Raw genomic sequence first — 57,671 nt, forward strand, 5'->3', positions numbered from 1 at the left:
TTTGTTTTTCTAGTACTTACATGGATCCTGAGTAATCGAGTTTTCCAGATGCCATGGATGATATTGAAAAAGTAGTGAGTGGAATGGAGTGAATATTTTTGTCACAAATTAGGATGAAGGCTTGCGAAATCTTGAAAAATATGGGTATTACTATTTTTTCTATCTTACGAATAATAAAATTTATGCAACCTAAAAGTAAAATGCCGCAGATAGATTCTGGTAATCGTAATCGTGAATGTGTTGTTATAGGAACTGGGCCGTCATTAATTAATACATTAGCTCAGAATTTAGAGTTTTTTGAGTCAATGCCTAAGCTATGTGTAAATGATATTGTTTTGTCTAACTATTTTGAGGACTTGCAGCCTGAGTACTATGCCTTTTTTGATCCTGCTTACTTTGATGAACAGGTATCAGTAAAATTTAAACGAGATCGTGAGTGTATAATCAAAAGTCTGATACAGAAAACGAAGTGGTCAATGATCTTGTTTTTACCACGACAGGCACAAAGAAATATAGAATTTAAAGAGATCTCTTTAAAAAATTCCAATATTAATGTAGTATTTATTAATAATACTCTTATAGATGGATTTGCAAGCTTTCGCCATTTAATTTATAAATTAAATTTAGGGATGCCAAGAGTTCAAAATATTCTAGTTGCAGGAATTTTTTTAATGTTAAATTTGGGATACAAGAAAATTTATACTATTGGGGCGGATCATTCATGGCATGAAGATCTTATTTTGGATAATGACAATAGGGTATATTTAAAGTTAGGACATTGCTATGATGAAAATGAAATAGATTACGTCCCGTTTTTTATGGATGCACAGGAAAAACATACATTTAAAATGCATGAAGTGTTTGAAGCATTAACAGCAACTTTTAAGGGGTATTTTTATTTGAAACAATATGCGGATTATCTACAGGCTACTATTATAAATGCTAGCGATAAAACATATATTGATGCATTTGAAAGGCTGAAATTATAAAATGATAAAAACGATTTTTAAAAATCCTTTTACTAGATGGCTTAAGTGGCTAATGCACTATTTCCACGTTAGACGTAAATTTCCAACTGCGAAATTATATTATAAGGCTTTTGCTAGACAGTCGCAGTTAGGAGAATATGTGACTATTTATGAGAAATCTAATGTACATCAGTGTGAGATTGGTGATTACACCTATATAGCAGGTCAGAGCACATTATTAAACACACGTGTAGGCAAATTTTGCTCAATTGGTCCTGGTGTACGGTGCGGATTGGGAAGACATCCAGTAAATTTTGTTTCTACACATCCTATTTTCTTTTCTATATTTAAGCAAGCTCAAATTACTTTCGCTGATAAAGCATACTTTAAAGAACTTTTACCAATAGAAATGGGGAATGATGTATGGATTGGTGCTAATGCTGTTATTTTGGATGGCGTAAATATTGGAGATGGAGCTATTATTGCAGCAGGAGCTGTTGTTAATAAAGATATTCCGGCATATGCCGTCGTTGGTGGTGTACCGGCTAAGACTATTAAGTATAGATTTAGCCAGAAAGAGATTAAATATTTAATGGAATTTAAGTGGTGGAATAAAGAGAATAGTTGGATTAAAGATAATTGGAAATCATTCCATGATATAGAGTTGTTTTCCAGAAATAATTCATATTAAATATATTTGGAGGAAGTTATAGTGATGAAACGTGCCTTAATTACAGGAGTTACTGGTCAAGATGGAGCCTATTTGTCAGAATTTTTACTAGAGAAGGGATATGAGGTTCATGGTATTAAACGGCGTTCTTCGATGTTTAACACCGACCGTATAGATCACTTGTATAAAGACCAACATGAAAATAATGTTAGATTGTTTCTTCATTATGGAGATATGACGGATTCAACAAATTTGATTCGCATTATACAGCAAGTGCAGCCTGATGAAATATATAATTTAGCGGCACAGAGTCATGTCCAGGTTTCTTTTGAAACACCAGAATATACAGCGAATTCTGATGCCTTAGGAACGCTTAGAATCTTGGAAGCCATCCGTATTCTTGGTCTTGAGAGAAAAACAAAGTTTTATCAGGCATCAACAAGTGAATTGTACGGTCTAGTACAAGAAACGCCGCAGAAGGAAACGACACCGTTTTATCCTCGTAGTCCATATGCGGCGGCTAAAATATATGGCTATTGGATTACCGTCAATTATCGTGAAGCGTATGGTATGTTTGCTTGTAATGGGATATTATTCAATCATGAATCACCTTTGCGTGGTGAAACCTTTGTCACGAGGAAAATTACTCGTGCAGTAGCTAGAATTAAAATTGGCCTACAAGATAATTTATATCTTGGCAATCTTGATGCCAAGCGTGACTGGGGCTATGCCAAAGATTATGTGGAGGCAATGTGGCTGATGCTGCAGCAAGATAAGCCAGAAGACTTTGTTGTTGCGACTGGTCAGACGCAAAAAGTGCGTGACTTTGTTGAACTGGCTTTTCGTGAAGTGGGTATTGAAGTTGTATGGCAGGGGAATGGCGTAGAGGAAAAGGGGTTGGATAAGGCAACTGGTAAGGTATTGGTTGAAGTGGATTCTCGCTATTTCCGCCCAACAGAAGTTGAATTACTTCTTGGGGATCCGACTAAGGCCAAAGAAAAGCTTGGATGGCAGGCTAAGACAACGTTAGCGGAATTAGTTTCTATGATGGTTCAGGAAGACTTAAAATCAGCAACGCGTGATGTATTATGTGAAAAAAATGGTTTTGAAGTACGTCAGTATAATGAATAAGGTGAGATATATGGAGAAAAATGCAAGAGTCTATGTTGCCGGTCATCGTGGATTGGTTGGTTCAGCACTTATTAGGACCTTGGAAAAAGAAGGATATACCAATATACTTTCGGCAACTCATTGCGAACTTGATTTAATAAACCAACAAGCCGTAGCTGATTTTTTTGCTAAAGAACAGCCGGAATATGTATTTTTAGCAGCGGCCAAGGTAGGTGGAATTTTAGCTAATTCTAATTATCCAGCTGATTTTATCTATGAAAATCTAATGATGGAAACTAATATTATTCATCACTCTTGGAAAGCGGGTGCCAAGAAATTATTATTTCTTGGTAGTTCGTGTATTTATCCGCAAATGGCTGAACAGCCAATTAAAGAGGAATCTCTATTGACGGGACCACTTGAACCTACTAATGATGCATACGCACTGGCTAAAATTGCTGGGATTAAAATGTGTCAATCCTATAACAAGCAATATGGAACTAAATATATATCAGTAATGCCAACCAATTTGTATGGTCCCAATGATAATTTTGACTTAGCAACATCACATGTATTACCAGCCCTAATTCGCAAAGTTCATGAAGCTAAGGTTAATGGTGATCAAGCTGTAACAGTTTGGGGTACCGGACGAGCAGTTCGTGAATTTTTATATGTTGACGATTTAGCAGATGCTTGTTTATTTTTAATGGAGAATTATGACGATAGTAAAATTGTTAACATCGGTACAGGTGTAGGAATTTCAATCAAGAGTCTTGCGGAAAACATACGTGATATTACAGGTTACCGTGGAAAGATAATTTTTGATAGATCTAAGCCAGACGGGACACCAGTAAAAATTAATGATGTTTCCTTTTTAGATAGCCTTGGATGGTCAGCTAAAGTTGACTTAAATGAAGGATTGAAAAAAGTATATTCCTGGTACAGGGAGAATGAGCTGCATAAGAAATAAATTTTACATCGTTTTTATTATGGAATTATGGGATAGATATCATTATGCTATTAAGAAAGTAGCCTTATGGGGGGAAGTATGGACAAGCCTCTTATTACTATTATAACGGTTACATATAATGCTGAAGAAACGCTAGAAAGATGTATTCAAAGTGTTTTAATGCAAACATATGAAAATGTTGAATTTATTATTATTGATGGGTTATCAACGGATGGAACTGTGAAAGTTATTGAGGAATACAAAGATGGTATATCTTATTGGGTAAGTGAGCGCGATACAGGGATATACAATGCAATGAATAAAGGAATAATAAAAGCTCATGGTGATATTATATATTTTTTAGGCGCAGATGATTATTTGCAAGATAAAAGTGTAATTGAGACAGTCATGATGCAATTTATTAATAACAGCATTATTGATGTTGTCTTTGGAAGAGTTATCCTCATAAAGGAGGGCGATAAGAATTCTAAGATAGCTGGGAAGATGTTAACTATTAATGATCTGAGAAAAGGGCGAATGGCTCCACACCAGGGAATGTTTATTAAAGCTATGCTATTAAAATCTCTAATGTTTAACGAGGAATATAAAATTTCCTCCGACTTCGAGCTGATTATAAAATGTTTTATAAACAATTATAAAGTAATATTTATTGATAGTGTGATAACTTGTTACAGTCTTGATGGCTTGAGTGGTAACAATTTATATAAAATGCTAACAGAACAGCAAAAAATCATAAGGGAACACTTCGGAGTAGCTGATTCACTATATTTCATATGTAAATCAGCATATATTCTAATGCGGCATTGGGTAAAGAAATGATAGAATAATTATCATTTGAACAGCTTATTCACGTTAAGATAATGAAGCGTGGAGGCGTGAGGAGGCATGTTTTATAAATGAGTTCTTCAGAAAGTTGTACAGGGTGTTTGGACAAGCCGCTTATTTCCTTAATTGTTGCTACGTTGGATCGCTGTAGCGATGTAGATCGGTTATTAGATTCGTTAACTAGGCAGGTTTTTAAAGAATTCGAAGTTATATTAATCGATCAGAGCAAAGATACAAATACGCAAAAGGTTGTAGAGAAATATGGTCAATTACTAAACATTAGGTATGTTAGGATTGCAGAGGCTGGTACGTCGAATGCAAGAAATATTGGAATAGGTTTTGCACAAGGGGATATTAAAGCTTTTCCTGATGATGATTGTCTTTATTATCCTGAGACCTTAACTAATGTTAACTATTTATTTAATAAACATAAAAATGCAGATATAATAGTAGGTAAAGTCTGCGATATAGATGGAAATAATTTACTTCGAAAATGGCCTAAGACGTCTAGGAAGATGACAAGATTTAATTTTTACTTTATGTTTTCAGCAGTAAGTTTGTTTTCTAGAAGCAGTGGGCGGTTCGATGTAGAATTTGGTCCTGGCTCTATCTACGGGGCAGCTGAAGACGCTGATTATCTATATAAAGAAATAAAGAATGGTTTATGTCTTTATTCACCCGAAATAAAGGTCTATCATGCAGAGGAAAAGACTGATAGAATGCCAATAGGTAAGGTTAAAAACTATAGTATGGGCCTTGGAGCGTTTTGTAAAAAGAATTTAGAGTTTCCTATAGTAATCTTATTTATGTTAAGCTTGCTTTATATTACGTTTTGTTTACTACTCGCAATGCTTAATAAAAGAGAGAATGAATATAACTTATTTAAAATGGGATTGACTATGCGTATCAAAGGTTTTTTATCTTACAAAAGAGGTTAGTTTTGGCCCTTTTTGTAGGGGTAATGGATATTATTACCATACTATCGAAATACAGGATTTTTATAATATACATAGTTTTTAGGTTTTACTAATCAACAAATGAGATAAATAAAAGTTTAAAATATTAAAGCGGATTTGAAAAGCATTATCAAATTGCTGGACAGAAAGGACGCAAGGTAGGTATTTTTGAAATCATAAAAGAATTCACCAATCCTTAGTCTTGCCAGTGATACTTTTTCGTAATTCTCATTTTTTATATACATACAAATTAGTTTGGTTAGCCAGCATTATTTCTTTATTGAACTTTATAAGCGACCGGTTGTTGGCAACAATGAATAATTTGATCGGGTTACCAAATTGCTTGATGACATTAAAATCGGGATAACGTAACAATAGGTGCTAATTGTGTTGTTACAAAAAATGTTTCTGATAATATGATTATGGGTGGCATTCCTGCAGCCGTGATCGGCGTGCGTAGCATACAGAAGTAGTATTTAAAGGATTTAGAAGCCATCATATCCTGCTTTTCAAAAAGACATCAGGCTTTTCAGATAAAAGAGGGGTAAAGAAATGATAGAATTATTAATTAGTATTGTTACTTATAATAATGCAAAGATAATAAAAAAAACTATTGAATCAATCATAAGCCAAACAATGGGTATCTCATATAAAATTATTATTTTTGACAATAACTCAACTGATGAAACGTTAAAAGTAATTCAGTCCATTCAGTCGTCAGATATTTCAATCATAGCAAGTAAGGTAAACCATGGTTTTGGATACGGTCATAACCAAGTTATTAATGCTTACGAAGCAAAATATTATTTAATTTATAATCCAGATCTTAGAGTTAAGGATAATATTTTAAAAGAACTCTATGAATATATGGAAAGTCATCATGATATTGGTATGATAACACCAAAAGTAACTTATGATACGGGAGAAATTCAATATTTGTGCAAACAGCACCCTACAGTATTTGATTTATTCGTGCGCCGCTTTTTACCAAAGTCAATTCAAAAGTCGTTGAAGAGCAGGGAAGATTGGTTCCAAATGAAGTATACGGGATATGATAAAGAGTTTATCATACCCTATGCAACAGGTTGTTTTATGTTTTATCGGAGCTCTATTTTAAAGCAAATTCAAGGATTTGATGAAAAATTTTTCCTTCATATGGAGGATGCAGATATATCCCGCAGAACTAATGAGATTTCTAAATGTATTTTTTATCCTTATAATTCAGTGGAACATCTTTGGGCAAGAGGATCTCATAAATCATTTAAGCAAACAATTATAACAATAAAATCAGCCTGGTATTATTTTAATAAATGGGGTTGGAAATTCTACTAGAGGGTGAAAGTATGATACTAATTACGGGTATAGCAGGGTTGACAGGACGATTCTTATACCAAAAAATACAAGATCAAAAGCCAGACAGAAGAGTAAAATATTTTGTTCGTCCTACATCGGATATCTCATTTATGTTGGATGAAGATAAAAAGAATAATGTAATTTATGGAGATGGCAATAATATTAAAGATATCACAGATGCACTTCTAAATGTAGATTTAGTTATACATTTGGCGACAATACATTTGTCAGAGATTATAACACAAGCTTGTGTATTTAAGGGAATAAAACGTGTAATATTTATAAATACAACAGGTATGTATAGTCACTATAAGTCATATGCTGCCCTATATACTGAATTAGAAAAAAAAATTAAAGAGAGTAATTTAATTTATACAATCATACGTCCAACGATGATTTATGGTAATCATCAAGATGTAAATATACACAAGTTAATTAAAATGATAAACAAAGTGGCGATTTTCCCTGTTATAGGAAAAGGGGATGGGCTAATGCATCCTATTTATGCGCAAGATCTGGCTAACGTTATTATTAGTGCAATGACTAATGAAGAAAAAACTAGAATGCAAGAATATAATGTTGCAGGGAAGGCGCCCCTCACTTATTTATCTCTTTTGGCAGAGATAGCGAAAGCTTTAGGGAAGAAAAGATACTTTTTACATATACCTTATGGACTGGCTCTTCTTATTGGTAAGATTGCAGATTGTATTCCTAATGGTATTATTGACTATGAAAAGGTGCAGCGTTTGAAAGAGGATAAGAGTTTTGACTATTCCAAAGCAGCTTATGATTTGGGATTTAGCCCAAGATCGTTTGAAGAAGGTGTCAAATTAGAAGTACAGGCATTAAGAGATGTTGGAATTATAAAATAATAAGAAGTGTTTGCTGTGATAAATGATAAAAAAACAGAAATAATTTATACGATGAAGTAGGAGAGTGTTCTAAAATGCCTACAATACTAGTTACTGGTGGGGCTGGCTTTATTGGCAGTAACTTTATCCACATTGCATTAAAAAATATGGATGTAAATATTATTAACCTAGACAAGCTTACCTATGCGGGAAATTTAGATTCATTACGTGATGTAGAAAATGATCCAAGATACACATTTCTTCATGGGGATATTTGTGACAGGGAAATGGTTGAAAGGATCTTTGAAGAATATCAACCTGATGCAGTTGTACATTTTGCTGCAGAATCCCATGTGGATCGTTCTATCGATGGTCCCGCGGCTTTTATTGAGACGAATGTGAATGGAACGTTTGCACTCTTAGAGGCGGCAAGAAAGTATTTCCGTAGCTTAGAAGGTGATGCTAGAAACGCCTTTAGGTTTTTGCATGTTTCCACAGATGAGGTATACGGATCACTTGGTGAGACAGGGTACTTTACGGAGGAAACTCCCTATGCTCCGAATTCTCCTTATTCAGCCTCTAAGGCCTCTTCTGATCATTTGGCACGGTCTTATTACCATACCTACGGACTACCGGTATTGATTACTAACTGTTCGAATAATTATGGTCCTCACCATTTCCCAGAAAAGTTAATTCCTTTAATGATTTTAAATGCATTAGAAGGTAAGTCTTTGCCAGTGTATGGCACAGGGCAGAATGTACGAGATTGGCTCTATGTAGAAGATCACTGTCGAGCAATCATAACTGTGTTAACAAAAGGTATGCCTGGTGAAAAATACAATATTGGTGGACACAATGAAAAAACCAACATGAGTATTGTACATACTTTATGTGATATTTTGGATGACAAAAGTCCCAGTAATGATGGGAAGTCATATCGTGAGAAAATTACCTTTGTCAAAGATCGTCCGGGACATGATATGCGCTATGCAATTGATGCGTCTAAAATTCAGCGAGAGCTAGGATGGGTGCCAGTAGAAACTTTTGAAACTGGGATTATTAAGACTGTTGATTGGTATTTGCAAAATGGTGATTGGTGCAAGCGGGTAACGGATGGTAGTTATCAACGTGAACGCTTGGGGAATGGGAAGTAAAAGATTGCTTCGTAACGACAGCATAAAGATTGGGGGAAACGTAGGGATGGCAGTAACTAAAGGTATTATATTGGCGGGTGGGTCAGGAACACGTCTTTATCCTATAACTAAATCTATTAGTAAGCAATTAGTACCAGTATATGATAAACCTATGATTTACTATCCGCTGACTACTTTAATGCTGGCAGGGATTCGTGATATTTTGGTGATTACTACACCTCATGAGCAGGAAAGTTTCCGCAGTTTGCTAGGAGGTGGCGAACAGTGGGGAATTCATCTATCCTATGCGGTGCAGCCAAGTCCAGATGGGTTGGCTCAGGCTTTTCTAATTGGGGAACCGTTTATTGGTAATGATCCATGTGCCCTTGTATTAGGGGATAATATATTTTATGGCTATGGTTTTAGTAAAAAACTTCAGCAAGCTGCACAGCAGGATATGGGAGCTACGGTGTTTGCCTACTGGGTGAGAGATCCTGAACGTTATGGAGTAGTGGAGTTTGATGGAGATGGACATGCTATAAGTTTGGAAGAGAAACCTGAGATGCCAAAGTCCCATTATGCCGTAACAGGATTATATTTTTATGATAAATGTGTAGTGGACTTTGCTAAATCACTAAGTCCATCAAGTAGAGGAGAATTGGAAATTACTGATTTAAATAAATTATATCTGGAGCAAGATGCACTTAGAGTTGAAACCCTGGGGCGTGGATATGCGTGGCTGGATACTGGTACTCATGATTCTTTGCTGCAAGCAGCCAACTATATTGCGACGATACAGGAACGACAAGGATTAATGGTGGCATGTCCTGAGGAAATAGCCTATAGGATGGGTTATATATCGCGTGATGATTTGCTTAGTTTAGGAGATGTTATGAATAAAAATGGGTATGGGAAATATTTGTTGCAACTAGCTGGGGAGTGAGTGTAGTGAAAGTTATTGAGACAAATTTACCAGGTGTAGTTATTATAGAGCCTAAAGTATTTGGTGATGCCCGTGGATTTTTTCAGGAAACTTGGCAACAGAAAAAATATGAAGAGATTGGGATTTGTGAGAGTTTTGTTCAGGATAATCTATCTTTTTCAACGTACGGAGTTCTTAGAGGACTTCACTATCAGCAACCGAATACTCAGGGAAAGCTAGTGTCAGTTCTACAGGGAGAGGTATTTGATGTGGCTGTAGATATACGTGTAGGTTCTAAGACTTATGGACAGTGGACAGGTGCAATGCTTTCTGGAGAAAATCATCGTCAATTGTGGATTCCACCTGGATTTGCCCATGGATTTTGCGTAATGAGTGAAACCACGTATTTTATTTATAAATGCACAGATGCATATACACCACAAGCTGAGGGCGGGATTATTTGGAACGATCCAGACATTGGTATAGAGTGGCCATTGAAAGATATCCTCTTATCAGAAAAAGATCAAGTATATCCTAGACTTAAAGATATTTCTGTTGAACGTTTGCCATTGATCAAGTAACATAAGCTGCCCTTTAGTTACCACCCCTCATGAGAGGGGATTTTTCTATAGATTGTATCCTACGATTTATGAATTAAGGAGATATACGATTGTGAAAATACTTGTTACAGGAGCTAATGGACAATTAGGAAGAGAAATTGCTATACAAGGGCGTGGACATGAACTGATATTAACTGATTCTGATACTCTTGATATTACAAATGGAGAGGATGTTAAGTCATATTTTTTAGCTATAAAGCCTCAGGTGGTCATTCATTGTGCAGCTTATACCAATGTAGATGGAGCCGAAACTGATTTTGACGGCGCATTTCGTGTCAATGTCGTAGGAACACAAAATATTGCAGCCGGATGTCTAGAAGTAGGAGCACGTATGGTGTATGTAAGCACTGATTATGTATTTGATGGGAAGAATCAGGAAGCATATCGTGAATTTGATCAGGTCAATCCGCAAAGCGTCTATGGTCGTACAAAGTGGCAAGGAGAAGAGATGGTGCGGCAGATTCTCAGTCGTCATTTTATTGTGCGTACAGCTTGGTTATATGGTGATGGCAATAATTTTGTGCGAACAATGCTAAAGTTGGCGGAAACGAATGATACATTACGTGTCGTACATGATCAGCTGGGAACGCCAACGTCGACAGTTGATCTTGCGCGGGTTATCTTTCTCCTCCTATCAAGTAATGCGTATGGTACGTATCATGCTACTTGCCAAGGACAGTGTTCTTGGTACGAATTTTCCTGTGAAATTTTTCGACAAACTGGCAAAAAGATTACAGTTGTGCCTGTAACTACTTCTGAATTTCCTCGCCCGGCGAAACGCCCTATCCGTTCTGTTTTGGATAATCATATGTTGCGTATGACAGTGGGAGATCCAATGAGAGAATGGCAGGATGCGTTGAAAGAATATCTTTGAAAGATAAGAGAAGGAGACATCGACCTAAATATAAAGATTTAGATAATAGAGAAGGGAGAATTTCACTTTTGAAAATTATCATTTTAGCAGGTGGTGGAGGTACACGTTTATTCCCGCTATCCCGCACCTGCTTTCCAAAACAATTTATGAAGCTAGGTGCTGAGCGATCTTTGCTGGCACAGACGATTACTCGTTTTATGTCTGTAGCCAAGGTAGCGGATATGGTGATTGTCACCAATCAGGAATATATTCATCATGTTAAGGCAGAGTTAGCTGCTTGTGGGGCGATGGACGCTCATATTATATTAGAACCTGTAGGCCGTAATACGGCCCCAGCCATTGCATTGGCGGTCAGGTACTGCATTGATGAATTGAGTGCTGGGGAAGATGAAGTGATGTTTGTGACACCTTCAGATCATATCATTCGTCAAAATGATCTTTTTATCAAGTCTGTAAGGCAGGCTGAAGAAATGGCCCAGGAGGAGAATATTGTCACCTTTGGCATAAAGCCTGATAAACCTGAGATTGGGTATGGGTATATTGAAGCTGGTAAGGCGTATGGATATGGTTTTTCTGTGAAATCCTTTAAAGAAAAACCGAATCAGGAAGTCGCCGAGGAATATGTAGCAGCAGGACGATATTATTGGAATTCTGGCATGTTTGCTGTTACCATGGGGCAGATCATGAGAGAGTTTTCTCTTCACCAGCCTGAGATTTATCAATTAGCATCTACTAACTATGCTGATGCATTAGCTGAGTTTGAAAACATGCCTAATATTTCAATTGACTATGCGGTGGCAGAAAAATCAGATAAAGTAGTAACTATTCCCTTATTGGCCTATTGGAATGACATTGGATCATGGGATGCGATTTATGATGTGTTAGACAAGGATCAAGATGGAAATGCTGTCAAAGGTGATTGCATTCCCATTGATTGTACGAATACACTCATGTTAGGACGCAGTCGTTTGATAGCTGGCATTGGTCTTGAGGATTTGCTGGTAGTGGAAACAGATGATGTCATTGTAGTAGCTAAGAAAGGTGAGTCCCAGAAGGTTAAGGATTTAGTTAATGAATTAAAAGATCGAGGACGACGTGAGGCGGATGAACATACGACGATGTATCGTCCTTGGGGAAGCTATACAGTCCTTGGTGAAGGACCTGGGTATAAGATGAAGAAGATCATGGTGAATCCTGGGCAGCGCCTCAGCTTACAAATGCATTATCATCGCAGTGAGCATTGGATTGTGACTGGTGGTACGGCGGAAGTGACCCTTGGTGATGACGTAAAGCTGGTTCATGAAAATGAAAGTATCTTTATTCCTCTATCTACAAAGCATCGTTTAGAAAATCCAGGGCGGATACCATTGGAGATTATCGAGGTGCAGAATGGTAAGTATTTAGAGGAAGACGATATTATACGTTTTGATGATGAATACGGAAGAGTGTGACGATTACACCAGTTATGAAATTGATTCTAAATTTTGCTCATTATAGTTGACAAGAAGAAACTTATCACCTACAATAGTTCTAAGCTGATTGGGAAAACCAAAGGCATAGAATCTCTATGAAGATTAGAGATTCTATGCCTTTTTGCTGTTTATTAAGAACAATAAGGGGGGAATAAAGAACAGGGATAGTTGTCTTTGGAGAATTTTTTAAAAATTTCTATAGCTATAAAAATAATACATATTGTTAGGAGTGTTCAAAATGGAAAAACGTTTTTCTACTTATCTTTTATCTGGTATATTAGCAGGGGCTTTGCTGCTTGCAGGTTGCTCCAGCCAAAAAAGTGCGGATCAGGCTTCCGGAGCAGCGGCAAATGATACAAAGCAGGTTAGGCAGGTGCTCGTTGGAGCTGGATCTACATTTGAACCTTATGCATATATTGACAAGAATAACCAGCCCGCAGGCTATGATGTAGCAGTTTTAAAGGAAATCGATGCAAGGCTTCCACAATATGAGTTTAAATTTCAATCCATCGAGTTGAAGAATCTCTTATTGAGTTTGGATGCAAAGAAAATCAATATTGCGACACAGCAGTTTGAAAAAAATCCGGACAGAGAGGCAAAATATCTGTTTACGAATGAAGGTTTTGCAAATTATGATAAGAGAATTGTTGTAGCAAAAGGACGCACTGATATTAAAACGATTGATGATTTAGTCGGTAAACGAGTAGGCTGCTCACAGGGAAGCAATACAGCAGCTCTCCTGGAAAAATACAATCAGGGGCATGATAAAAAGATTAATATTGTATATACAACCGGTGGAGCCAGCGTGGTATATGATGATCTTGTCAACGGCCGATTGGATGCAGGGGTTATGACTAAGAAGACATTTAACCGTAACAATGAAGCTTTTGGCGGTGGATTGGGAATTATCGAGGACGGTTTATTCAGCCAATCACAGGCATACTTTATTCTCAGCAAAAATGAGGTTCAGTTGAGGGATGATATTGATAAAGTTTTGAAAGAAATGAAAGCAGACGGAACTCTATCCAAGTTGTCTTATGAGTATACAAATACGGATTATAATGTGGAATAAGGATACGATTTTCAGTGAAAAATGGAATCCTAGTGAGTAGTGATGTGTTGATAAATAGGAAAGGAGGGGGATGAAGAAGTGGGAAGCCTATTTGATATAAAGCTGGTTTTTGAATATTTCCCTGCCATTATATCCCGCTTTCACATTACATTGCTGATCGTAGTATTTTCTATTACTGTAGGCATGCTATTGGGATTGCTGATCGCAGCCATCCGCATTTACAAGATACCTGTACTCAGCCATATTGCCGTAGTCTATGTATCTTTTATTCGTGGAACGCCGGTTATCATCCAATTATTTATTGTCTATTATGGGCTGCCGCTTTTGCTGGATGAAATTGGAATTAACATTAACCATTGGGATAAATTGTACTTTGTTTTAGCCGCTTACGGATTCAATAATGCGGCGTTTATATCAGAGATTATTCGTTCGGCTATTGTAAGTGTACCCCAGGGACAGCGCGAGGCGGCTTATTCTATTGGATTAAGCAGATGGCAGGCACTTCGCCGGGTTATATTACCACAGGCATTTTTGATTGCCTTTCCTGTTTTTGGAACCCGTGTTGTGAATACGTTTGAATCTACATCCCTTGCCTTTACTCTTGGTATTTTAGATATGATCGGTCAGGCCGAGGCCATTGGAAATCGTACTTATCATGAATTGGAAGGCTATGCTGTGGTTGCAGTTGTCTTTATCGTAGTAAGTCTGCTATTGGAAAAAATGTTTTTGCGTACTGAAAAAAGGTTGATTTTGAATAGGAGGTGATGGCATGATTTTTGATTTTCAATATGTTGCTGCATCCCTCAAAGTTGCTGTGAAATACATTCCTACGACACTGGTGCTGTCGGTACTTCCCCTTTTAATCGGGATCGTTGTTGGCACATTGATTGCTGTATGCAGGAGATTTCGTGTAAGAATCGTAGCAAAACTGGCAGATATTCTGATTCCAGTAATCAAGGGAATTCCGTTGGTGCTGCATCTGTTCATTATGAATTTTCTAATACTCAAACCTCTTGATTTTTTGGCCAAATGGTACGGATGGGCAGATGCTTTGCGGTTTATGGATAAAACATATATCGGTATTGTTGCCATTTCCATCTATGCAGTGGTTGTTATATCGGAAACAATGCGCAGTGCTTTACTGTCAGTGGATGATGGGCAGTATGAAGCTGGTTATTCTGTTGGACTTACCAGATGGCAGACGCTGCGACGGGTGGTTCTGCCCCAGGCGTTTCCCTTTGCAGTTCCTGTTTTGTGCAATAACTTTATCGGACTCATTAAAGGATCTTCGATTGTATATCTAATCACGGTTGTGGACGTGATGAATGGGGCTTTAACCTCTGCCCAGATCAATTATCGTTTCTTGGAAGCGTATATCGCTGCAGCGATTATTTATTGGGTGATGTGTCTGGCAGTGGAAAGGGTTTCCGTTATGTTGGAGAAACATTTGAAAAAATATCAGTATAGGGTGCAGGAAAATAATTTAAGAAGAGAGGTGTTATAGTTTGATTCAGTTAAAGGGTGTTCGCAAGTCCTTTGGGAAAAATGAAGTGCTTAAGGGTGTTGACTTGAGTGTAAAGAAGGGGGAAGTTGTTGTCGTCTTAGGTCCAAGCGGCTCAGGGAAAACCACATTACTACGCTGCATTAATTTTTTGGAGGCGGCAGATGACGGTGAATTAACGATCGGTGATACGAAAATAAGCTTTAAGCATGCCACCAGTAAGGAAATTCTAAATGTCCGCAGACAAACAGCCATGGTTTTTCAAAATTACAACCTTTTTAGCAATATGACTGCCTTGGAAAATGTGATGGAAGGACTTGTTACAGCCAGAAACGTTCCGGTTGCCCAGGCAAAGGAAATTGCAAAAAAAGCACTTGATAAGGTTGGGCTTACCGATAAATATGACTCTTTTCCATTGCAACTTTCCGGTGGACAGCAGCAGCGCGTGGGCATTGCCCGTGCGGTTGCGCTGAATCCGGAAGTGATTTTGTTTGATGAGCCTACTTCTGCATTGGATCCGGAACTGGTTGGCGAGGTGCTTGCCGTTATGCAGAAGGTTGCACAAGATGGAATTACGATGGTGGTGGTGACCCATGAAATGTCTTTTGCAAACGATATTGCCAATCACATTGTGTTTATGGATGAAGGAGTAATTGTCGAAGAAGGAAGCCCGAAGGAGATTTTTGCTAATCCAAAAGAGGAGCGCACAAAACAATTCTTGGAAAGAATTCTGCCCAGATGGAGCTTCTCAATTTAAAATATCCGAATGATACAATTCGGAGAAATCAGGTGCATGATGGAAAATGTTAATCAGCTCAGAAAAAATCTGCATGAACTGGCAAAAGTACAATTGGGGTTTTATCCGACTCCTTGTCATCGTTTGGATAGACTTTCTAAGCGGTTGGGAGTTGAAATCTATCTCAAAAGGGAAGATGTATCGGGGTTTACCCCTTTTGGCGGCAATAAAATTAGAAAGCTTGAATATCTGCTGGGAGATGCATTGGAACAGGGATGTGATCATGTGATTACTTTTGGGGCAACCCAGTCCAATCATGCAATGCAAACCGTTGCAGCCTGCAGGAAATACGGTTTAACTCCCATCTTATTTTTGCGTAAAGTAATTACTCCAGATAGCCAATTGCGAGCTAATTTACTGCTAGACACTATAATGGGAGCTGAACTTCATATTGCAGACAGTCGTGAGGAAGCAGAGGCGGCAGCAAAGGTAAGGGAGCAGAATTTAGAAGAAGCAGGACATAAATGTTATGTGATTCCAGGCGGTGGGGCAAGCGCTGTTGGTTCGATTGGATTTATTGATGCGTTTCTGGAGCTTTCCGAACAGCTGCTGCAAAATAACATCCAGCCCGACTATCTGTTTCACGCTACCGGGTCGGGAGGCACGCTTTCTGGACTACTTGCAGGGAAAAAGATACTGGGTGCTTCTACGAAGATTGTTTCCGTTGCGGTTGGAGAGAAAGATGTAGAGTATCCGGCTAAGATATTACAGCTTTCCAGTGACACATTGGAAAGAATCCGTTTTGATTTTTCTTTAACGGAAGATGATCTTGCTATAGAACATGACTTTTATTTGCCAGGATATGAAATTCCGAATGAAGAATCTTCGGTGGCTATCCGATTATTGGCGGAGACAGAAGGTATTTTATTAGATCCGGTTTATACGGGAAAAGCGTTTTCCGGATTATTGCATGGTATCCAAAGTGGAAAAATACCAAAAGGCAGTACGGTTGTATTTTTGCATACAGGAGGTTCCTTAGCCTTGTTTGCCGAAAAGGAGATCGTGGGCGATTGGCTGACCTGACGAACACACCTGTCACTGCGTGCCACCCCTCTCTAGGGGGGAATAAAAAATAATGGGCAAAGTCGAAAGAGGACTTTGCCCATTATCATGTCAATTGGCTTGTCGATGGGGACAGTTCCGAGTTTAAAATTGAAATTAATACATTCATTGCATACAATGGTACATTTGCAAGCCAATCTTCTTTTCTATAATCAGACATTGATGTTCGAATTGCGTTTTTAGGATTATATTTTAAGCAATAGTTTTTGAGACTTTTGGCTTGCAGGTTTTCTGCTGCTTTTACCTCAAGAGGGACAACATCATTGCCATGTTGGAATATAAAATCAATTTCACCTGTAGATCGTTTTGCTGACCAATAATATGGTTTTATCTCACTATTTGTTATTAATTGCTGTAAAACATACTGTTCCGTTAATGCGCCTTTAAATTCTTCAAATATTTGGTTGTTTTCCAGTATTGATTTTAGGCTTAGGCCGCTCATAGCAGAAAGCAAGCCAACATCAAGTACAAACAGCTTAAATGCATTAAAATCTTGATAGGCCATTAGTGGCATATCAGGTTTTGACACGCGGCTAACCTTATAGATTAGCCCGCAATCAATCAGCCACGTCATAGCAAGCTCATATTCTCTTGCCCTTGCTCCTTGTCTGATGAGCCCATAGATAAATTTGCGGTTTTCTTTTGCCAGTTGTGAGGGAATCGAAGTCCACAGCATTCTAATACGCGGTACAGTTTCGTTAGGTGCATGTTTTGAGAAATCTTGTTCATAGGCCATTAGTATTTTATTCTGGATCTCGCGGGCAGTGGTAAAATCGTTATTTGCAATAAAGCGGGATACTACCTCAGGCATTCCACCAATATAATAGTACTGCTTTAGCAGGTCAATATATTTTCCCTTGAAGCTGGTTACCATCTCAAAATCATTGGATTTCAAAAGTTCCACAAGGTTATCATTACCTGTTGCTGTCATGAATTCTAAAAAATCAAGCGGATATAACGTCATGAAATCTACTTTGCCTACTGGAAAGGATGTTCCTGGGTGCAGCGCAACTCCAAGCAAGCTTCCAGCAGCAATGATATGGTAATCAGGTGCATTTTCACAAAAATATTTAAGCGAGGTTAATGCTCGCGGAACTTCTTGAACCTCATCAAATATGATCAGTGTATTTTTAGCTTCAATCGTGATGCCTGTTTCGATTTGCAGGGCGGTTATGATTCTTTTTATATCTATGTCACCTTTAAACAGGCTTTCCATTCTTTCGTTATTATCAAAGTTGATATATGCACATTTCTCGTAGTGTGTTCTGCCAAATTCGCGCATCAGCCAAGTCTTGCCGACCTGCCTTGCTCCCTTTATAATAAGCGGTTTTCGATGGGAACTGTTTTTCCATTTTATTAAATCATTGATTGCGGTTCTGATCATAACAGCACCTCTTTAGAAATAATTTTCTTAATTATAGTGCATTCGCACGCATAAGTCAAACGACTTTTAGTGAAAATATCCGTTAATGCAGTTGAGTTTAAGGTAAAATGAGAACTGAATGAGCAGATGGAACACACCCTGTCACTGCGTGCCAACCCTCTCCAGAGGGGAATAGTGAGGTTAAAGAATAGCCTATGTTGATGCTATGTCGATAGGGATGGTATTTGACGACACTGCGAAAGCCAAAGACAAGGTAAGCTTCAATGGACCAATCATGGTTGTTATATTTAAGATATTATTGGTATAATAATGATAAGGAATTCGTGGAGGTGCTGACGATGGTATTAGCAGTGAAAAATAAGGGTATTTCCTATACATATGCTGATTATTTAGACTGGGACGATGGTCAACGCTGGGAATTAATTCATGGAGTAGCATATAATATGTCGCCAGCTCCATCTAGGAGGCATCAGGAAATATCACAAACTTTATCACGGAAAATTGGCAATTATTTAGATGGCAAACCATGTAAAGTATATACTGCGCCTTTTGATGTTCGTTTGCCTCTGGATGGTGAAGATGATAAGAGCACAGGTAATGTCGTGCAGCCTGATATCGTGGTGATCTGCGATAAAGAAAAACTGGATGATCAAGGATGCATTGGTGCACCGGATTTCATTATTGAGATTTTGTCACCTGGTACTGTGAAACTGGATATGGTAATTAAATTGCATTTATATGAGAAGGCTGGAGTCAAGGAATACTGGCTGGTACATCCCACAGATCACACTGTTACGGTGTTTAAACTCGGAGAAGATGGTATGTACGGTCGGTATGAAGTGTATGATCATTCCGAGCAATTGTCGGTAGGGATATTTTCTGATTTGGTATTAGAGTTGAGTGAGATTTTTGCTGAATAGTGAGATTGAAGAATAGATGGGGACTTTCATATAGTGTTTTGAAGGTATTGTTGGTATAATAAGCAATATAGTCGAGTGGATGTGAGGCGGTGTAAATCATGACAAAGAAAAAGCTTCAAATTGAGTTGATTCAAAGGTTGGGAGATTTTTTTGCGGAGCGTCAGGATATTATGTTTGCTTGGTTGTTCGGTTCTTATGCTACTGGTTTGACTACTCGTTTTAGTGATATGGACATTGCTGTTTATGTTGAGGATCATACGGTATTGACAGATATGGATTGGTATTTGCAATTAAAGGCAGATCTTATGGAGCTGGTAAACAAAGAAATTGATCTGGTGGTGCTAAATAATGCTAAGCCTTTAATTAAACATACAGCAAATATGCAAAAAAAGGTACTTTTATCGCGCAATGCATTGTTTGAAGCAGAATACTCCTTGCGGGTTGTTAAAGAATACAATGACGTGAGATATTGGGCGCGCTATTCTAGGCAGCATTTATTGAGAGGAAACAAGAATGGTTAAACGGGACGTCTTAGAGCGAAAATTATATCAAATTGAAAAGTCACTACGAAAAATACAAGTTTATACTTCACTGAATTATGATGAATTTATCAGTCATCCAGTTGCCAGAGATGTAGTAGAATATAACCTCTTCATCATTATTAATTGTATGATTGATATTGTAAATCATATTGTAGCTGATGAGGAGTTAGGGGAAATTGATATGCTATCCGATGGTTTTCGAATTTTGTCGGATTATGGATATTGGACAAGAATGCAGGGTGCTATCTATATTAAAATGGTAGCATTTCGTAATATGATAGCGCATCAATATGTAGATATAGATGCAAATGTGGTATATATGATTTTACAGGAAAAATTAAAAGATATTGGAACGTTCAAGCAGCAAATTATCGATAGAATTTAATATCTCTAGGGGCATTATCGATATTGGAAATAACGAGAGGGGCTACCACACTAGTTTAGTGCGGCAGTCCCATTCTTTGATATGGAGGGGGTTTTATTTTTAGATGGGTATTTACTTTATGAGTGTAATTCCAACTGAAATAAAAAAAGTTATACTATATTGTATATTGGTAGGAAAATGAATATAATAAGTATAGAAAGAACAATAGGGGGTATGTACCATGTTTGGTGTGAGTGCAGAAGTAAAACTTGGAGATAAGAGTCAATTCGTTATCCCTGCTCGTATTAGAGAAAATGCGAAAGTTGGACCTGGTGATATACTAATCATGACTAGTGATCGTAATGGTCGTATGAGTCTCATTAAGAAGCCTGAAGATTGGGCTAAGGCTGCATGGGGGTGCTGCAAGGGGGCTTGGGGTGAGAAACCATTAGAAGCTTTGCAGAAGGAACGTGAGGATTCATGGGAATAACGAGTGATGAATTTTTAAAAGTCTATAAAAAAATAGGGTTTGATACCAACATTTTTATTTCAGTTTTTGCTCAAGAGCCACTAGGTGTGAGGGTTCTTCCTATCATCGATGCTGCGGGTAATAAAGAAACACATGAGATCTGGACTTCTGTACTTGCATTTTCAGAGTGTAGTGTGCGTCCTTACCGGGAAGCTAACTGGACTGCTCTTGACCAAGTCAAATTAATGTTTCAGATGCCCAATCTTACAGCTTATCATATTGATGAGGAGATTGCAGAAGAAGCAGCTAAATTGCGAGCTGCCTATAATGTCAAAATGCCAGATGCTCTGATTGTTGCTACAGCAATTGTTAAAGGGGCTGATGTTTTGCTCACTAATGATTATAAACTTTCAGCAATAAGAGAAATTTCTGTTGTGAGGCTTGACGAGTTGTGTCAATAGGGGAGGCACTATATTTTCCTACATAATTCAAACGACTTTTCGTATAATTATCCGTTAATACAGTTGAGTTTAGGGTATATGAGAACTGGATGAGCAGACGGAATAGTGAGGTTAAAGAATAGCCTATGCTGATATCATATCAACATAGGCTATTCTTTAACCTCACTTATTTTGCTTCTCGTAAGTCTAGAATTTCATTCCAATTCTTCACGGTTACCAATTCGATGGTTCGGATATCACGGCGAATGTACTTTATTTCTGATTCTACGCGGTCAATTTTTTTATCGGTTAGTTCCAGGATCTTCATAATATCCTGCTGCTGCTCACCAATAGCTTGCATAAATTCATCTTTTGTGACCATATTCGATTGAATATCAGAAACATCGAGCTTCAAAGTAGAGATATCTCCCTTTAGGGTGAAGACGTCATCTTTTAGGGTAGAGACATCTTCCTTTAGGGTTGAAACGTCGTCTTTTAGAGTAGAGACATCTTTCTTTAGGGTAGAAAAATCTTCTCTTAGAGTAAAGACCTCATTTTTTACGGATTTAACTTCGGTGAGGATTTCTTGTAATAACTTTTCAGTCGGCATTTGTGTCTTCTCCTTTTTTAGTAGTCTAGCACAAATTCCCGTAGAAGGGGGGAACGGAGGGGTAGCCTCATTGTTAATCACAGTGTAGCATAGAAGTATGGGAAGTTGCAATGGACATCCATAGAGCAGCAGGATAAGAATCATAATTTGGCGAAGTTGTATAACATATATTACTTTCTTTGGGAATAAAATGAAGATTGAATATAGGAAGAGGAGGGGCTTTCCAATGACACAGGATATTGTTATAAAAAGAGATGCCTTTAAGGCCTATGATATTCGTGGCAGGGTGCCTGATGAGCTCAATGAGGAAGTAACCTATCGCATTGGCTGGGCTTTTGTGGAGCTTTTCGATGCAAAGACTGTGGTAGTGGGGCGGGATGTGCGGTTGTCCAGCGAGAGTCTGACTAAGGCGTTAATAGAAGGTTTTACAGATCGGGGCTGTCATGTAATTGATATTGGTGTATGCGGTACGGAAATGGTATATTTCGCCACATCTCATTTAGGAGTGGATGGGGGAATCATGGTAACAGCCAGTCATAATCCTATGGATTATAATGGACTCAAGCTGGTACGTAAAGAATCAAGGCCGATTAGTGGTGATACAGGGCTGCGAGAGTTAGAAGACTGTGTAGTTACTGGAGATTTTTCACGGGAACAGTGTGCTGGTATTGCCAAGGGCACAGTGGAGCAGTATGATATTATGAAAGAGTATGTACAGCATTTGCTTACCTATGTGGATGCAGCAGTATTAAAACCGTTGAAAATCGTAGTAAATGCTGGCAATGGCTGCGCAGGACCAACGCTTGATGCATTAGAGAAGGTATTGCCTTTTGAGTTTATCAAAGTGTATCATGAGCCAGATGGGACGTTCCCACATGGAATTCCCAATCCCTTGTTAGTTGAGAAGCGGGAGGCAACAGCCAAGGCTGTGCGAGAAAGCGGTGCTGATTTTGGGATTGCCTGGGATGGGGATTTTGACCGCTGCTTCTTATTTGATGAACAAGGACAATTTATTGAAGGGTATTATATTGTTGGATGTTTAGCAGAAGCATTTTTAAGGCGCTGTGCCGGGGCGAAAATTATCCATGATCCGCGTTTAACCTGGAATACGATTGAATTGGTAAAGGAAGCTGGCGGTATTCCTATTTTGTGTAAGACCGGTCATGCCTTTATTAAAGAACGCATGCGCCAGGAAGATGCGATATATGGTGGGGAGATGTCAGCTCATCATTATTTTAGAGATTTTGCATATTGCGATAGCGGTATGATACCGTGGCTCTTAGTTGCTGAGAATATAAGTGTATCAGGCAGATCCTTGTCTCAATTGGTGGGAGCTCGTATGGAAAAATTCCCTGTGAGCGGGGAGATCAATCGAAGAGTCAAGGATGCTCAGATGGTGGTAGCAGAAATAGAAAAGCAGTTTGTAACCCCGGGAGCTGCTGTTGATTATACAGATGGATTAAGTATAGAATATGATGACTGGCGGTTTAATCTGCGAATGTCCAATACAGAACCGCTGATTCGTCTGAATGTGGAGAGCCGGGGCGATGCTTCTTTACTGGAAAAGAAAACGGCTGAATTATTAGCCGCTATTGAGAAGCTGGGGTAAGGAGGAAATGGACGAGTGACAGGGACGGACGGACACACCCCGTCACCGCGTGCCACCCCTCTCTAGAGGGGAATGGGAAAAACTATAGCCTCGGAATGTCATTGCGAGGAGGTACGACGAAGCAATCCCTCTGGGCGCAGAGATTGCTTCACTCTGTTCGCAATGACAAAAGAGCACAAAAATATGCTATTAATAACTCCCTTTGTGTCCTTTGCGCCTTTGCGGTTCAATTCGTTTTATATGTGTTATAGGATGTATCAGTGTTTTCCTGATACAGCACAATATGATTATCACAGCTAAGGATGGTGCTAAGATGAGAAAAGGACTGGGAAAAGTTCGCAAGGCGGTGATTCCGGCGGCAGGGATGGGGACAAGGTTCTTGCCGGCGACGAAGGCACAGCCTAAAGAGATGCTGCCTATCGTTGATAAGCCGGCGATTCAATATATTATTGAAGAAGCGGTTCAGTCAGGCATTGAAGAAATTCTCATTATTACAGGGAGAAATAAGCGTTCCATTGAGGATCATTTTGATCGGTCAGTAGAGCTGGAGATGCTGCTTAAAGATCAGGGCAAGTACGATTTGTTAAACTTGGTAGAGGAAATTGCTGACGTTACGATTCATTATGTAAGACAGAAGGAAGCAAAGGGACTGGGGCATGCTGTGTTATGTGCCAAACAGTTTGTAGGGAATGAGCCTTTTGCTGTGCTGTTAGGTGATGATATTATTGATGCCAGTGTTCCTTGTTTAAAACAAATGATGAGTGTCTATGATGATTGTTACGGTACTATTCTAGGGACGCAGGAAGTTCCTCTGGATAAGGTTTGTAACTATGGAATTGTAAAACCTGTGGAGATTAAGCAGAATGTTTGGCAGGCTGTGGATCTTGTAGAAAAGCCGGATATGTCAGAGGCACCATCTCGTTTGGCAGTGATGGGGCGCTATATTCTTCAGCCTGAGATTTTTGCTATCTTAGAGAATACTCCTCCTGGAAAAGGCGGAGAGATACAGTTAACGGATGCGATCCGTACCTTAGCAATTCAGCAGCATTCCGTGTATGCCTATAATTTTGAAGGTCGCCGTTATGATGTGGGTGATAAGCAGGGATATTTGGAAGCGACGATTGAATTTGCTCTGAAGCGTCCTGATTTGCGAGATGACTTTTTACGATATTTGATCAAAACTGTCGGTCCGCTGGTGGCAGGGAAAGATGGGAATGCAGGTTGTAAGTAAATAGTGGCTAAACACACCCCGACACTACGTGCCACCCCTCTCAAGAGGGGAATAGAAAAAGCGGCAATTAATAATGAATGGGAAGTGTACAAAAATATAGGGAGGTTGTTGTCTAATGAGTAGTAAAGAAGAAAGTTGTCTAACATTAGCCTCGGGTTTTTCCTTTGACTATGGTAATCTGTATGGAGCTGGTAAAGTAACTGCCAGTGATGTTGAAGAGTTAGCAGAAAAGCTGGCTGCTGCACAAAAGGCTGTTGAAACCATGCGGGCAACAGGCGAAGTTCGAGGACATTTGTCCAAAGACGGCACGCCGGAAAGAGTGTTATTTACCCAACTGCCTTATGTGGCTGAAGGTAACCTGAACTCTCCAGCATCCATTGCCAGGTTAAAGGAATTTGGCAGTTCTCTAAAAAACACAGTGGATGCTGTAGTGACCTTTGGTATTGGCGGCTCTTACTTAGGGAATAAGGTCTTATTTGATGTTCATTGTGGTGAGTTCTGGAATGCAAAAAGTGTGAAGGAACGCAATGGCTATCCGAAGCTATACTTTAATGGTAATAACATTGATGCGAGACGAACTGCAGATATGGTAGAGCATCTGATCGCAGAAGCCCGTCTGAAAGCTGTTCATGGTCAGCCTAATTCCTATAAAGTCGTCTTAGTGGTGATTTCAAAATCCGGCGGCACCCTAGATACCATGTCGACTTTCATGGTGATGTATGATGCTTTAAAACAACAAGAGCCATTGCTGAATATTGAAGTGGTAGCGGTAACCGATCCTGCGAAAGGTGAGAAGGCTACTTTATTGGGAAAATTAGCCGAGGAGCAAGGCTGGCCGACCTTTAGCGTTCCAGATGGCGTGGGCGGCAGATTTAGTATTTTCTCGGAAGTTGGTTTAGTCACTGCTGCCTGCATTGGCATGGATATTGACGCGTTCTTGGCTGGCGCACAAGCCATGGATCAGGCATGTCAGACTTCTGATATATACAAAAATCCGGCGAAATTAAATGCAGCCTTAAAGTTTATTGCTGCCGAAAAATACGGGCGGGACATTGAAGTGTTTATGCCTTATGCAGATTATTTAAAATCAGTAGCAGAATGGTATGTACAGCTGTTAGCTGAATCCTTAGGCAAACGTACCAGCCGTGAAGGAGCGGAAGTATTTTATGGCCGGACTCCAATTGTAGCTGTTGGAACAACGGATATGCATGCCCAGACACAGCAGCATCAGGATGGTAAGAAAGATAAGGTGGTTCAGTTTGTTAAGGTGGTTAAGTGGGAGCAGGATGCTGTGATTCCCGATGTTTTCCCTGCAGTCTCCAAGCTTTCTGAAATATCTTCTATCTATTTGAGCCAGGCTTTGGACGTAGCACGAGAGGCCAACGCAGAGGCACTAATCAATGACGAACGCTTTAATGCCACATTGATACTGCCTTCCTTAAATGCCTATCATTTAGGAGAATTGTTATATATGCTGGCATTGTCTGTTGCTTATGAAGGTGAATTGGCGAATGTTGATGCTTTTGATCAACCGGGGGTGGAAGCATATAAACGCCTAATGGGGCCTAGATTAAAGGCCTTAAAAAAATAAAGAAGATATTTCCAAAAAAATCCTGTTACTTGTAACAGGATTTTTACTATTTTTGGAGAATTTTATTACTGAAAGGTAGGCGGTAGCTATGGCGATTAAGATAGTGATTGCAGATGATCATGCCCTATTACGGCAAGGGATAATAAACGTGCTGAAATTAGAAGATGATTTTCAAGTAATTGGAGAAGCCTGTGATGGGGCAGAAACCGTAGAAAAAGCCATTGCTTTAACTCCGGATATCCTTTTGCTGGATATAAATATGCCCCGTATGAATGGTTTGGATGTTATAAAAAAAATTAATGAGCAGGAAAAAGCAATTAAAATCATTGTTTTAACTATGCATGATGACGAAAGCTATGTAATGGAAGTCATAAAATCCGGTGCTGTCGGGTATCTGTTAAAGGATATTGAACCGGGTATGTTAGTTACAGCCATTCGTACGGTATACGCTGGCGAATCATATATTTATCCAACCTTGGCAAAACGGATCTTTAATGAGTTTAGCCGTACGCAGCAGGAGAAGGAAAAAGAGAAGGTTAGTGAAGTTGTCAGGACAATCAGCCGTAGAGAAGAAGGCTTAACCTATAGGGAATACGAGGTGTTGCAAGGGGTATGCCGGGGACTGAGTAACCAGGAACTTGCTAAGAGTTTATTCTTAAGTGAGAAGACGGTCAAGAATCATCTTACGAATATATTCCGCAAGATCAGCGTAAATGATCGTACCCAGGCTGTGCTGTATGCTATAAAGCATAAACTTGTAATCTTAGAGTAAATCACCTTTCATAGCATTTTGCATATCATATCCTATCCCATGATAAAGGGGGTAGGATATTTTGTTTTTTTCCTATACAGCGAGTGTAATTTTGTTGTCCCTGGCTATGTATGGAATGTGGTATTGTATTCGTGATCTGTGGAAATGGTGGTTGGAGCCTCGTTTCGTGTCAGTTCCAAGCTGCAGCTTTTTAATTGTGGTAAGAAATTTAGATTACAGAGTGGAAGATCTGCTGCGTTATTTGGCCCAGGAAATTGAACGGGCAGAGGTAGATTGTGACATTGTCGTAGTAGATGTGAGCTCGGATGATTTTACTGCACTGATTTTAGAACGATTGGTCGGAGATATCCCGATTATGAAAGTGGTAATGTTTTCGGAGGAAATAAGACCGGTAAGTGATGCCATTGCCCTGTGCCGCGGCAGTGTAGTTCACGTCATGGACCTGGCACATCGCATGAGCATCGATGATTTTATGGTTGCCGTATGTGGCCTATTGCGTCAAGATTATCAAGACGTCATGCTCAAAAGAGCAGCGAGGTGAATGAGATTTACTGGAGACGATGGTTTAACCGCAGAGGCGCAGAGAACACAGAGAAAATATTTTAGTTAGTATATTACATATCCCCTCTCAGTGCCCTCTGTGTTCTCTGCGGTTAAAAATTCCTTCGTGTTCTTCGCCTTTTTCGCATCTTCGCGTTTAAACGTATTTTTATTCTTTCCCATTTTTCAACACCAAAATATCATAAATAATCTCCACAAGTTTCTGGGCAATGGGCATGAGATTGGGATGAGAATCCGATGACTGGGCGGTACAAGACATTGCTAGTTTGGCAGATTGCAAATGTTTTTTTACCGTAGTTGAGGTCCAATATACAGGAATGTCTGTATTTCCAGTTAGTGTTATGACCGCTTGATATGAAGTAAGATTTTTTTCAGCCACACCCATTACGGCATGATAATTAATATAGCCCGTACTCGTATCGCCTGCTACTTTGGGAATCCTTGTTTTCATAGGACACAGGACAAGTCCGGGAGCAATGGGCAGCGGCTGCAAAATCCTTTGACCGGTGGCAAGGATCGTGTGCTGTCTTAAGGCTGTAAGATCCATAGCGCGGCTATGGGCTAAACGTCGCAAGACGGTACGAATGGAAGCAGCAGTAGAAGTTTGTTTGCCGTCTGTCGTAATAATAGTAGTAGTGTCACCTTCCGAAGTATAATGGGGAAGAATGGCAGCAATATGATTAAAAATAGGTAATTTTTTTAACATAGGAACTCCTTATTATCGAACGTGTGTTCGATTTTTATTTTTATAATAACAAAATTTAGGTGAAATAACAAGAGTTTTACTGCAATGTTTTTTTGTATAGACAGCCCTATTATTTCACATACTTTAATAATATGAAGTGAATAAGGGGGAAATCCGATTGTTAAATGAGCGGGTTGATCATGGAGAAAGCAGTTATAAATGCACCCGATGCGGCGGGGTGTTTGGCTCTCATGATGAGAACATTGTACGCTGCCCTTTTTGCGACATGGTGTGTGATGAGGTGAAATGTCGCGTAATTGAAAGTAGTTATGAAGAATATTAATAAAAGTACAAAAGAATACAAGGAAAATCATGGGGCACGTCGAAAGGATAATCAAACAGACCCTTGGCTTACATGCGGCTTTTGGGAATTGTGGCGAAGGGTCTATTGTTAATTTTGGATAAGGAGTTGATGAATGATGGCTTATAGCAAAACGGAAAACAAAGATGAAAGTGGAAAAGATGCTGGCTTAGAGCAGGTAATCATTTGGCTGCGTGAAGATTTAATCGGAGAATTGGAAGCGATTAATCAGTATCAGGCTCACATTGACAGGATTGATAATGAGGAAGTTAGAGAACTGTTAGAGCATATTCGGGATGATGAAAAAGAGCATGTCGCAGAGATTACTCATCTCTTAGCCCGGATTGATGTCATTCAGCGGGAAAAATTCGCCGAGGATCACACTATGGCGCAAGAAGATCGTGTAGTAAGCGGATCTTCAAGCGATGCAGATGAGAAAGTTGCAACCATCGGTAATCTTTTCGGTAAAAAATAGGTTGAAAAGGGAGGAGAGATAGTATGGATATTTTAGATCGGGATTCAGCACCCTTGACGGAGACAGAATGGTCAAAGGTTGATGAGGCAGTTGTGAATACGGCCCGTCGCATGTTGGTAGGCAGAAGAGTGATTGAAGTGTTAGGGCCTATGGGTCCTGGAGTATATACGATTCCATATTCAATTTTTAGCGGCACTTCATCTACTGGCATTGATATGGTGGGAGAGCAGGAAGATTTTATCGTAGCCCCTAGTTCTCGTGCGACTACGAGTGTACCGATGCTCTATAAAGATTTTAGAATTATGTGGCGGGATGTAGAAGCCGATCGTCATATGGGATTGCCTCTTGATGTGAGCACTGCTGCGGTAGCTGCGAATTATGTAGCGGTTCAGGAAGATAATTTAATTTTCAATGGCAACAAAGAGCTCGGTCAGGTCGGATTGCTGAATGTACAGGGACGCAAAACTGTAAAGATCAGCAACTGGGATGAACCAGGCAGTGCTTTGGCTGATGCGGTAAAAGCCGTTAGTGCTTTGAGTGAGGCTGGACATTATGGCCCTTATGCTATGGTCGTGAGTCCCCTTCTCTTTGGTCGTATGGTACGGGTTTATGGCAATACTGGAATGTTGGAATTGGATCAGGTGAAGGCCTTAATTACTGGCGGAGTATATTACTCCAACACGATTAGCGGCAACAAAGCAGTAGTATTAGCTACTGGCGGTCACAATGTGAACTTGGCAGTTGGTCAGGATATGACTACTTCCTATATGGGAGCAGCCAATATGAATCATACTTTTAGAGTATTAGAAACAGCAGCTCTATTAGTACGTCGTCCTGATGCAATTTGTACGATTGAGTAGGGCAATAACGTTTTTTAACCACAGAGGCACCGAGGGTACGGAGGGGATAATTTCCTGTACCCCCGGTGTCCCTTTTTTATTAAGAAAGTATAAAAAAATGAACCACAAAGGCACAATACCGCTATCGCGGTACACAAAGGAGTGCACAAAAAATATAAATAATCCCCTTTGCGCCTTTGCGGTTCGATTCGTTTTATATGTTTTTACTTATCTTTCTGTTCTCTGTACCCCGTTTCTTTCTTCATCCCTTGCAGGTCCTATCTGTGCCGGGTATAATGTTATAAGAATAAGTACAGCCTTGCGGGGTTTGTTTGAGGTGGATCAATGGGAATATTACGAGTGGAAGGTTTACATAAAGCATTTGGTATTGAGACCTTATTTACCAATGTGGCGTTTGAGTTAGATCGCGGGGATACCATTGGGTTAATTGGTGCCAATGGAACAGGTAAGACGACGCTCATGCGCTGCTTACTAGGATTGGAAGCCATTGATGGTGGGCGCGTGGCAGTACCGGTCGGCGAGAACATTGGTTATGTGCAGCAGGATTCTACTTTGCATCAGGGAACCCTGTATGAAGAGTTATGCTCTGCTTATGCTGATATATTGGCTTGTCAGGATAAAATGCATGAATTAGAGCAGGCGATTGCAGCCGCAAAGGAGGATCATGCTCTAGATGGGTTGATGAAAGAATATGCAAAAGTAGTAGACAAATTCGAGCGGGGCGGAGGCTATGAATATGAAAACAATATTCGCCGCATTGCTTTTGGATTGGGCTTTACTGTGGAGGATTTCTCAAGGGGGATTGAGACCTTTTCAGGCGGGCAAAAAACTCGCATTTGTTTGGCGAGAGCCTTAATTCGCCAGCCTGATTTTTTATTTTTGGATGAACCTACGAATCATTTGGATATTGGAATGGTGGAGTGGCTGGAAGATTTCCTTATTGGATATCCAGGGGGTGTGCTCATCATTTCTCATGATCGTTATTTTTTGGATAAAGTGGTCAATCGGGTGATTGAGTTGGAAAATAAAGCCTTGACAGCTTATAAAGGCAATTATACTTCCTATATGCAGCAAAAAGCTGAAAACATGGCGGCGTTGGAAAATGCCTATGACAAGCAGCAGGATCATATTACGAAAACGGAAGCATACATTCGAATGTATAAGGCTGGGATTAAGTCCAAGCAAGCCAGAGGACGGGAGAAACAGCTGCAGCGCCTAGAGAGGATTGTATTGCCTGCCAATATTGCCCGTTTTGACTTTTTTGGTTTTAATCCGCCCAGCGAGTGTGCGGAGCGGGTAGCAGAACTGGAAGAGGCGTCTGCTGCTTATGGGGAGCGGAAGGTTTTTGAAAAAGTATCCCTCTTGATTCGGAAGGGGGATGGTGTGGCTTTAGTGGGGCCCAATGGGGCGGGTAAAACTACGCTATTGAAGCTGCTGACAGGTGAATTGACGCCCGCTAGCGGCAGAGTGAAGCTTGGCAGTAGGGTGAAGGTTGGTTATTTTTCTCAGGAACATGAAGGATTGAATGGGAAAAACCGAATTGTTGATGAAATCATGCATGAATATGGTTTTAGTGAAGAGCGGGCAAGGCATTATCTGGGAGCTTTTTTATTCCGGGGAGATGATGTCTTTAAGATTGTGGGTGAATTGAGCGGTGGCGAGAAATCAAGGCTGGCAATGCTTAAGCTTATGCTGACAGGAGCTAATTTCTTGATTTTGGATGAACCGACCAATCATTTGGATATACCTGCAAAAGAAGCAGTGGAGGAAGCGATTTTAAGCTTTCCTGGTACGTTTTTGACCGTTTCTCATGATCGATATTTTCTGGATAAAGTAGCAAACTGTATGGTGGAATTGGCGGATGGGAAATTAGAGGAATATGCTGGCAACTATAGCTACTATCGGGAGAAGAAGTTAATCCAGCAGAAAGAAGCCGCTACAGCCCAAGTGGCAATTACCAAGCAGGAATCCATTGTCAAAAAGAATGAGCGGCCGCGGCAGCGAAAGGCAGATCAAGACAAGAGTTTAAAGAACCAGCAGAAGCTGGAAGGTGAAATTGCCATGTTGGAATTAGAGATTAAAACCTTAGAGTACCGTCTCAACGATCCTAGCAGCCACGAAGATCAAGAGGCCAGTCAGCAATTGGCAGATGAATACAGCAAAGCCCAAACGGCTCTAGCTGAAAAGTACGATGCCTGGGTGGAGCTGACGGAGGAATAGAGTAGAAGAAGGAAAAAAGATGTGAAACGCGAAGGCGCGAAGCGCTAGCGCGGACACGAAGAACACGAAGGGATATTATTAAACTTATCTTCGTGTTCTTTGCACGTCTTCGCGCCTTCGTGTTTCAAAATTTTTTGGTTTTAAGGCCGACTTGTGTGTCAAGTGACATGCAGGTCGGCTTTTGTTTATTTGTAATCAAAGTGATAGATTGAAGTCAGCGCTAATATAAGAGGAACCGGTTTCTCGCCATAAGGTGAGAAGAATGGAATTACATCACTTGGTTAGAAATGCACAAATGGGTGACAGAGAGGCCTTTCAGGAAATTTGCACTTGTTTTACCGGGCTGGTCAAGAAATATGCACATCAGGCCCATTTACGAACGATTACTGAAGAGGCAGAAGCCCAAGGCTGGTTAGCGGTGGTTCAAGCTGTGAAGTCCTACGATGAAACCTGCGGTGTGCATTTTGCTGGATATGTGAATAGTAAGGTCAAATTTGCGATTTGGAATTTGTTTAAAAAGGAACGTCGAATCTGGCAGGAGGAGCAGTTAGAAGGCGGTCAGGAAGGGGAAGAGGTCGATTCCTTTGCCTACCTGCCTGACAATACGGATGTAGCAGGAGAAGTGGAAGACAGGTGGTTGTCTCATGAACTTAGAAGTGCTATCGAAGCATTGCCCGATAAACAGCGGCAAGTTATTTTAAAAACGGTAATTGGGCAGGAAACATTGACAAATGTGGCAGCAGCCCTGGGAGTCACCACCCAAGCAGTATATAATCTGCGGCAGCGAGGATTTGCACGTTTAAAGATTCTATGTGCCGGAATGTATAGCAGTGAAAGGGGGTGAGAGAAATGGCAGTGAACAAAGTACCGCAAACCAGTAAAATGCTCATCACGATTGAAAACGGTGTGAATGCCAATGGTCAGCCAGTGCAGCGTCAAAGAAGCTATAAAAATGTGAAAGTAAGTGCTGCAGATGCAGATGTGTATGCAGTAGCCCAAGGAATTGCTGATTTGCAAACCCATGCAGTAATCGGCATTAGCAGACAAGACGAAGGCAATTTAGTGAATGCTTAAGTGATCTTAAGAATCAATTAGTAAGGAGGTGAGTGGCAATGGCAAAAACATTGGAAATGGTTTTTCGCAGTGAAGGCGGCAAAGAAGTCACGCTAAGCATTGCAGATCCGAAAGAAAACCTGACCCTGGCGGAAGTGACAACGGTAATGGAGGACATTATCGCTAAACAAGTCTTTGAAAGCAAAACCGGAGATTTATCCCAGATCGTAGAAGCACGCATCAACAGCAAGGATACCGCAGTATTGGTATAACCAGTGTTAAGTAAAAAAGCAATGAACCGCGAAGGTCACGAAGAGATGCAAAGAACACGAAGGGATATTATACTTATTTCTTCCTTACCCTTCGCTGCTTCGTATCTTCGCGGTTCAAATTTTCATCATTCCAATTCCCCTCTAGAGAGGGGTGCCCCAAGGGCGGGGTGTGTCGTTCTTCGTTATAGAGAAGGAGGTCTTTTCATGGATCAACTATTAACCTACACAGCCAATTTCGGATTTCCCATAGTGATCAGCCTTTACCTACTAGTGCGCATCGAAGGGAAACTGGAAGAATTGACTGCCAGTATCAATGAACTATCCAAGACCATAGCAACAAAATTATAAAGTGAAATGCCCTCCAGCACATCGATTCGATGCGCTGGAGGGCATTTTCGTGCAATATAACGAACCGCGTTTCATTTCCCTCCATTCCCCTCTGGAGAGGGGTGCCCAAAGGGCGGGGTGTGTCGTTCCTACTTATTTTTCATCTGTTCTAATATTGCATTTACCAATTGATCCGTACAGGAAGTCGACTTTTGTCCGCAGGTAATGCCTTTTAGTTTCTTGATAACCTCTTCAGCGGGCATGCCCTCCACTAATACACTTATAGCCTGCAGATTTCCAGGACATCCGCCATTAAATCGTACATTGGTTACAATTCCATCTTTCAATTCGAAATCTATCTCTTTGGCACATACGCCAGCTGTATTATAAGTAGTCATATTAAAAACCCCTTTATATTTTCTTTGCTGTACATTCCTCTAAGATACACTGAATTTCAATAGCTGTCTAGCCCTGCTATCGTACAATATCTGGTTATTTTCCTCCCTTGGCAGGATTTAGGCAAAAATCTGCGAATAAAAAAGTAATTGAGATTATTTTAAAGTGGAGTAATGCTGTGGAACATTTAGAAGGTACCGTAGAAAATATAATATTTCATAATACTGATAATGGTTTTGTTGTGTTTAAGCTAAAACCAGCCAATGAGAATGGCACTGTCGCTGTAGTCGGCAACATGCTGGTGCCTTTAGTGGGTGAACAGCTGGAGCTGACAGGAGAGTGGGCGGAGCATGCCCGTTTTGGTCGTCAATTTAAAGCAGCGAGCTTTAAAAAAGTCGCACCTGCCAGTGTGAAAGGCATCGAACGTTTTTTGGCCTCAGGTGCTATTAAAGGGATCGGTCCAGCCATGGCGGCACGTTTAGTAAAGCAATTCGGCTTAGATACGTTGAAAATCATCGAAGAAAAGCCCAAGCGCCTGCAAGAAATAGAAGGAATCGGCAAAAAGAAAGCTGAGGCGATTCATGATGCCTACTCCCAGCAATCGGAAATGCATGAAGTCATGTTATTCTTAGAAATGAATGGAGTAACAGGCGCCTATGCAGGCAAGATTTTTACTCAGTACGGATTTTTGGCAATTAGTGTATTACAAGAAAACCCCTATCGATTAGCGCAAGAAGTGCAAGGCATAGGTTTTCGTACGGCAGATCAAATTGCCATGTCTTTGGGCTTAGAACGCAATCATGAGGAACGGATTACTGCAGGGATTGATTTTGCCTTGCTGCAGATTTCCCAAGCTGGTCATTGCTGTGTACCAGAAGAAACTCTGGTACAGGAAGCTGCCAAGTTACTGCTGGTTGATCCCGTAGATGTAGCCAGGCATGTATCCTTATTAATTCAAGAGAGCCGATTATGTGTAGAAGATTTTCATGGGATGACTCTAATCTATCCCCGCCATTTATACTATGCGGAAAAAAGGGTAGCGGAGCGATTATTGCGTTTAAAAGATCGAGCCAAACAAGCCCCTGATGAAGATTTACCGGCTATTGTTGACAGCTGGGAGAAGCAATCAGGAATCACCTTGGCAGATGCCCAGCGTGAAGCAGTATTATCATCGTTGCTGCATGGTGTTTTAGTCTTAACGGGTGGACCTGGTACAGGTAAAACTACCGTTGTACGGGGTATGCTGGATGTTTTAGAAAATCAGGGTTTTAAGCTGCTCTTGGGGGCACCTACCGGTCGGGCTGCAAAACGCTTAAGTGAGGCTACGGACCGGGAAGCAATGACCGTTCACCGGCTGTTGGAATCCACGGGGGGAGTTGAGGGAGCACCTTTATTCATGCGCAATGAGAATGAACCATTAGATGCAGAAGTAGTCATCATTGATGAAGTTTCCATGATGGATATTTCACTGATGAATTCGTTTCTTCAAGCGATACCAGATGGCTGCCGTGTCATCTTGGTAGGTGACGTAGACCAGCTGCCCGCAGTTGGTCCCGGATCGGTGCTGAAAGACATTATCCGCTCAACAACTGTGCCTGTGGTACGTTTGACAGAGGTCTTCCGCCAGGCTGGTGAAAGTATGATCGTTATGAATGCCCATCAGATTAACCGAGGGATGCTGCCTGACTTTAAAAGCAGCAAGGACTTTCAATTTCTTGAGATCAATGATAGCGATGCTGTTGCCGATGCTATTGTAGACTTGTGTCATGAGCAGCTTCCAAAAGAAGGTTTTAATGTTTCCTATGATGTACAAGTATTGGCGCCCATGCATCGATTGGTGTGCGGTGTGGAGAATTTAAATAAGCTGCTCCAGCAAGCACTAAACCCAGAGAGAGAAGGAAAAGCATCGATCTCTGGTGCCAATCAGGTATTGCGGGAAGGCGATAAAATTATGCAGATGAAAAATAATTATACCAAAGGGGTATATAACGGGGATATTGGTTTCATTACAGGTATTCAAAACGGCAGAGTAGCCGTTCGTTATCCAGAGCAGAATGTGATCTATGAACGGGGAGAGATTGATGAACTGCATCTTGCCTATGCCATGAGTGTACACAAAAGCCAGGGCAGCGAATATCCTGTAGTCATTATGCCCCTGATTTCAGGACATCATATTATGCTGCAGCGCAATTTGCTGTATACTGCTGTAACAAGAGCAAAAGAAAGAGTGGTCCTCCTAGGCAGCAAAGCTGCCCTCAACACTGCCCTATCCAACGATCGGACCAAAAAGCGCTATTCCCTCCTGGCAGAACGCCTGCGGGGAGAAGAATTGTAATGTTGCCTGCGAGAGAGTGACGACACACCCCGCCTGCGGGCACCCCTCTCTAGAGGGGAATAGTTTTTAATCACCTTCTTAAAGAATGGATCAGTGAAACACTAAATGCACACAATCCATCAGAAATGGGCTTTTTAAAATCCCCTCTAGAGAGGGGTGGCGCGCAAGCGACGGGGTGTGTTCGTCGTTTCTTGCAAGTAAAAAGTATAAGGGGATGAAATGTTTTGTCTAAAGAAAAGATCATTTCATACAATCCTAAACTAAAGGAGCTAGCAAAACAGCTTCGTCAAAATAGTACTTTATCCGAGATATTACTTTGGCAGCAACTGAAAGGCAAACAAATAATGAATTATAGCTTTCACCGCCAAAAACCAATTCAAAATTATATTGTTGACCTCTTTTGCCATGAATTAATGCTAGCAATTGAGATAGATGGAGTTACCCATAATGAGAAGATTGCCTATGATATACAACGACAAGAAAGGCTGGAGTCATTAGGAATTCATTTCTTAAGGTTTCATGATAGTGATGTAAAGAAAAATTTAGCAGGTGTAGTAGAAGCTATTAAAATGTGGATTTGTATGCATGAGGGAGATAACGGACACACCCCGCCTGCGGGCACCCCTCTCTAAGAGGGGAATAGTTTTTAAAAATCCCCTCTAGAGAGGGGTGGCGCGCAGCGACGGGGTGTGTTCGTCGTACCCATGATTGCATAAGGAGGTTGCATTGGTGTGATTAGCAGCTATTGGAAGACCTTTTTGAATATCCTCTATCCTCCAAAGTGTCCTTATTGCAAAACCTTAGTGCAGGAACATGGAGCATGGTGCCAGGTCTGCTTATCCGCTATTTTGGCGGTTCGAGAAATTAATGTTCTGGAGCATCGGCTAAAATCCTTAGACTCCTGTCGCGTGGTATGCGAATATACAGGAGGCCTAAAGCGGATTATTCACGATATGAAATTTCGTCAACAAAAGAAATATGGGGTTCATCTCAATTGGCTAGTAACCAACAGTAAACTGGCACATACATTTTCAATGATTGAGTATGTAATCCCTGTACCATTACATGCCGACCGTCTGCGGGAGAGGAGCTACAATCAGACAGAGGTTATCTTTAAGGAATGGTCAAAAAAAGAAAAATTACAGTGGATGCCAGAACTGTTAGTACGTAACAGGCATACCATTCCTCAATGGGAGCTGACTCTAGCAAAGCGAAAGGAAAATATAAAGGGCGCGTTTATCGTTACGCGCCCTGAATTAGTGAAGGATAAACATATATTGTTGGTAGATGACATCATAACCACCGGCATTACTCTGGATGAATGTGCCAAGGTCTTAAAAAAATCCAAAGCAGCATCTGTCCATGGGCTTGCCATAGCCAGTGGAGCAAGATAGAAGGAACGAACACACCCCGCCCGCGGGCACCCCTCTTTAGAGGGGAATTAAGAGATCGCCTTCTTTCTTGCTTCTGCGGGCACTTCTCTTTAAAAGGGAAACCAAAAATCCCCTCTAGAGAGGGGTGGCGCGAAGCGACGGGGTGTGTTCATCCCAATGATTCAATAAACGCCTTCACAATGTCAGGATCAAAAGCCGTACCTGACATATTCTGCAGTTCACGGACGGCTTCTTCTTTGGTTTTCTTCCAATGCTCTGTGCAGGGGTTGATAAAGCGATCGTAGTAATTGACTACGGAAATGATGCGGGCTCCCAGAGGAATATTGACTCCCTTTAACCGTTTTGGGTAGCCTTTTCCATCCCAACGTTCATGATGATAACGAATGTAGGGAATGTGCTCCTGACATTGGGAAATATTCTCCAGCATAGCGCTGCCCGCATTACAATGGTTCTTAAATACCGTCATCTCACGGGTAGAGAGATAGGGAACCTTTGCTAAGACTGCATTAGGAACGGTAAGATGACCAATATCGTACAGCAAAGCAGCCAGGCGTATGCGTTCAATTTCCTCTCGGGGAAGACGCATCTTGGCAGCAACGCTGACGGCGTAATTTGCTACCTGCTGGCTGTGTAAATATAAATTTGCATTTTTGAGTTGAATAAGCTGCATTAGACTGGCGATGACGCTATCGAAGGTGTCATCGCCAGAATAAAATTCAGGACCTTGCATAAGCGTTAACATAACCACGGCAAACTGCCTTTCATTTTTAAAAGTATACAAATTATATTCTATGTTTGACTAAAAAACAACAAAATCCTGCTGATAAATTTAAAAAATATAAAATAAAACAAAGAAATTAAGATTTGATAGAATTCGTTCGAAATTATTGTTATAATGGAATCATAATTTTCTGATTAAATCGCTTTTTTAATAGGAGGCCTATAATGGGTATTAAGAATTGTCCAGAATGTGGTAAATTGTATATGGAAAATCCCAGTGGTCTATGTCCGGAATGTTATGCTCATGAAGAAGTATATGAGCATCAGATTGGTGAATATTTGCGTGAACATGGCAAAGCATCTGTTGAAAAAATTCATGAGGAGACAGGCGTTAAGGAAAAAATCATATTGCGTATGATAAAAAGTGGTCGATTATTGGTGGATGGCGTCAGCCTGATCAGCTATCCGTGTGATATGTGCGGAGTGCCTATTTATGAAGGCCGCATCTGTGCAAAATGCGGCAGCAGCTTTTCAAAACAAGTCAAAGAAGTCTGGCGGGATAAGGAAAACTATGGCAGCCAGCGTGAGGGACTTCGGATGTACAGTAAGGATGATTTTAAGAAATAATAACAAAAATATAAAAAAACTTTATGGCAGGGATTAATGTCCCGGCCATTTTTGTCGATACTATTAGTGAAGGATTTTTTTGTGTAGATTGTGAGGTGGAAATAAGATGATTATTTCAAACAAACAAATTCAAAGTGTGATGAAGGTATATAGTGAACAAAATAATGCGGGGAAAAATACAAAGACCGAGAAAACACAGCCTGCTAAAGGAAAAGATCAAGTGATATTATCATCAGGAGTACAGGAATTTGGTCAGGTGCTGCAGCGTGCGATTACTCTATCTGATGTAAGGCCAGAGAGGGTACAAGAGTTGTCAAAAAAAATTCAAGATGGTACGTATCAGGTGGACGCAAAGGACATTGCGGATAAAATGATTGGACGCATACTTGTAGATGATCTGCTGTAAAGGAGAATATAGTGAAGGATAAATGGGGAAGACTTACTGCTGTTCTTGAGAAAATGCTTATAGTGTACCAGGCGATATTCGAATTAAGCCTTCAAAAACGCGAAGTGCTGGTGCAAAGTAATGTACCTGGTTTAGAAACGATTATGATACAGGAAGAAAATGTATGCTTTGAAGTAACGAGGCTTGACAAAATACGTAAAAGTATTATTAAAGAGCTTGCAGCTATATATGGTATTACAGATCCGAAGATCACGTTGTCACAACTTGTTCAAGTGGCTGATCAAGAGGATATAGGGAATGTTAAAAATGTTGAACAAGAGCTTACCACTATTATTTTAAAAATCTCTGAAGTGAATAACGTAAATAAACAACTTGTTGAACAAGGGTTGTTGATTGTAAATTATAGCCTCAATTTGTTGGCTCAAAGTACTGTTGGTCCTACCTATCATCCCAATGAAAAGGCTTCCTTTGCTCCCCCGAATAAGTCTTTATTTGACAGTAAAGCATAGCAAGCATAATGAAAAAGAAAGGCTGACGGTTATGATATTGCAAGAAAAATATGAATTGGTTGATGAGTTATTCGAGATAGTAGAACAACTAGTTGTGATTTATACTAGTTTGAAGGTTTCAAATGGTGATAAACAGCGTGTACTAGCAGCAGGGAATCTTGCTGATTTACAGATGATTGCTCAACAGGAAGAGAAAATAGCATCTATCATTGCAGCTTTAGAAGAACGCAGGATCACATTGCAAGGTATGATTGATCATTCTCATACTTCTTTCAATCAGCTAATTGCCTTGCTGGAAGAACCAAGAAGGAGTCGCGGGATTGCTGTATCTCAAGAATTGCGACAGCTAGTAAAAGAAATGAACATAATGCAAGAGGCGAATTCCATCGTATTGCACAACTTTTTAAAATTAGAAAACCATAAGCGAAATGTTCTTTTCAAAGTGAGTACAGTACCGGAATATGGCGGTAACAATAGCTTTGGAAGTAATCATAGCATTTTTAATAAAATTGTTTAGATAGGAGAATGAGGATGGCATCTACTTTTGGCGGTTTAAATATAATGACGCTGGGAATGTCAGCACAGCAGCTTTCCCAAAATACCACAGGGCATAATGTAGCGAATGCTAGTACTGCAGGGTACTCACGGCAAACGGTGAATCTGGTTACCACTACCCCGCAGCAAATTTATACAGCAAATGGAATGTCCATGGCTGGTACTGGAGTCACTACAGCATCCATTACCAGAGCGCGGGATTTTCTGGTGGATACGCAATACTGGCAGAAGAATTCCACGAAAAACTATTGGTCAACACAAAGCGATGTTCTGGCTAAAGTTGAAAATGTCTTTAATGATACGAAAAATACAGGCATTCAAAATGCAATTGAACTGTTTCACACAGCTTTAGGTACACTGGCTAGCAATGGTAGCGAGGACAGTGCCCGTACCGCTGCTCGTGAGGCGGCTAATGCATTGGTGGAAACCTTACAGACAAGTGGCAGTAATCTTGTATCACAGGCAAACGACGCATCAAGCCGTATTGATACGCAGGTTTCTCAAGTGAATAGTTTATCTAAGCAGATTGCTGCTTTGAATAAGCAGATTGTTAGCCAAGAGGCTACTGGTGCTACGGCAAATGATTTGCGTGACCAAAGGGATAAATTGGTTGATGAATTATCCTCCTTCACAGAGGTAAATGTATCGGAAGAAAAAAACGGCTCTTATACGGTAATTATTTCTGGAGGAGTTTCCTTGGTGCAGGGAGAACATGCTACCGATTTAACGGTTGAGCATGGAAAAAATAATCCTTATGGTTACGATACAACCAAAGTCACAACTCTCAATGGTACTGTAAATGTCAATTTTAAAAATGGATCGATAGCTAGCTTAATGGATCTTCGGGATACGACAATTAATGGCTATTTAGCAGATTTGGACAGCTTGGCCCAATCGCTCTTGCAAGATTTTAATACCCAGCATAAACAAGGTCAAACGAAAGATTTGACAGCAGCAGATAATTTTTTTGGCGTGACAGGCGTTGATTATACCGATGCAGCTGAGGACCCCACTAAAATGGCATCTCCAGCTAGCTGGCTTAGTATTCTTAAGGTCAATGAAAAATTTTATGAAATCAATGGTGTTAACCTTATTGCTGCTGCTGGTGCAGATGCTGCAGGAAGTGCCGATGGCACTAACGCGACAGCACTAAAAAATTGGCTAGTTGATGATCCATCTACAGCGTCAGCTGCTTTAGGAGTAAATAGTCTTTCTAGTTTTTATGCTTCTATGGTTAGTGGCGTGGGGGTCCAGACGCAGCAAGCTAAAAATATGACAACCAATCAAACGGTTATTTTTGATTCAGTGGCAACAACTCGTGAATCGATATCAGGAGTCAGCATGGATGAAGAATTGTCAAATATGATTAAATTTCAGCAAGCCTATGGAGCGTGTGCCAAAATGCTGGCAACCATGGATTCCATGCTAGATTCTCTCATTAATATCAGATAAAGGATTACAATCAATAAAGGAGTGAAATATGAATGCGCGTTACCAATAATATGATGAGTACTCAATTCCTGTCAGGTTATCAAACAAGCTTATCACGCATGAGTGATATACAAGAAAAAATTATTGCATCCAAAAATATTAATCGACCTTCAGATAATCCGGTAGGGGCGGCACGCAATCTTCAATTTACGGCTGCTACCAGTGCAAATGAACTATTTACTCAAAATGCAAACGATGCAATATCCTGGATGCAGACCAGCGATACCAATTTGTCAGGGATCGTAACGACTATGACCAATATAAAGACGGCAGTTTCTAGTGCTATTTCGGCAAATCCCACCAGTTCTTATGATGCCATTGCAAAGCAAATTGATCAGATGATAAATGAACTGGTGCTAGCTGGAAACGCTCAGATTGGAGGTCGTTATGTTTTTAGTGGACAAAGCGATAGTGTTGAACCTTTTACGAGGAATGAGACTACTGGAGTTGTGACGTATAATGGAACGTATAATGGACAAAGTGGCGCAGCTGATACGAAGGGAACGATAACGATGCAAATTGTTCCAGGAGACATTAATACATCTCGTGATAAAATTAATTTGGATGGATCAGAAGTATTTGGTGCGATAGATGCAACGGGAACTCCAAAAATATTTCAAGACTTATTAACGATTAAGCAGCATTTAGAAGATATTCAAACGGGTGCAAATGGAGTTACACCAGATACGTTATCAAACGATTTAGGAACGATTGATGCAGATATGGACTATATTATATCTGCCCAGACGACAATTGGCGCAAGACAAAAATCGTATCAGACGATATCGGAACGTTTGATAGTAGATGCTACGATCATTGCCACGGATGCTACTAATAATGACGGATATAATGTTGCCAAAGCAAGTATTGAATCCCAATTGGCTCAGAATGCTTATAATTCACTGCTGTCAGTTGGAGCTAATGTATTGCCAAAGTCCTTGGTTGATTACTTATAATTGAGAATATACCTGAAGTAAGAATAAGATGAAGGAGGGTAATATAACCTTGAGACCAATCGAAATTCAAATTCATCAGGTATCGGGACAACTAGGGCTCAATATTACCCAACCGAATATCAATTTGAAAATCACCGCACCGGATATTGAAATGAAGACAACACCTGTTAATCTTGATTTAACAATTGAACCTCCTGAAATTTTCATTGATTCTCGGGCCTCTTTTGATAGCATGGGATTACAAGGGACATATTCCTTTGCGAATTCTCTGGCAGAAGAGGCAAAACAAGCTTGCATCCAGGGAATTGAAAAGCGGGTTTCTGTAATGCACCAAATGGAAGATCCTCATAGTGGTTCCGTTGGACAAATCATTGCGGCAGCCAGTAAACCTCGTGAAAAGCAGGTGGTAATAGGTCTTTCCCCTTCAGTAGGACCTGATATTTCGGCCAAACTAGGAACCATCAAGGGAACCTACACTCCTGCCCGCATTGATGCTACTGTAAAGGAAGGGACGGTCACCAATAACTTTACCTGGGGCAAGGTGGATATTTACATGGAACGTGAACCATCAATTGACATTAAAACATAACCGGAGGGTAAATTATGGATAAAAAGATACACTTTCCCAAAGGATTAATCGGCTTGGAAAATTATCATGATTTTACATTTGCAACATTGCCTGAGCAAACCCAATTCTGGTTATTGCAAAGTATAGAAGATAAACATTTTGGATTGGTGGTTACCAATCCATTTTGGTTTATGCCGGACTATGACTTTGAACTGACTGAGTCAGAAACTAAGCAAATAGGAGCAAAAGAAAGTTTAGACGTTTTTGTAACGATAAACGTAGCCTCGACTCCTGAAAATATTACAGCCAATCTAATGGGACCCATTATTATGAATCAAAATACTGGCATTGGGCTTCAAACACTACTTGCAGATAAAAAATATACGACACAATATAAGATTCTGTCTGCAAAATTGGCAGGGGGTTAATAATATGCTGATATTGACCCGCAAAAAAAATGAAACGCTGCGTATTGGTGACGATATATTAATAACGATTGTCGACATACAGGGTGATCAAATCCGTTTAGGAATTACAGCACCTCGTGAAGTGTCCATATTACGACAAGAATTATATGAGGCTGTTAAAAATTCCAATACTCAGGCTGCTCTGACGCTGCAGAATATGGATATGCTGTCCTTATTAAAAAAAATACCGAAAAAAGATGAAAAAGAGTGAAATAGGAAGATATAAGCTAATAAATTAAGTAATAACAAGAAAAAATGCTATAAATGATGAAAAAATATTGAATTTAGACAAAAATTATCCTTAATATAGTAGGACAAGGTTACGATATATATAATAACAGTACAAAATACTGAATGACTTAGCTGGCCAGCGGTCATATTATTGTAGGCAAGGATGCCACAATTTAAATTCAAGGAGGAAATTATAATGAGTGTAGTTAATACTAATATCGCTTCTTTAAATTCTTGGAGGAATCTTCAAGCTAGCCAAGCAAGCATGAACAGTTCTTTGGAAAAATTATCTTCAGGTAAAAAGATTAATAGAGCTGCTGATGATGCATCAGGACTAGCAATTAGTGAAAAAATGACTGGTCAAATTAACGGTTTGGATCAAGCTACTCAAAATGCGCAAAACGGCATTTCCTTGATTCAGACTGCTGAAGGTGCATTGAATGAAACGACTGCTATTATTCAACGTCTTCGTACATTAGCTGTACAGTCTCGAAATGATACCAATACTGACGATGATCGTACACAAACTAACAAAGAAGTAAAACAATTGATTGCAGAAATTTCACGTATTGCTTCCACTACACAGTTCAATACTAAGAATCTGTTAAATGGAGATGCTACAACAGCTGTGACTGGTACCGACAAAGGTGCTCTTACTTTCCAAATCGGTGCTAACATGGGGCAAACTATTACTGTATCTATTGCTAATATGTCGGCTGCTGCTGGTGGTTTGAATATTTCAACAACGGTTATTGATCTTTCTACTACAAAAGGTGCGTCTTCAGCAATCGCTGCTCTTGATACAGCTCTAGCTACTGTTTCTTCTACCCGTGCTGAATTGGGTGCTGTTCAGAATCGTTTAACACATACTATCAATAACTTGGAAGTTGCATCTGAAAATCTTAGCTCTGCACGTTCTAACCTTCAAGATACTGATATGGCAAAAGAAATGGCTAACTACAGCAAACAACAAGTACTGATTCAATCAGGTACTGCAATGCTTGCACAAGCAAACCAATCTTCGCAATCAGTTCTTAAATTATTACAGTAATAACAGTTACATAAATATTAAGAATAAAAACCGGCCGGCGATATGCCGGTCGGTTTTTAACAATAAAGGAAGGGTTGCCTCATGAATATTGACAGGGTTAACTCGCTTGGAACAGTGCAGGCTTTGGAGAATCGAGAAAATAAGATTGAAGAAAATAAAGCAAAAAATGTAGAATCAATAGATTTTTCTCAATTGGGAAAAGCAATAGATAAGTTGAATGATAAGGCGAAAGAAGAGAATTATGCTGTACAATTTGCTGTTTATAAAGATACAAATCGCATCATTGTTCAAGTAGTAGATAAAACTAATAATCAAGTGATTTCTACTTATCCCCCTAAACAGATTCTCGAAATGGCACGAATGGTCGATGCAGAATTTAAAGTGCTGGATAAAAAAATTTAACAAGAAGGTGAAAATATGGCTTCTGTTTCTTCTACTTCATCAACAACTCTTTCTCTATCAACAACTACCTCTTCTTCCCTTGGTTCAACCCATTTGAACTCTACTGTTGGTGGACTGGATATCGATGCCTTGATTAGTGCCACAATTGCAGCGAAAAGTTTGCCCATTACCTTACTACAAAATAAGAATGCAGTTTTGCAGGCTAAGGTGAATGATTATACAGCGATAAAAACTGCTTTGAAAACTTTGCAATATGCTGCAAAAGATTTGACATATGCGAGTAGTTTTACGGGCCGAAAAGCTACATCATCAGATACGGATGTGGTGACAGCGAGTGCGACCAATGGTGGTACAAATGGTAGTTATACAATTAAAGTTACATCCATGGCTTCGATTACAAGCAACTCTAGTAGTGCAGTTGGAAATGGTGGACGTAAAGCCACTGTAACGAGTACAGCAGCAGGCATTGTGGGCACTGACACTATAAACGAAGTAGGCGAATTTACTATTAATGGTAAAAGGATTACTGTGGCTGCGAGTGATACTTTTGATAACATAATTAGTCAAATTAACGCTGCATCAGCAGGTGTGACAGCTTCGTTATCTGATGGCAAAGTTACTATTACACAAAATAAAGCAGCGGCAGCGTCGACTATTGAACTAATCGATACTAACGGATTATTAGACAGTAAGCTGCATATAAAGCAAGCTGATGTAATAACTGGAATTGATGACACCAGCGGAGGTACGTATACGACTGTTACAGGAAATAATGCTTTCACTCCTGCTAAGCTCAATGATACAATAACAGATTATGCTGCTAGTGGTATTACAGTTGGTAGCTTTGTCATCAATAATAAAAGTATCTCTGTAACTTCAACTGATACGATTAATACCATCGCAAATAAAATTACGGCTTCTGGTGCTAATGTAAAAGCTACTGTAGACACGGATGGTAAGATTACTCTTACCCAGAAGACGGCAGGGAAGGATGCAGCCATTACATTAGGGACTGATACCACCGGCTTTTTCGATGCTGCTGGAATAACTCAACAAGCAGCAACTGATGGGCTTGGAAAAGATTCTGACACAACGAGCCTATTAAAGGATGTTACTGGTCTTGATGGTGTAACAAAAGGATACTTTTCGATTAATGGGACTTTTTTTAGTGTTGATCCAGAAAAAGATACAGTTGAGTCTATTATCAAAAAAATTAATGCTTCCACAACGGCTGGTGTTTCAGCCTTCTATGATTCTACCACACATAAAATATCTTTGACTTCTCAAACAGCTGGAAATACAGACATTAAATTGGGAACCAGCTCTACAGATAGTTCAAATTTCTTATCTCAAGTTGGATTGGTACAAACAAATCAACAAACTGGTGCTGATGCGGTAGTTACTGTAAATGGAATATCGGCAACTGCAACAAATAACAAAATAACATACCAAGGGAATACATTTACCCTTGTGGGTGAAGGCACTTCTACCGTTACAGTAAATGACGATATTGATGCAATGGTAACAAAGGTACAAAACTTTATTACTGCATACAATGCGGCTATGGATTCCATTGTTACTAAAATCACAGAAAAAGCAGATTCTTCGTCAACAGATGCTTCTGTTGGTGATTTATTTGGAGATTCAACATTAAGAGGTCTTGAACAATCGTTAAGAAATTTTAGCTCAACCATTTTATCATCCCAAGCAAGTACAATGCAGCAACTTTCACAGGTTGGTATTACCACTGGTACAGCGGGGACATATGACATAGCTAAAGTTCAAAGTGGACATTTGGAATTGGATGAAACTAAGCTCCGTGCAGCCTTAACAGCTGATCCTAAGGCTGTGGAAACACTTTTTGGTAATACAACGGTTAGCATAGATGAGGAGAAGCTTGGAACAAATGGTAAGGGCGATGGAAGTACAAAGACTTTTACTCTAAAACATGGTATTGATATCATCGGTGATCCTACAATTAAGGTTGGTACTAAAACATACACCTTAGTTGCTGCGGCTGATCTAAAGACACATGTTGATACGACTCCTCCTGGTGCTACTGAGACGAATGAATATCAATTTTCTTTTGACAGTTCAACCGGGAAAGTTACACTTAATTATGCACCAAATAGTAGTGATGGTGACATTACGGTTTCGTATGACTATGATGTAGAGTCAGGAAGTAATGCGGGGATTTTTGTACAAATGAACGCGCAACTGACCAATTATACTCAATATGGTGGAACGTTGGATATGCAAGCAGGGTCAAATGGATATCTTGCAAAGAACATAGAATATAACAACGATCGTATAACGGATTTGAAGTATCGATTGTCTCAGGAACAGGCAACTTTGTATACAAAATATCAAAACATGCAGACAACATTACAAGGTCTTCAATCCCAAGGAAGTTATATTACAGCACTACTTGCCAGCTTGACAAAAAGTAGTAGCTAGTTAAGAATTTTAAATGGTCAACAACATGAGTTGACCATTTAAAACGATGATAATGTTCACTATTGTCTACTACTGATACTTGGAGGAAAGCATGTGTAATTATTTGCATGAAGAAGTGCTCAAGTTACTGGAGCAACATGAAACATCATATGCCAAGCCGATGAACTCTCAAGAAATCGGTAAGGTATTAAAAGTAACACCATCATATATTCGCAGTCAATTGTCTCAATTGGCAAAATCGAAAAGGGTAGGAGTACGCAAGGGAAATGGTGGTGGGTATTATATGAGGAAAGAGGAGATATAACAACATGCAAGTAGTGAATGAAAAGGAAAGCCACTTAGACGGATTAGGTGTTTTACTTGAGGATATGAGAAAGTATCTGCATATTGTTGAACAAGGTTGCCGAGATTTTTCGACTCAGTTTCAACAAGCTGATAATTCTTTACCATTAATATCTTTGACACAGATGATTGAAGGTTTGGGTTATTATCAGAAATTACTTAAATCTTCCGCGGTTTTATTGAATATTAACTTAGCTGAATTTTTATATGAGAATAGTTCGATATCTTCACTAATTGACCAGCTATCTAAAATTTTTACTGAGATATTAGAAGCAGTAGAAAATAAAGATTATACATTAGTGACAGATCTTATAGAATATGATTTGCTTTCTGCCATCTCCATTTCGCAAGAATTTTTAGTGATTGTGCAGAAACGATGTGAAGAAAGGGTTATATAGGCTGTGATACAAAAAGTGCAAGATTCATGGGAAGAACAGAACTGGAAAATTTATAAGGAACGTTATGGGATTGAACGTACTGCTAAGATGCCCGATTATAAGCATATTGAGATTGTAGATAGTCGCGTAGGGATGCCGACAGCAAAGGTGATGGCGTCCAACGGTAAATGGATTTTCTTACACAGCTCTGTGGATCCTATTAAAGAAGCGCAGAAAAATGCGAGTACAGTTTCTACTGAGCCAGGAAAATTTATTATTGTTTATGGATTCGCTTTAGGATACTTAGTAGAGGCGTTATTAGAAATAGTAGATAAGAAAAATCTGTTATTTATCATTGAACCTGACTATGATTTGTTTTGTGCAGTTATGGCGAGCAGAGATTTGCGTCATTTGCTAGGAAATGAAAACATATATATTTTGGTAGCTGATTCTATATCAAGAGTTAATAACACTTTTTTTACAATTTATAATGAGGTTAAATATAACCAAATTATCATGACTGGATTATTGGGACATCAGACCGTTTATTCTGATTTTTATCAGCAGTCAATGAAAAGTGTAAAAGATATTGTGAATAGTAAAGTGATTAATATAGCAACGATGATGAAGATAGGACCTAATCTAATAGCAAATTCACTATTAAACTTATCTGTTTATTGTAGAAATCCAGGTATCTCTTCTTTATTTAATCAGTTAAAGGATTTGCCGGTTATTATTGTAGCAGCAGGACCATCGTTAAACAAAAATATTCACTTACTAAAGGAAGCAAAGGGGAGGGCTGCTATTTTTGCTGTGGGGACGGCGGTTAAGGCATTAAATAAATGGGGAATTGAACCGGATTTTATTTTTAGTGTTGATCCTCAACGTTTGAATTATGATCTGCATTTTAAAGGAGCAAATACGGCAGGTGCTGTTCTGGTTTCTGAAATACAGTCTCATCCGATGATCTTTGAAAATCATCAAGGACCTATATTTGTATCAGGACATATGCCAATAATCAATTGGTTTGGCGATAGTATTGAAAGGAAGGGGTTAATTGAAAGCGGAGGATCAGTGGCTAATAATGCATTTGTAGTAGCTCATAAAATGGGCGCTAATCCAATTATTTTAGTAGGACAAGATTTAGCATACGCTCGTGATGGACATACTCATGCTACTGGAACGAACTATGAAAACAACAAATATACTGGTGGTAAAAATCAGGATTATTTTGATGTAAAGGCTAATGATGGTGGAAAAATTCTTACAGATCGGGCTTTCTATCAATTTCTTCATTTCTTTGAAACTTGGATCGAAAAATATCCTGAATGTAAATATATAAATGCAACAGAAGGTGGTGCGTTTATTCAAGGTACAACCCTTATGAAATTACAAGAAGTACTAGATCAATATTGCCAGGAACCAATCGAAATACAGGAAATGATCAAAACAGCACAAGATTCTTTCTGTGCACCTAATAAGGAACAAATATTAGAAAAACTCGAATTACGTTTGATAGATACGAGAGGAACTATTGCTGAAGCAAACAAAGCTCTTAAGCATCTGATGCAGTTGGAAAAAGCTTGTGACAATAGGCAAGGGAAAAAAATGCAGCAACATCTAAAGGCAGTTAGTAAAATATACGAAAAATTTGAGAAGGATCAGCAGATACGTGAAATAGCTGAATGGTTTGTCCAAAAAGAACTATATGGTGTTTTTGCTCGAACTCATGAGGCAGAACGTTCAGAAACTGATGAATATAGCCATGCAATAGCGGATTATTCTCTTTATTATAGAAAAATTATCGAAGCAGCAAAATCACTGGCAGATCTGATTCAACAATCCATGGATAAATTTAGGAGGAAAATAGATAATGATTGCTAATCCTTATGATCACTATAAGCGTGTTCAAGTAGAAACGGCAAGCCAGGGACGATTAATTCTAATGCTTTATGCCGGGGCTTTGAAGAATTTGCGTAATGCCCAAAACTACATTCAGCAAAAGGATGTAAGTGGAGCGCATCGTATGCTAATGAAAACCCAGGATATTATTAAGGAGTTAAATATAACGTTAAATATGAATGCGGGTGAGATTTCTAATAACCTGCGTAATTTGTATTTGTATATGTTGCAACGTTTGGTTGAAGCCAATGTTAATAAGGATGCAGAAAAGATTGAAGAAGTCATAGAACTGTTAACTACATTAAAAGAAGCGTGGGATGCCGTGATTTTAAAAAATAAGCCAGTAACTGCGCCTTAATGGAGGATGAAAATGCGACAGGAAGAAAATGAACTACTTTTTATAAAACATTGCCGTAATTTGCAACAATTATCCCTTCAGCAGTTGCATGCAATCAAAGAAGAAAAGATAGATATTATTAATGAATTAGCGATTCAAAAACAAATTATCATTGATGGTATTGTGGCTCTGCAGGAGAAGTTTAATATAGAGCAATGTGAGCTGGGAGATAAGGCAAGTATGAAGGAGTTATTGCAGAAAATTGCTGACAGTGAAAATGAAAGTCAACAAATAGTACGTGAACGTTGTACAAGCATCAGTAAGGAGATGCTAGCAAATCGCAAAGAACTTAATATTCAGCAAGCATATGAAGATCGTCCTTATCAAGAACATGGAAATATGTTAAATATAATAAAATAATACATTGTGATTTTTAAATCCCATGTACGTGAGAAAATGGACAGAGGTGAAATTCGTGTTTACTAATAAATCGATATTAATCACTGGGGGGACAGGTTCCTTTGGTAAGTGTTGTATTAAAACGATATTGGAGCGGTATACTCCTAAACGTTTAATTGTCTTTTCCCGTGATGAATTGAAGCAATATGAAATGCAGCAAGAGTTTAATGCATCGTGCATGAGATATTTTTTAGGTGATGTGAGAGATGGAGAACGATTAAAACAAGCCATGCGAGGGGTAGAATTTGTGATTCATGCCGCGGCACTAAAACAAGTTCCCGCTGCTGAATATAATCCTATGGAATGTGTCAAAACCAATATAAACGGTGCGGAAAATGTAATTAAGGCAGCCCTTGAGACTGGAGTAGAAAAGGTAATTGCCTTGTCGACAGATAAAGCAGCAAATCCTATCAACCTCTATGGTGCAACGAAGCTGGTTTCCGACAAACTGTTTGTAGCAGCTAATAATATTGCAGGTGGACATGATACGCGTTTCGCAGTTGTTCGCTATGGGAACGTTCTCGGATCCCGCGGTTCAGTTGTGCCTTTTTTTCGGAAATTAATAGCAGAAGGTATAACAGAAATGCCTGTTACAGACCTTCGTATGACACGATTTTGGATCACGTTACCTCAGGGAGTTGAATTCGTCCTGCAATCTTTTAAAAGAATGCATGGTGGGGAAATTTTCGTACCTAAAATTCCTTCAAGTCTTATTTCGGATTTAGCTAGGGCTATTGGACCCAAATTACCGATCAAAGAGATTGGAATTCGTCCAGGAGAAAAATTGCATGAAATCATGTGTCCGGTTGATGATTCTCATTTGACATTGGAATTTAAAGATCATTATGTCATTCGCCCGTCTATTACCTTTGTGACCCCGGTTGATTACACGACCAATGCTATAGGCGAAAAAGGACATTATGTGGAACAAGGATTTGAATATAATTCCGGTACCAATCCGCAAATTTTATCTGTGAAAGAGTTACAGGAGATGATCTAAATGAAAAGCATTCCCTATGGTAGACAAGATGTTAATCAAGCTGATATCGAAGCTGTTATTGAAGTACTGCGATCCGATTGGTTAACCCAGGGACCTACTCTTGAGCGGTTTGAGCAGAAAGTAGCTGAGTATTGTGGTGCCAAGTATGCGGTAGCTGTAAATAGTGCTACGTCTGCTTTACATATTGCTTGCATGGCGGCTGGTCTTGGACTAAATGATATATTGTGGACATCGCCCAATACTTTTGTTGCCTCGGCAAATTGTGGTCGTTATTGCGGGGCAGTAGTGGATTTTGTGGATATTGATTTTCGCACTTATAATATGAGTGTTGAAAAGCTGGAACAAAAATTAGCCTTGGCTAAAGAACAGCACAAGCTACCTAAAGTCGTCATTCCAGTACATTTTTCTGGGCAATCTTGCGAAATGGACAGAATCTCCATACTTGCTAAAGAATATGGTTTTACGGTAATTGAGGACGCATCACATGCCATTGGTAGTCGTTATAAAGGTCAAGAGGTAGGTTGTGGTGCATATTCTGACATGACTATATTCAGTTTTCACCCTGTGAAAATTGTTACCACCGCTGAAGGCGGAATGGTATTAACTAATAAACAAGAGCTTTATGAAAGATTAATCCAATTTCGTAGTCATGGCATTACCAGGAAACAAGAACTGATGACAGAAGAAGCTCATGGTTCTTGGTATTATCAACAGCTTGACTTAGGCTATAACTATCGCATGACAGATATTCAGGCAGCGTTAGGACTTAGCCAAATGGATCGGTTAGATGAATTTGTAATGAGGCGGCAAGGGATAGCAGAAAAATATAATGAAAAACTACAGGGCTTACCCATCGTATTACCATGGCAGCATCCAGATACTTATTCAGCGTATCATTTATATGTAATTTGTTTAGAGGAAGATAAAATAACAAAAACTCATAAACGGGTATTTGAAGAATTACGCCAAGCCGGAATTGGTGTGAATCTGCACTATATACCTGTACATACTCAGCCTTATTACCGTGAATTAGGTTTTGATTGGGGAGACTTTCCGGTTAGTGAGTATTATTACCAAACTGCAATTAGCATTCCTATGTATTCGGCTATGACGGACGCGGATCAAGATTATGTTATTAAAACTCTTAAAGAGGTTTTACTATGAAAACGGTAATTATTGTACAGGCAAGAATGACGTCAACACGTCTACCGGGGAAAGTACTAAAAACTGTTTTAGATAAGCCTTTATTGGAATACCAAATAGAACGTCTTCGAAGAATAAAATTAGCAGATGAAATTGTTATTGCGATAACTACTAATGATACAGATCAACCGATTGTTGATTTTTGCAACCGACTTGATCTCCCTTTTTTTCGTGGATCGGAAGAAGACGTACTCTCTAGGTATTATGGGGCGGCTGTGGAACATAGTGCTGATGTAGTGGTTCGAGTTACATCAGATTGTCCAGTCATTGATCCGGTATTAAGTGATGGAGTGATTGACTTTTTTTTTAAACCGCAAAATGATTATGACTATTTGCGGTTGTTTCAATATCCTCGAGGACTAGATACGGAGGTTTTTACCTTCAAGGCCTTAGAGGAATCTTATTTTGAGGCAAAGAAACAACCTGAAAGGGAGCATGTTACTCCGTTTCTTTATAGGCATCCAGAACGGTATAAGGTAAAATACATGACCCCTCTTGAAGATTATAGTCATCATAGATGGACGGTGGATACACCAGAAGATTTTGAACTGATAAAACGGATTATTGAGGAGTTGTATCCTGTTAAGAAAATGTTTGATTTTGTCGATATAATAAAAGTAATTCAAAGAAATCCAGAGTGGTATTATATTAATGATGGAGTGCGGCAGAAAGAATATGGAGAATAATAGAATTCTCATATAGTTTGAAAGGCTGTGTATAGGATGAAAGTAGTAATACTTGCGGGTGGTTTTGGTACACGTATTAGTGAAGAATCCCATTTAAAACCAAAGCCGATGGTGGAAATTGGTGGACGTCCAATTCTCTGGCATATTATGAAAATATATTCTTATTATGGATTTAATGATTTTGTTATTTGTTTAGGTTATAAAGGATATTGCATTAAAGAATATTTTGCCCATTATTTTTTGCATGAAGCAGATGTGACATTTGACTTTACAGTGCCAAATCAGCAAATTATTCATAATCATCATGCTGAACCATGGAAAGTCACCTTGGTGGATACTGGATTAGAGACAATGACTGGAGGACGAGTAAAACGTATACAACCATATATCGGAAATGAATCCTTTATGCTTACCTATGGTGATGGAGTAAGTAATGTAGACATTGGTAGTTTAGTCGAATTTCATAAATCCCATGGGAAATTTGCAACTGTTACTTCTGTTCAGCCCTCAGGGCGTTTTGGTGCGATTGAGATGACTGCTGGAAATGTGGTACAGGGATTCCAAGAAAAACCTCAAGGAGACGGTGGCTGGATTAACGGCGGGTTCTTTGTGTTAACGCCTAAAGTATTTGATTACATTAAAGATAATAGTACTTTTTTTGAACGCGAACCTATGGAGAACCTAGCAAAAGATAATCAGTTACTTGCCTATAAGCATGATGGTTTCTGGCAACCTATGGATACTATACGTGACAAAGAAAATCTGGAAAGCTTATGGCAGAATAATAAAGCGCCATGGAAAATATGGGAATAGGTGCTTATAAAATGATAGATAAAAGATTTTGGCAAGGAAGAAGAGTCTTTATTACTGGGCATACTGGCTTTAAAGGATCTTGGCTCTGTTTATGGTTAAGCGCATTAGGTGCAGAAGTTACTGGATATGCCTTGCAGCCACCCACTGAACCTAGTCTATTTGAGTTGTGTAAGGTTGATGAACTGGTAAAATCGATTATTGGTGATGTGCGTGATGGTGAGAAATTAGCTAAAGTTATGTCAAAGGCTGATCCAGAGATCGTTATACATATGGCTGCGCAGGCGTTAGTAGGAGATTCCTATAGAAATCCTGTAGATACTTATGCTATTAATGTAATGGGGACTGTTAATGTATTGGAAGCCGTACGGACATCTAACGGTGTAGAAGCGGTAATTAATGTGACAACCGACAAATGTTATGAAAATAAAGAATGGGTATGGGGTTATCGAGAAAATGAGCCGATGGGTGGATATGATCCTTACTCCAGTAGTAAGGGGTGTTCTGAATTGGTGACTTCTTCTTATCGGAACTCTTTTTTTAGCCCTAATGAATATGAAAAACATGGTATTGGTATAGCTTCAGCCAGAGCTGGTAATGTCATTGGTGGCGGTGACTGGGCTAAAAATCGTTTGATACCTGATTGTATAAATTTTCTTTTAAAGAATGAAAAGATTAGGATTCGTAATCCTCATTCCATACGTCCTTGGCAACACGTACTAGAGCCTCTTAGTGGATATTTACTATTGGCGCAAAGATTATATGAGGATGGAGCATCTTTTGCCGAAGGCTGGAATTTTGGTCCTAATGACAGTGATGCGCAATCAGTAGAGTGGGTCGTTAAGAAAATGTGCGAGGAATGGGGAGGCTATGCATCTTATGAAGTAGATAAAGGTAACCACCCTCATGAAGCTCGTTATTTAAAGTTGGATTGTTCCAAAGCAAAAATGAAACTCCTTTGGCAACCTAGTTGGAATTTAGAACAGGCATTGGAGAAAATCATTGAATGGGTTCATGCCTATCAAGCAAAGGCTGATATGCGAGAATTTTGCTTGCAACAAATACGAGAATACATGAAATCATAATGTGAGGTATAGGGTAGTATGAGTGATAATACGAAAATAGAAAAGCAATTAAGACAGCAAGTCATTGAAGCGGCCATTAAGCATTATGAAGTAAAGCATAAAAGAGAAAACAGTTTTAAACCAGGTGATCGTATTTCGTATGGTGGTCGTGTTTTTGATGAAAAAGAGATTATTAATTTAATTGATTCTTCTTTGGATTTCTGGCTAACGACAGGTAAGTATGCTGAAAAATTTGAGAAAGAATTTGCTGAGTTTTTAGGGATAAGGCATTGTTCTTTAGCTAATTCTGGCTCATCGGCTAATCTTTTGGCATTTATGGCACTAACTTCTCATAAGCTTGGTAACCGCAGAATTAAAAAGGGGGATGAAGTCATCACCGTAGCTGCTGCTTTTCCGACAACGGTTGCACCGATTATTCAATATGGGGCGATTCCTGTGTTTGTCGATGTAACATTGCCTACATATAATATTGACATTACGCAATTGGAAGTGGCTTTATCTGATAAAACTAAAGCAGTAATGATTGCCCATACGCTAGGTAATCCTTTTGATTTGCAGACGGTAAAAGATTTTTGCGATGCGCATAATCTATGGTTAATTGAAGATAACTGTGATGCACTGGGAACAAAGTATTTGTATAACGATGATTGGAAATATTCTGGCACAATTGGGCATATTGGCACGTCCAGTTTTTATCCGCCACATCATATGACTATGGGCGAGGGTGGGGCAGTATATACGAATGATACCCAGTTGAAACATATCGTTGAATCTTTTCGGGACTGGGGGCGTGACTGCTGGTGTCCGTCAGGTAAAGATGATACTTGTAAAAATCGGTTTACTCAGCAATTTGGTGAATTGCCTGTAGGATATGATCATAAATATGTGTATTCTCATATAGGATACAACTTAAAAGTGACTGATATGCAGGCTGCAGTTGGGTGTGCCCAACTGGAAAAGTTACCTTTCTTTATTGAAAAGCGCAAAGAGAATTGGAAAATGCT

Annotated in this window: 68 protein-coding genes (2 of these 68 running past the window's edge); 63 read left to right on the forward strand and 5 right to left on the reverse strand. The window is 39.5% G+C overall.

The annotated features are described in order from the left end of the window. The 19 genes from FR7_RS03995 to FR7_RS04085 all read left to right on the forward strand — a co-directional run. Nucleotides 1-75, forward strand: partial view of a lipopolysaccharide biosynthesis protein gene (locus tag FR7_RS03995; RefSeq protein WP_007952151.1) — the end only. The gene continues 1,197 nt to the left of window position 1, outside the view; the window shows 75 of its 1,272 coding nt (coding positions 1,198-1,272); its start codon lies off the left edge, out of view; the stop codon is at nt 73-75. A 23-nt stretch (nt 76-98) separates the two neighbouring features. After that, complete coding sequence (locus tag FR7_RS04000) at nt 99-989, forward strand: hypothetical protein (protein WP_007952152.1); 891 nt, start codon at nt 99-101, stop codon at nt 987-989. A 1-nt stretch (nt 990) separates the two neighbouring features. Then, on the forward strand, nt 991-1,659 hold the full coding sequence (locus tag FR7_RS24545) for a CatB-related O-acetyltransferase (RefSeq protein ID WP_064448902.1): 669 nt from the start codon (nt 991-993) through the stop codon (nt 1,657-1,659). A gap of 24 nt (nt 1,660-1,683) precedes the next feature. Next, nucleotides 1,684-2,769 (forward strand): GDP-mannose 4,6-dehydratase, encoded by a 1,086-nt coding sequence (gene gmd / locus FR7_RS04010; RefSeq protein WP_040543846.1) that lies wholly within the window; start codon nt 1,684-1,686, stop codon nt 2,767-2,769. A gap of 10 nt (nt 2,770-2,779) precedes the next feature. Further along, nucleotides 2,780-3,718, forward strand: a complete 939-nt coding sequence (locus FR7_RS04015; RefSeq protein WP_007952155.1) for a GDP-L-fucose synthase family protein — start codon at nt 2,780-2,782, stop codon at nt 3,716-3,718. Between the two features lie 78 nt (nt 3,719-3,796). Continuing rightward, the gene (locus FR7_RS04020; RefSeq protein ID WP_007952156.1) at nt 3,797-4,537 is read left to right on the forward strand and encodes a glycosyltransferase family 2 protein; all 741 of its coding nucleotides are present in this window, start codon (nt 3,797-3,799) and stop codon (nt 4,535-4,537) included. Between the two features lie 77 nt (nt 4,538-4,614). Then, a complete protein-coding gene (locus FR7_RS04025; protein WP_007952157.1) occupies nt 4,615-5,481 on the forward strand; it encodes a glycosyltransferase family 2 protein in 867 nt (288 codons plus the stop codon). Between the two features lie 570 nt (nt 5,482-6,051). Beyond that, nucleotides 6,052-6,831, forward strand: coding sequence for a glycosyltransferase family 2 protein (locus FR7_RS04030; protein WP_007952158.1), 780 nt, complete (start codon nt 6,052-6,054; stop codon nt 6,829-6,831). 11 nt (nt 6,832-6,842) lie between these two features. Next, entirely contained in the window at nt 6,843-7,724 is an 882-nt protein-coding gene (locus tag FR7_RS04035) for an NAD-dependent epimerase/dehydratase family protein (RefSeq protein ID WP_007952159.1), read from the forward strand. 74 nt (nt 7,725-7,798) lie between these two features. Continuing rightward, nucleotides 7,799-8,857 carry a dTDP-glucose 4,6-dehydratase gene (gene rfbB / locus FR7_RS04040; protein ID WP_007952160.1) on the forward strand — a complete coding sequence of 353 codons (1,059 nt, stop codon included), beginning with the start codon at nt 7,799-7,801 and terminating at the stop codon, nt 8,855-8,857. A 46-nt stretch (nt 8,858-8,903) separates the two neighbouring features. Next, nucleotides 8,904-9,779, forward strand: coding sequence for a glucose-1-phosphate thymidylyltransferase RfbA (rfbA, locus tag FR7_RS04045; RefSeq protein WP_007952162.1), 876 nt, complete (start codon nt 8,904-8,906; stop codon nt 9,777-9,779). A gap of 5 nt (nt 9,780-9,784) precedes the next feature. Then, the gene (gene rfbC, locus FR7_RS04050; RefSeq protein ID WP_007952170.1) at nt 9,785-10,339 is read left to right on the forward strand and encodes a dTDP-4-dehydrorhamnose 3,5-epimerase; all 555 of its coding nucleotides are present in this window, start codon (nt 9,785-9,787) and stop codon (nt 10,337-10,339) included. Nucleotides 10,340-10,430: 91 nt separating this feature from the next. Next, entirely contained in the window at nt 10,431-11,252 is an 822-nt protein-coding gene (gene rfbD / locus FR7_RS04055; RefSeq protein ID WP_007952173.1) for a dTDP-4-dehydrorhamnose reductase, read from the forward strand. A gap of 68 nt (nt 11,253-11,320) precedes the next feature. Then, complete coding sequence (locus tag FR7_RS04060; protein WP_007952175.1) at nt 11,321-12,703, forward strand: mannose-1-phosphate guanylyltransferase/mannose-6-phosphate isomerase; 1,383 nt, start codon at nt 11,321-11,323, stop codon at nt 12,701-12,703. A 259-nt stretch (nt 12,704-12,962) separates the two neighbouring features. Beyond that, nucleotides 12,963-13,796, forward strand: a complete 834-nt coding sequence (locus FR7_RS04065) for a transporter substrate-binding domain-containing protein (protein WP_007952181.1) — start codon at nt 12,963-12,965, stop codon at nt 13,794-13,796. A 78-nt stretch (nt 13,797-13,874) separates the two neighbouring features. Continuing rightward, nucleotides 13,875-14,561 (forward strand): amino acid ABC transporter permease, encoded by a 687-nt coding sequence (locus FR7_RS04070; protein ID WP_007952187.1) that lies wholly within the window; start codon nt 13,875-13,877, stop codon nt 14,559-14,561. A 4-nt stretch (nt 14,562-14,565) separates the two neighbouring features. Next, on the forward strand, nt 14,566-15,300 hold the full coding sequence (locus tag FR7_RS04075) for an amino acid ABC transporter permease (RefSeq protein ID WP_007952188.1): 735 nt from the start codon (nt 14,566-14,568) through the stop codon (nt 15,298-15,300). A gap of 1 nt (nt 15,301) precedes the next feature. Then, a complete protein-coding gene (locus tag FR7_RS04080) occupies nt 15,302-16,054 on the forward strand; it encodes an amino acid ABC transporter ATP-binding protein (RefSeq protein ID WP_007952189.1) in 753 nt (250 codons plus the stop codon). A gap of 36 nt (nt 16,055-16,090) precedes the next feature. After that, complete coding sequence (locus tag FR7_RS04085; protein WP_007952190.1) at nt 16,091-17,116, forward strand: 1-aminocyclopropane-1-carboxylate deaminase/D-cysteine desulfhydrase; 1,026 nt, start codon at nt 16,091-16,093, stop codon at nt 17,114-17,116. 85 nt (nt 17,117-17,201) lie between these two features. Here FR7_RS04085 and FR7_RS04090 read toward each other — a convergent pair whose 3' ends face one another. Further along, nucleotides 17,202-18,539 carry an ATP-binding protein gene (locus FR7_RS04090; RefSeq protein WP_007952191.1) on the reverse strand — a complete coding sequence of 446 codons (1,338 nt, stop codon included), beginning with the start codon at nt 18,537-18,539 and terminating at the stop codon, nt 17,202-17,204. Between the two features lie 263 nt (nt 18,540-18,802). On the opposite strand from FR7_RS04090, the gene FR7_RS04095 reads away from it, so the two are divergent. From FR7_RS04095 to FR7_RS04115, 5 genes are all read left to right on the forward strand, one after another. Further along, nucleotides 18,803-19,459 (forward strand): Uma2 family endonuclease, encoded by a 657-nt coding sequence (locus FR7_RS04095; protein WP_237769495.1) that lies wholly within the window; start codon nt 18,803-18,805, stop codon nt 19,457-19,459. Nucleotides 19,460-19,557: 98 nt separating this feature from the next. Then, nucleotides 19,558-19,980: a type VII toxin-antitoxin system MntA family adenylyltransferase antitoxin gene (gene mntA / locus FR7_RS04100; protein ID WP_007952193.1), complete on the forward strand. Its 423-nt coding sequence runs from the start codon at nt 19,558-19,560 to the stop codon at nt 19,978-19,980. Further along, nucleotides 19,973-20,386 (forward strand): type VII toxin-antitoxin system HepT family RNase toxin, encoded by a 414-nt coding sequence (gene hepT, locus FR7_RS04105; protein ID WP_007952194.1) that lies wholly within the window; start codon nt 19,973-19,975, stop codon nt 20,384-20,386. Before mntA ends, hepT begins: the two co-directional genes overlap by 8 nt. A gap of 220 nt (nt 20,387-20,606) precedes the next feature. Further along, a complete protein-coding gene (locus tag FR7_RS04110; protein WP_007952195.1) occupies nt 20,607-20,855 on the forward strand; it encodes an AbrB/MazE/SpoVT family DNA-binding domain-containing protein in 249 nt (82 codons plus the stop codon). Next, a complete protein-coding gene (locus FR7_RS04115; RefSeq protein ID WP_007952197.1) occupies nt 20,846-21,295 on the forward strand; it encodes a type II toxin-antitoxin system VapC family toxin in 450 nt (149 codons plus the stop codon). Before FR7_RS04110 ends, FR7_RS04115 begins: the two co-directional genes overlap by 10 nt. 166 nt (nt 21,296-21,461) lie before the next feature. On the opposite strand, the gene FR7_RS04120 is transcribed toward FR7_RS04115, so the two are convergent. After that, nucleotides 21,462-21,884, reverse strand: a complete 423-nt coding sequence (locus FR7_RS04120) for a hypothetical protein (protein ID WP_007952198.1) — start codon at nt 21,882-21,884, stop codon at nt 21,462-21,464. Between the two features lie 226 nt (nt 21,885-22,110). Between FR7_RS04120 and FR7_RS04125 the strand changes: the two genes are divergently transcribed. The 5 genes from FR7_RS04125 to FR7_RS04145 all read left to right on the forward strand — a co-directional run bounded on the left by FR7_RS04125 (nt 22,111) and on the right by FR7_RS04145 (nt 27,628). Beyond that, entirely contained in the window at nt 22,111-23,493 is a 1,383-nt protein-coding gene (locus FR7_RS04125; RefSeq protein ID WP_007952199.1) for a phosphohexomutase domain-containing protein, read from the forward strand. 313 nt (nt 23,494-23,806) lie between these two features. Beyond that, nucleotides 23,807-24,724 carry a UTP--glucose-1-phosphate uridylyltransferase GalU gene (gene galU, locus FR7_RS04130; protein WP_007952200.1) on the forward strand — a complete coding sequence of 306 codons (918 nt, stop codon included), beginning with the start codon at nt 23,807-23,809 and terminating at the stop codon, nt 24,722-24,724. 115 nt (nt 24,725-24,839) lie between these two features. After that, complete coding sequence (locus tag FR7_RS04135) at nt 24,840-26,315, forward strand: glucose-6-phosphate isomerase (RefSeq protein ID WP_007952201.1); 1,476 nt, start codon at nt 24,840-24,842, stop codon at nt 26,313-26,315. Between the two features lie 88 nt (nt 26,316-26,403). After that, the gene (locus FR7_RS04140; protein ID WP_007930130.1) at nt 26,404-27,087 is read left to right on the forward strand and encodes a response regulator; all 684 of its coding nucleotides are present in this window, start codon (nt 26,404-26,406) and stop codon (nt 27,085-27,087) included. 61 nt (nt 27,088-27,148) lie between these two features. Then, on the forward strand, nt 27,149-27,628 hold the full coding sequence (locus FR7_RS04145) for a hypothetical protein (protein WP_007930133.1): 480 nt from the start codon (nt 27,149-27,151) through the stop codon (nt 27,626-27,628). A gap of 168 nt (nt 27,629-27,796) precedes the next feature. On the opposite strand, the gene FR7_RS04150 is transcribed toward FR7_RS04145, so the two are convergent. Then, the gene (locus tag FR7_RS04150) at nt 27,797-28,354 is read right to left on the reverse strand and encodes a hypothetical protein (protein ID WP_007952205.1); all 558 of its coding nucleotides are present in this window, start codon (nt 28,352-28,354) and stop codon (nt 27,797-27,799) included. A gap of 157 nt (nt 28,355-28,511) precedes the next feature. Here FR7_RS04150 and FR7_RS23775 point away from each other — a divergent pair, with 157 nt between their 5' ends. The 8 genes from FR7_RS23775 to FR7_RS23090 all read left to right on the forward strand — a co-directional run bounded on the left by FR7_RS23775 (nt 28,512) and on the right by FR7_RS23090 (nt 33,922). Next, a complete protein-coding gene (locus FR7_RS23775) occupies nt 28,512-28,676 on the forward strand; it encodes a hypothetical protein (protein WP_007930140.1) in 165 nt (54 codons plus the stop codon). A 136-nt stretch (nt 28,677-28,812) separates the two neighbouring features. Beyond that, entirely contained in the window at nt 28,813-29,169 is a 357-nt protein-coding gene (locus FR7_RS04155; protein ID WP_237769496.1) for a demethoxyubiquinone hydroxylase family protein, read from the forward strand. A 23-nt stretch (nt 29,170-29,192) separates the two neighbouring features. Beyond that, a complete protein-coding gene (locus FR7_RS04160) occupies nt 29,193-30,029 on the forward strand; it encodes a family 1 encapsulin nanocompartment shell protein (protein WP_007930143.1) in 837 nt (278 codons plus the stop codon). A 324-nt stretch (nt 30,030-30,353) separates the two neighbouring features. Then, nucleotides 30,354-32,249 (forward strand): ABC transporter ATP-binding protein, encoded by a 1,896-nt coding sequence (locus FR7_RS04165; protein ID WP_007952208.1) that lies wholly within the window; start codon nt 30,354-30,356, stop codon nt 32,247-32,249. A gap of 262 nt (nt 32,250-32,511) precedes the next feature. Further along, entirely contained in the window at nt 32,512-33,093 is a 582-nt protein-coding gene (locus FR7_RS04170) for an RNA polymerase sigma factor (protein ID WP_007952209.1), read from the forward strand. A 5-nt stretch (nt 33,094-33,098) separates the two neighbouring features. Further along, nucleotides 33,099-33,323: a DUF1659 domain-containing protein gene (locus FR7_RS04175; protein WP_007952210.1), complete on the forward strand. Its 225-nt coding sequence runs from the start codon at nt 33,099-33,101 to the stop codon at nt 33,321-33,323. A gap of 38 nt (nt 33,324-33,361) precedes the next feature. Beyond that, a complete protein-coding gene (locus tag FR7_RS04180) occupies nt 33,362-33,574 on the forward strand; it encodes a DUF2922 domain-containing protein (RefSeq protein ID WP_007930151.1) in 213 nt (70 codons plus the stop codon). A gap of 204 nt (nt 33,575-33,778) precedes the next feature. Then, the gene (locus FR7_RS23090) at nt 33,779-33,922 is read left to right on the forward strand and encodes a YvrJ family protein (RefSeq protein WP_007952211.1); all 144 of its coding nucleotides are present in this window, start codon (nt 33,779-33,781) and stop codon (nt 33,920-33,922) included. A gap of 128 nt (nt 33,923-34,050) precedes the next feature. Here FR7_RS23090 and FR7_RS04185 read toward each other — a convergent pair whose 3' ends face one another. Beyond that, a complete protein-coding gene (locus FR7_RS04185; RefSeq protein WP_007952213.1) occupies nt 34,051-34,299 on the reverse strand; it encodes a TIGR03905 family TSCPD domain-containing protein in 249 nt (82 codons plus the stop codon). 176 nt (nt 34,300-34,475) lie between these two features. Here FR7_RS04185 and recD2 point away from each other — a divergent pair, with 176 nt between their 5' ends. The 3 genes from recD2 to FR7_RS04200 all read left to right on the forward strand — a co-directional run bounded on the left by recD2 (nt 34,476) and on the right by FR7_RS04200 (nt 38,026). Further along, nucleotides 34,476-36,632 carry an SF1B family DNA helicase RecD2 gene (gene recD2, locus FR7_RS04190; RefSeq protein WP_007952214.1) on the forward strand — a complete coding sequence of 719 codons (2,157 nt, stop codon included), beginning with the start codon at nt 34,476-34,478 and terminating at the stop codon, nt 36,630-36,632. A gap of 224 nt (nt 36,633-36,856) precedes the next feature. Beyond that, entirely contained in the window at nt 36,857-37,264 is a 408-nt protein-coding gene (locus FR7_RS04195; RefSeq protein ID WP_007952215.1) for an endonuclease domain-containing protein, read from the forward strand. 99 nt (nt 37,265-37,363) lie between these two features. After that, a complete protein-coding gene (locus FR7_RS04200; RefSeq protein ID WP_007952216.1) occupies nt 37,364-38,026 on the forward strand; it encodes a ComF family protein in 663 nt (220 codons plus the stop codon). Nucleotides 38,027-38,174: 148 nt separating this feature from the next. Here FR7_RS04200 and FR7_RS04205 read toward each other — a convergent pair whose 3' ends face one another. After that, a complete protein-coding gene (locus FR7_RS04205; protein WP_237769497.1) occupies nt 38,175-38,768 on the reverse strand; it encodes an HD-GYP domain-containing protein in 594 nt (197 codons plus the stop codon). Nucleotides 38,769-38,971: 203 nt separating this feature from the next. On the opposite strand from FR7_RS04205, the gene FR7_RS04210 reads away from it, so the two are divergent. The 23 genes from FR7_RS04210 to rfbH form a co-directional block, all read left to right on the forward strand. Beyond that, complete coding sequence (locus tag FR7_RS04210; protein WP_007952218.1) at nt 38,972-39,373, forward strand: hypothetical protein; 402 nt, start codon at nt 38,972-38,974, stop codon at nt 39,371-39,373. A gap of 106 nt (nt 39,374-39,479) precedes the next feature. Further along, entirely contained in the window at nt 39,480-39,779 is a 300-nt protein-coding gene (flgM, locus tag FR7_RS04215) for a flagellar biosynthesis anti-sigma factor FlgM (protein WP_007930165.1), read from the forward strand. Between the two features lie 11 nt (nt 39,780-39,790). Then, nucleotides 39,791-40,288, forward strand: a complete 498-nt coding sequence (locus tag FR7_RS04220; protein ID WP_007952219.1) for a flagellar protein FlgN — start codon at nt 39,791-39,793, stop codon at nt 40,286-40,288. Continuing rightward, nucleotides 40,272-40,805 (forward strand): flagellar export chaperone FlgN, encoded by a 534-nt coding sequence (gene flgN / locus FR7_RS04225; protein WP_237769498.1) that lies wholly within the window; start codon nt 40,272-40,274, stop codon nt 40,803-40,805. Before FR7_RS04220 ends, flgN begins: the two co-directional genes overlap by 17 nt. Nucleotides 40,806-40,819: 14 nt before the next feature. Next, nucleotides 40,820-42,295, forward strand: a complete 1,476-nt coding sequence (flgK, locus tag FR7_RS04230; protein ID WP_007952229.1) for a flagellar hook-associated protein FlgK — start codon at nt 40,820-40,822, stop codon at nt 42,293-42,295. Between the two features lie 32 nt (nt 42,296-42,327). Further along, nucleotides 42,328-43,290 carry a flagellin N-terminal helical domain-containing protein gene (locus tag FR7_RS04235; RefSeq protein WP_007952230.1) on the forward strand — a complete coding sequence of 321 codons (963 nt, stop codon included), beginning with the start codon at nt 42,328-42,330 and terminating at the stop codon, nt 43,288-43,290. A 49-nt stretch (nt 43,291-43,339) separates the two neighbouring features. After that, nucleotides 43,340-43,879, forward strand: coding sequence for a DUF6470 family protein (locus tag FR7_RS04240; RefSeq protein WP_007952231.1), 540 nt, complete (start codon nt 43,340-43,342; stop codon nt 43,877-43,879). Between the two features lie 14 nt (nt 43,880-43,893). Next, on the forward strand, nt 43,894-44,286 hold the full coding sequence (fliW, locus tag FR7_RS04245; RefSeq protein ID WP_007952232.1) for a flagellar assembly protein FliW: 393 nt from the start codon (nt 43,894-43,896) through the stop codon (nt 44,284-44,286). Between the two features lie 4 nt (nt 44,287-44,290). Then, entirely contained in the window at nt 44,291-44,536 is a 246-nt protein-coding gene (csrA, locus tag FR7_RS04250) for a carbon storage regulator CsrA (protein WP_007952233.1), read from the forward strand. Between the two features lie 216 nt (nt 44,537-44,752). Beyond that, nucleotides 44,753-45,607 carry a flagellin N-terminal helical domain-containing protein gene (locus tag FR7_RS04255; RefSeq protein WP_007952234.1) on the forward strand — a complete coding sequence of 285 codons (855 nt, stop codon included), beginning with the start codon at nt 44,753-44,755 and terminating at the stop codon, nt 45,605-45,607. A gap of 81 nt (nt 45,608-45,688) precedes the next feature. Further along, nucleotides 45,689-46,009, forward strand: a complete 321-nt coding sequence (locus FR7_RS04260) for a flagellar protein FlaG (protein WP_007952242.1) — start codon at nt 45,689-45,691, stop codon at nt 46,007-46,009. A 15-nt stretch (nt 46,010-46,024) separates the two neighbouring features. Then, entirely contained in the window at nt 46,025-48,466 is a 2,442-nt protein-coding gene (fliD, locus tag FR7_RS04265) for a flagellar filament capping protein FliD (RefSeq protein WP_007952243.1), read from the forward strand. 91 nt (nt 48,467-48,557) lie between these two features. Continuing rightward, nucleotides 48,558-48,770: an Rrf2 family transcriptional regulator gene (locus FR7_RS04270; protein ID WP_007952245.1), complete on the forward strand. Its 213-nt coding sequence runs from the start codon at nt 48,558-48,560 to the stop codon at nt 48,768-48,770. Nucleotides 48,771-48,774: 4 nt separating this feature from the next. Next, nucleotides 48,775-49,206 carry a hypothetical protein gene (locus FR7_RS04275; protein WP_007952247.1) on the forward strand — a complete coding sequence of 144 codons (432 nt, stop codon included), beginning with the start codon at nt 48,775-48,777 and terminating at the stop codon, nt 49,204-49,206. Nucleotides 49,207-49,221: 15 nt separating this feature from the next. Continuing rightward, nucleotides 49,222-51,069 carry a motility associated factor glycosyltransferase family protein gene (locus FR7_RS04280; RefSeq protein ID WP_269085749.1) on the forward strand — a complete coding sequence of 616 codons (1,848 nt, stop codon included), beginning with the start codon at nt 49,222-49,224 and terminating at the stop codon, nt 51,067-51,069. Further along, nucleotides 51,059-51,445: a flagellar export chaperone FliS gene (fliS, locus tag FR7_RS04285; protein ID WP_007952251.1), complete on the forward strand. Its 387-nt coding sequence runs from the start codon at nt 51,059-51,061 to the stop codon at nt 51,443-51,445. The genes FR7_RS04280 and fliS overlap by 11 nt, the downstream gene beginning before the upstream one ends. A gap of 12 nt (nt 51,446-51,457) precedes the next feature. Then, nucleotides 51,458-51,844, forward strand: a complete 387-nt coding sequence (locus tag FR7_RS04290) for a flagellar protein FliT (RefSeq protein ID WP_007952254.1) — start codon at nt 51,458-51,460, stop codon at nt 51,842-51,844. Nucleotides 51,845-51,899: 55 nt separating this feature from the next. Continuing rightward, the gene (pseB, locus tag FR7_RS04295; protein WP_007952255.1) at nt 51,900-52,883 is read left to right on the forward strand and encodes a UDP-N-acetylglucosamine 4,6-dehydratase (inverting); all 984 of its coding nucleotides are present in this window, start codon (nt 51,900-51,902) and stop codon (nt 52,881-52,883) included. Continuing rightward, nucleotides 52,884-54,047 (forward strand): UDP-4-amino-4,6-dideoxy-N-acetyl-beta-L-altrosamine transaminase, encoded by a 1,164-nt coding sequence (gene pseC / locus FR7_RS04300; RefSeq protein ID WP_007952262.1) that lies wholly within the window; start codon nt 52,884-52,886, stop codon nt 54,045-54,047. It abuts the gene before it with no gap. Then, entirely contained in the window at nt 54,044-54,772 is a 729-nt protein-coding gene (locus tag FR7_RS04305) for a cytidylyltransferase domain-containing protein (protein WP_007952263.1), read from the forward strand. The genes pseC and FR7_RS04305 overlap by 4 nt, the downstream gene beginning before the upstream one ends. A gap of 36 nt (nt 54,773-54,808) precedes the next feature. After that, nucleotides 54,809-55,585, forward strand: a complete 777-nt coding sequence (gene rfbF / locus FR7_RS04310) for a glucose-1-phosphate cytidylyltransferase (RefSeq protein WP_007952264.1) — start codon at nt 54,809-54,811, stop codon at nt 55,583-55,585. 11 nt (nt 55,586-55,596) lie between these two features. Continuing rightward, nucleotides 55,597-56,667: a CDP-glucose 4,6-dehydratase gene (rfbG, locus tag FR7_RS04315; RefSeq protein ID WP_007952265.1), complete on the forward strand. Its 1,071-nt coding sequence runs from the start codon at nt 55,597-55,599 to the stop codon at nt 56,665-56,667. 18 nt (nt 56,668-56,685) lie between these two features. Next, nucleotides 56,686-57,671, forward strand: the 5' portion of a protein-coding gene (rfbH, locus tag FR7_RS04320; protein WP_007952266.1) for a lipopolysaccharide biosynthesis protein RfbH. Its footprint extends 364 nt past the window's final position; the window shows 986 of its 1,350 coding nt (coding positions 1-986); the start codon lies at nt 56,686-56,688; its stop codon lies beyond the right edge, outside the window.

This window comes from Pelosinus fermentans DSM 17108 (assembly GCF_000271485.2).
In the GTDB taxonomy this organism is placed as follows: Bacteria; Bacillota; Negativicutes; order DSM-13327; family DSM-13327; genus Pelosinus; species Pelosinus fermentans.

Excerpts from the sequence above, each read along its gene's own strand:
- FR7_RS04210 (WP_007952218.1), top strand. The coding sequence starts at position 38,972 with ATGGGTATTAAGAATTGTCCAGAATGTGGTAAATTGTATATGGAAAAT.
- flgM (WP_007930165.1), top strand. The coding sequence starts at position 39,480 with ATGATTATTTCAAACAAACAAATTCAAAGTGTGATGAAGGTATATAGT.
- FR7_RS04015 (WP_007952155.1), top strand. The coding sequence starts at position 2,780 with ATGGAGAAAAATGCAAGAGTCTATGTTGCCGGTCATCGTGGATTGGTT.
- FR7_RS04090 (WP_007952191.1), bottom strand. The coding sequence starts at position 18,539 with ATGATCAGAACCGCAATCAATGATTTAATAAAATGGAAAAACAGTTCC.
- FR7_RS04035 (WP_007952159.1), top strand. The coding sequence starts at position 6,843 with ATGATACTAATTACGGGTATAGCAGGGTTGACAGGACGATTCTTATAC.
- FR7_RS04305 (WP_007952263.1), top strand. The coding sequence starts at position 54,044 with ATGAAAACGGTAATTATTGTACAGGCAAGAATGACGTCAACACGTCTA.
- FR7_RS04275 (WP_007952247.1), top strand. The coding sequence starts at position 48,775 with ATGCAAGTAGTGAATGAAAAGGAAAGCCACTTAGACGGATTAGGTGTT.
- rfbB (WP_007952160.1), top strand. The coding sequence starts at position 7,799 with ATGCCTACAATACTAGTTACTGGTGGGGCTGGCTTTATTGGCAGTAAC.
- gmd (WP_040543846.1), top strand. The coding sequence starts at position 1,684 with ATGAAACGTGCCTTAATTACAGGAGTTACTGGTCAAGATGGAGCCTAT.
- FR7_RS04205 (WP_237769497.1), bottom strand. The coding sequence starts at position 38,768 with ATGTTAACGCTTATGCAAGGTCCTGAATTTTATTCTGGCGATGACACC.
- FR7_RS04235 (WP_007952230.1), top strand. The coding sequence starts at position 42,328 with ATGCGCGTTACCAATAATATGATGAGTACTCAATTCCTGTCAGGTTAT.
- fliS (WP_007952251.1), top strand. The coding sequence starts at position 51,059 with ATGATTGCTAATCCTTATGATCACTATAAGCGTGTTCAAGTAGAAACG.
- FR7_RS04075 (WP_007952188.1), top strand. The coding sequence starts at position 14,566 with ATGATTTTTGATTTTCAATATGTTGCTGCATCCCTCAAAGTTGCTGTG.
- FR7_RS04180 (WP_007930151.1), top strand. The coding sequence starts at position 33,362 with ATGGCAAAAACATTGGAAATGGTTTTTCGCAGTGAAGGCGGCAAAGAA.
- FR7_RS04135 (WP_007952201.1), top strand. The coding sequence starts at position 24,840 with ATGAGTAGTAAAGAAGAAAGTTGTCTAACATTAGCCTCGGGTTTTTCC.
- FR7_RS04110 (WP_007952195.1), top strand. The coding sequence starts at position 20,607 with ATGTTTGGTGTGAGTGCAGAAGTAAAACTTGGAGATAAGAGTCAATTC.
- flgK (WP_007952229.1), top strand. The coding sequence starts at position 40,820 with ATGGCATCTACTTTTGGCGGTTTAAATATAATGACGCTGGGAATGTCA.
- FR7_RS04115 (WP_007952197.1), top strand. The coding sequence starts at position 20,846 with ATGGGAATAACGAGTGATGAATTTTTAAAAGTCTATAAAAAAATAGGG.
- FR7_RS04270 (WP_007952245.1), top strand. The coding sequence starts at position 48,558 with ATGTGTAATTATTTGCATGAAGAAGTGCTCAAGTTACTGGAGCAACAT.
- FR7_RS04120 (WP_007952198.1), bottom strand. The coding sequence starts at position 21,884 with ATGCCGACTGAAAAGTTATTACAAGAAATCCTCACCGAAGTTAAATCC.
- FR7_RS04160 (WP_007930143.1), top strand. The coding sequence starts at position 29,193 with ATGGATATTTTAGATCGGGATTCAGCACCCTTGACGGAGACAGAATGG.
- rfbA (WP_007952162.1), top strand. The coding sequence starts at position 8,904 with ATGGCAGTAACTAAAGGTATTATATTGGCGGGTGGGTCAGGAACACGT.
- FR7_RS04095 (WP_237769495.1), top strand. The coding sequence starts at position 18,803 with ATGGACCAATCATGGTTGTTATATTTAAGATATTATTGGTATAATAAT.
- fliW (WP_007952232.1), top strand. The coding sequence starts at position 43,894 with ATGGATAAAAAGATACACTTTCCCAAAGGATTAATCGGCTTGGAAAAT.
- rfbF (WP_007952264.1), top strand. The coding sequence starts at position 54,809 with ATGAAAGTAGTAATACTTGCGGGTGGTTTTGGTACACGTATTAGTGAA.
- FR7_RS24545 (WP_064448902.1), top strand. The coding sequence starts at position 991 with ATGATAAAAACGATTTTTAAAAATCCTTTTACTAGATGGCTTAAGTGG.
- FR7_RS04170 (WP_007952209.1), top strand. The coding sequence starts at position 32,512 with ATGGAATTACATCACTTGGTTAGAAATGCACAAATGGGTGACAGAGAG.
- FR7_RS04020 (WP_007952156.1), top strand. The coding sequence starts at position 3,797 with ATGGACAAGCCTCTTATTACTATTATAACGGTTACATATAATGCTGAA.
- mntA (WP_007952193.1), top strand. The coding sequence starts at position 19,558 with ATGACAAAGAAAAAGCTTCAAATTGAGTTGATTCAAAGGTTGGGAGAT.
- FR7_RS04185 (WP_007952213.1), bottom strand. The coding sequence starts at position 34,299 with ATGACTACTTATAATACAGCTGGCGTATGTGCCAAAGAGATAGATTTC.
- FR7_RS04125 (WP_007952199.1), top strand. The coding sequence starts at position 22,111 with ATGACACAGGATATTGTTATAAAAAGAGATGCCTTTAAGGCCTATGAT.
- hepT (WP_007952194.1), top strand. The coding sequence starts at position 19,973 with ATGGTTAAACGGGACGTCTTAGAGCGAAAATTATATCAAATTGAAAAG.
- FR7_RS04155 (WP_237769496.1), top strand. The coding sequence starts at position 28,813 with ATGGCTTATAGCAAAACGGAAAACAAAGATGAAAGTGGAAAAGATGCT.
- FR7_RS04150 (WP_007952205.1), bottom strand. The coding sequence starts at position 28,354 with ATGTTAAAAAAATTACCTATTTTTAATCATATTGCTGCCATTCTTCCC.
- pseC (WP_007952262.1), top strand. The coding sequence starts at position 52,884 with ATGAAAAGCATTCCCTATGGTAGACAAGATGTTAATCAAGCTGATATC.
- FR7_RS04260 (WP_007952242.1), top strand. The coding sequence starts at position 45,689 with ATGAATATTGACAGGGTTAACTCGCTTGGAACAGTGCAGGCTTTGGAG.
- FR7_RS23090 (WP_007952211.1), top strand. The coding sequence starts at position 33,779 with ATGGATCAACTATTAACCTACACAGCCAATTTCGGATTTCCCATAGTG.
- FR7_RS04140 (WP_007930130.1), top strand. The coding sequence starts at position 26,404 with ATGGCGATTAAGATAGTGATTGCAGATGATCATGCCCTATTACGGCAA.
- FR7_RS04175 (WP_007952210.1), top strand. The coding sequence starts at position 33,099 with ATGGCAGTGAACAAAGTACCGCAAACCAGTAAAATGCTCATCACGATT.
- fliD (WP_007952243.1), top strand. The coding sequence starts at position 46,025 with ATGGCTTCTGTTTCTTCTACTTCATCAACAACTCTTTCTCTATCAACA.
- galU (WP_007952200.1), top strand. The coding sequence starts at position 23,807 with ATGAGAAAAGGACTGGGAAAAGTTCGCAAGGCGGTGATTCCGGCGGCA.
- csrA (WP_007952233.1), top strand. The coding sequence starts at position 44,291 with ATGCTGATATTGACCCGCAAAAAAAATGAAACGCTGCGTATTGGTGAC.
- FR7_RS04255 (WP_007952234.1), top strand. The coding sequence starts at position 44,753 with ATGAGTGTAGTTAATACTAATATCGCTTCTTTAAATTCTTGGAGGAAT.
- FR7_RS04290 (WP_007952254.1), top strand. The coding sequence starts at position 51,458 with ATGCGACAGGAAGAAAATGAACTACTTTTTATAAAACATTGCCGTAAT.
- FR7_RS04165 (WP_007952208.1), top strand. The coding sequence starts at position 30,354 with ATGGGAATATTACGAGTGGAAGGTTTACATAAAGCATTTGGTATTGAG.
- FR7_RS04030 (WP_007952158.1), top strand. The coding sequence starts at position 6,052 with ATGATAGAATTATTAATTAGTATTGTTACTTATAATAATGCAAAGATA.
- FR7_RS04025 (WP_007952157.1), top strand. The coding sequence starts at position 4,615 with ATGAGTTCTTCAGAAAGTTGTACAGGGTGTTTGGACAAGCCGCTTATT.
- rfbG (WP_007952265.1), top strand. The coding sequence starts at position 55,597 with ATGATAGATAAAAGATTTTGGCAAGGAAGAAGAGTCTTTATTACTGGG.
- FR7_RS04065 (WP_007952181.1), top strand. The coding sequence starts at position 12,963 with ATGGAAAAACGTTTTTCTACTTATCTTTTATCTGGTATATTAGCAGGG.
- FR7_RS04085 (WP_007952190.1), top strand. The coding sequence starts at position 16,091 with ATGATGGAAAATGTTAATCAGCTCAGAAAAAATCTGCATGAACTGGCA.